This is a genomic window from Amycolatopsis minnesotensis, from assembly GCF_039529815.1.
Lineage (GTDB): Bacteria > Actinomycetota > Actinomycetes > Mycobacteriales > Pseudonocardiaceae > Amycolatopsis > Amycolatopsis minnesotensis.
This window is the reverse complement of sequence record NZ_BAAANN010000007.1, coordinates 173015-228865: the sequence shown is the minus strand read 5'-3', so window position 1 is coordinate 228865 and position 55851 is coordinate 173015. Positions and strand designations below refer to the sequence as shown.

Here is a 55851-nt window from a genome sequence, read left to right as displayed (position 1 = left end):
GTGTTCGCCGCGTCCGGGTACAACGCGGCGGGGATGCGCGAGGTGGCGACGGCGGCCGGGATCAGCACGCCGGTGCTCTACGACCACTTCCCGGCCAAGGCCGACCTCTACGCCGCGCTGCTCGAATCCGAAGTGGACAGCCTGCTGGCCGGCTGGGCCGACGTCCCGGAGAGCGGTGACCTCGAACAGGTGCTGCGATCGCGGGTCGACGTCATCTTCGCCTGGCTGGAAACCCACGAGCGCGGGATGCGGATGATCTTCGCCGAGACGCCGGCCGACCCCGCGGTCGCCGAGGTGCACCGGCGGGGCCAGGCACGCGCGACGGAGCGGCTCACGGTCGTCTTCCAGCAGGCGCCCGTGCTCGCGCTCACCGCGAACCTGCCGCACGCGCGGGCGGGGGAAGCCCTCGCGGAAGCGGCCAAGAGCGCGCTCAACGCCATCGCCACCTGGTGGTGGCACAACCGCGACGTACCTCGCGAGGACGTCGTCGCACTGACCACCGACCTGCTCTGGCGCGGGTTGGGGGCACTCGTCGGGAGGAACGATGGAAACCAGTGAAGTCACCGTCCGGTACCGCGAGGCCGCCGAGACCGGCGATGTCGACCTGGCGCTGTCGACCTTCGCGCACGAGGCCGTCGTGCGCTCGCCGTTGACGAACCGGGTCAGCTTCACCGGGCACGGCCAGCTCAGGGAGCTGCTGACCGTCGCCTTCGAACACCTCGAAGACGTGCGGTTCCACACCGACATCGGCGACGAGCACACGCGCGTGGTGATCTACCGCGCCACGGTCCGCGGCGAAGACGTCGAGGAGGCGACCCTGCTGAAGCTCGAAGAGGGCTTGATCGTCGAGGCCACGCTGTTCGTGCGGACGCTTCCGGGCACGGTCGCGATGATGGACGCGTTCGGCCCCGGCATCGCGCGCCGCAACGGGCGGCCGTGGGCGGCGCGGCTGCTTTCCGTGCTGAGCAAACCACTTCTGGGCATGGTGCGCGGCGGCGACCGGTTCGCCGTCCCGCTCGCCGGGCCGAAGCGCTAGCCGCCGAGATCAGCCGTGCCGTTTTGTCGTACCGGGGCGCTAGCGTTTTCGGGTGCGCTCGAAATCCGTCTCCTGCCGTTGTCCCGTTTGCCGAGATGAAGCCGAGTGGAGCGGCCAGCCGCTCGCCCGGTGGTTCCGCCATACGCGCGGTGAGATCGCCGAGCGCGGATGGTCGGTGACGACGCATACCTACGGCGGCTCCCCGGTCGGCTACACGCTGGGGCTGTGGCATTCCTACCGCTTCCCGGAGATCGCGATCTTCGGGCTCGGCAAGGCGGAGAGCACGGAAGTGCTGGAACTGGTCGCGACCGGCGCCGCCGCGAGCCGGGAACCGGCACCGGCCGACCAGCTCATCGACCGCGTCGAGATGCCCGGTGCCGGGCTGCGCCTGCGACAAGTGGACCCGAGCTGGACGTGGAGCGTGCTCGTCCTCGCGCGGCAGTTCTATTCGGACACACCGGAAGTGCCGTTCCTGCAACTGAACTGGGCCGACAACGACGGCAGGTTCCCCGGCGACGAGGGGTTCGACGAGCGGCTCGCCGACCTCCAGCCGATGATGTGGCTGGCGGCCGACGAGCACCCGGAGGGACGCTGGACCGAAATCGACTAGGGCCGCCGGGAATCAGGCGGCAACGGGTTCGGGTTCTCCGAGCACCTCCGGCACGCCGCGCAGGCCGATCATCGCGAGGAAGCCCAGCACCGCGAGCAGACCCGCGGAGAGGTACATCGTCGTCTGCAGCCCGGTCATGAACGCTTCCCGCGCGTGCCGGAGCACGGTGTCCGCGGCGGGGAGGTGCTGCGCGAAGGCGACGGTGTTGCCCAAGGTTTCCTTCGCGGTGTCCGGCAGGCCGGGTAGGTCGAGCCGGGACCGGTAGACCGCGGTGAGCACGCTGCCGAGGATCGCGATGCCCAGCGCCGCGCCCAGTTCGTTCGCCGTTTCCGAGATCGCGGACGCGGCGCCGGCCCGTTCCTTCGGGACGGCGCCGAGCACGGTGTCGGTGGCGACGGTCAGGGTGCTCGCGACCCCGGCGCCGAAGACCACCATGACCACGACGACATACGGGTAGCCCGTGCCGACGCCGACCTGCGCGAGCCCGAGGAACCCCGCGGCCGACAGCGCGCAGCCGATCGCCACGGTCGCGGCGCGCCCGATCTTCGACACCACGAGCCCGCACAACGCACCCCCGACGAGTGCGCCCGCCATCCCGGGCAGCCCGGCGAGCCCGGACCGGATCGGCGACCAGCCCAGCACGAGCTGGAAGTACTGCGCGGTCGCCAGCGAAGTGGCGAGCTGCACGAACATCGCGACGAGGGTGACGCCGACGGTCGCGCTGAACGCCCGCTGCTTGAACAGCTTCACGTCGATGAGCGGTTCGGTGAGGTTCCGCTGCCGCCGCAGGAACAGTGCCAGCGCCGAAATCCCGACGATCGCGGCGATCAGCACGTCCGCGTGCCAGGGACCCCGGTGCGCGATTTCCTTGATGGCGTAGACGATCGCGATCATGCCCGCGATCGAGAGCGCGACGCTGCGCGCGTCGAGCCTGCCGGGGCTGGGGTTCCGCGACTCCGGCAGCACGACGGCACCGGCGAGCACGAGCAGCGCCACGACGGGCACGTTCACCAGGAACACCGAGCCCCACCAGAAGTACGACAGCAGGAACCCGGCGATCACCGGGCCGAACCCGATGCCGAGGATCGCGACGCCGCTCCACAGCCCGATGGCCATGGTGCGCTGCTTCGCGTCGGTGAACACGTTGCGCACGAGGGAAAGCGTCGACGGCATGAGCGTCGCCGCCGCGATGCCGAGCAGCGCGCGTGCGGTGATGAGCAGTTCCACGTTCGGCGCGAACGCGGTGGCGAGCGACGCGGCGCCGAACACCGCCGAGCCGATCAGCAGGAGCTTCTTGCGGCCGATCCGGTCGCCGAGATTCCCCATCGTGACCAGGAATCCGGCGAGGGTGAACCCGTAGACGTCGGTGATCCACAGGAACTCCGTCGACGTGGGCCGGAGGTCTTCGAGCAGTTTGGGCACCGCGAGGTGCAGCACGGTCAGGTCGAGCGTGATGAGAAGCTGGGCGAGGCAGCAGACGGCGAGCGCGGCCCATCTCCGCCGCGGGGACAGGGCGCCCGTCATGGCCGGAAGGTCAGTTCGTCGCTGTAGCGCGCGGTTTCGCCGGTGGAGTCGCCGAGGTAGAACCGCGTGGACATGGTCCTGGCGTCGTGGTCGAACACCGACCGCCACAGGGTGCGCCACGGCGCGCCGGGGGTGGCGGGCATGGCGACGGAGTCCATCGCCGCGCGCAGCGAAGCGCCGGAAACCGTGCCGTCACCGGTGTTCTTCGCGAGCGTGCGGGCGCGTTCGTAGGTGCGCATCGACTCGTCGGTGTCGGCGGGCAGGTTCGCGGTGTCCGGGTACCGGTGCAGCGGGTGGTTGGTCACGCACTGCGGGCCGTCGCCGGTGAGCACGTGCTCGGCGTCGTGCGCGCCGCGCTCCCAGACGAACGAGCGGCCGGACGCGTCCGCGACGAGGTAGTGGATGCCGACGCCGTGGTCGTACAGCTTCGCGGTGCGCAACGCGATCTCGGCCTGTTCGGTGTCTTCGCACGTGTCGAGCAGGTACCGCGGCACCTGCATCACGCTGAGCCCCGCGAGCGAGGTGTGCTCGGACGGCGGCTCGACGGAGGTGACGTCGGCGAGCAGCAGCGCGACCGCGAGCCCGGCTTCGTTGATGCCCTCGGTGGCGCCGTCGAGATCGCCCATGGTGACGGCGGTCGACGCGAGCCCGTGCTGGGGCCTGGTGGTCAGCACGTACGGCCGCGAAGCCATCGGCGCGCCGGGGTTCGCGGCCGGTTCGGCGCCGGTGAATTCGGCGATCAGGTCGTCGAAGCCGCTGGTGAAGAAGTCGTAGTTCCGGCCCGTCAGCCCATGACCGTCCACAGTGGACGAAGCGGGCACGGCGACCGCGGAGCAGCCGGACCCCGACGGCAGGCCGGTGATGCTGTCGAAGCTGAGGTCGTCGCGCTCGGGGTCGATCCCGTAGGCGGCCGCGATCCCGGACAGCCTGGCGTAGTGCGCCCGCCAGTTCCGTTCGAACCACAGGCGCCGCGCCTTGCCGACGCGCGGGTCGATCGCGGCCGGCGCCCAGTTCGCGCGGGCGCGCGCTTCCTGGCCGATCGCGTGCCCGATGCTCACCTGATCGCCTTCGGCGACGAGATGGCGGACGGTCATGAACTCGTGGTCGCCGCCCGCGACGACCGTGCTGGTGTGCGTCATGGGCGTCAGCGTCCGCGCGGGTGCTGACCGTTCGCGTACCGCGCGCTTACCGCGTCCCGGCGGGGATCGTCAGCACCTCCTGCGAGCGCAGCGCGCGGCCGTTCGCGTACTCGATGTCGAACGCGTCACCGAGCGCCTTCGCCACCCCGGCGGTGACGCGCTCGATGTCGGGGTCGCCGGAGATGGACATGCCGCGCACCGACGCGCCCGCGCCGAGCAGCCGCGCCGCCCGCGCGGCGTCCCCCTCGACGAGCGCGATTTCGGCGAGCGCTTCGACAGTGCACGCGGTGAGTTCCGCGTTGTCCGTGCGCCGCGCCACCTCGACGGCCCGCCCGATCAACGCCGCCGCCTCGGTGAGCCTGCCTTCGGCGATGCCGATCCTGCCCATCGTGTGGTGCACGCGCGCGGGCAGCTCGTTCGAGGAGAACCCCGCACGGGGGCATTCCTCCAGCGCCAGCGCGCACAACCGGGCCGCTTCGGCGTGGTCGCCTTCGAGCCGGTGCAGGTTCGCCAGCGCCAGATGGGCTTCGGCGAGCTTGTCGAGCGCGCCGCTGGGGCTCGCCAGCTCCACCGCGCGCAGGTAGCCCGCGCGGGCCCCGGCCCGGTCGCCGAGGCGCAGGAGGCAGTCGGCGCGCTGGCGGACGAGATCCGCGGTCTCCTCCATCGAGCCGAGCAGGCCGGTCAGCTCGATCGCCTCGTCGAGCAGGGTCAGCGCCCGCTCCTGATCTCCTTGCCACGAAACGATCTGGGCGAGGTGCGTGAGCGTGATCGACAGCCCCCAGCGCTCGCCGAGCACGCGGAACCTGGCCAGCCCGTCGGTCAGCAGGCCGATCGCGTCGGCGGGCCTGCCGTGGTAGAGCCTGGTCAGTCCCTCGCCGACGCGGACGAGCGCCCAGCCCCACGCGTCGTCGGCGGGGATCTGGCTCACGTCGACGTAGTCGTCGTACCGGGCGTCCGGCGGCGGGCCCGCGAACATGGCGTTCAGCACGCTCAGCACCGGCCAGCGCGAGGGCAGCCGCTGCCGGGTACCGGTGCTCGCCGCGTCGATCCGCGCGCGGACCGCTTCGGTGTCCCGCACCCCGTGCACCGCGTGCAGCAGGCACAGCAGGTACTCCTCCCGCAGGTCTTCCGGCTGCTCCGGGGCCAGCCGCTCGGTCAGCTCCCGGCTCAGCGCGGCCCCTTCGAACCGCTTGCCGCGCAGCAGCCAGTACGCGGAGAGCGCGCCGATCAGCCGCAACGCGAGCTCGTGGTCGGCCTCGATCGCCCACCGCAGCGCGCCGAGCAGTTCGTCGTGCTCGACGTCGAGCTTCGCCAGCGCGCCGAGCTGGTCCGCGGTCAGGATGTGGCGGCCGGCCTCGGTGGCCAGCGCGAGGTGGTACTCGGCGTGCGCGCGGTGGAACCGCTCGGTCTCGCCCGCCTCCGCGAGCCGCTCGGCGCAGAACGCCTTGATCGTTTCGAGCATCCGGTACCGGTCGCCGCCGATCTCGGCGAACGACTTGTCGACGAGCCCGGTCAGCAGTTCGAGCGCCGACGGCAGGCCGCTGACCTCGGCGATGGCGTCGATGGCGCTGATCGTCGCGCCGCCGGCGAACACCGAGAGCCGCATCGCGAGCGCGCGCTCGTCGTCGTCGAGGAGGTCCCAGCTCCATTCGACGACGGCGCGCAGCCCGCGATGGCGTGCGTCCGCGGTGCGGCTGCCCTTCGCGAGCAGGCCGAACCGGTCGTCGAGGCGGGCGGAGATCTCTTCGATCGGGAGCGTGCGAACCCGCGCGGCGGCCAGTTCGATGGCTAGGGGCAGCCCGTCGAGCGCGGCGCAGACGCGACGGACGTGCTCGGCGATCCCGGCGTCCAGCACCAGGTCGCGGCCCCCGGCGGCGGCGCGGTCGGCGAACAGCCGGACGGCGGGGAACTCGAGCACCCGCCCGGCGGGCGTGCCCGGCGGCGGCACCGCGAGCCGCGAGACGGCGACCAGGTCCTCCCCGGTGATGCCGAGCGGTTCCCGGCTGGTGGCGAGCAGGCGCAGGCGCGGGCAGGCGGCCAGCAGCCTCGCCGCGAGCGCCGCCGCGTCGTCGATGACGTGCTCGCAGTTGTCGAACACGAGCAGCACCGGCCGGTCGGCGAGCGCGGCGACGAGCCGGTCGGCAGGCGGGGTGGTGCTGCGACCGGTGGCGTCGGTGTCGCGCAGGCCGAGCGCGGTCAGCGTGGTCTGCGGCACGTCCTCGCCGTCGGTCAGCGGCGCCAACTGCACCAGGTGGACGTCGTGCCGCGAGCGGGCGGCGGCTTCGAGCGCGAGCCGGGTCTTGCCGGCGCCGCCCGGCCCGGTCAACGTGACGAGCCGGTGCCCGGTGAGCCGCGCTTCGATCCGGTCGAGGTCGTCCTGCCTGCCGACGAAGCTGGTGAGCTGCGCGGGCAGCCCGCGCCGGGCCGTCACGCGCGGCTGTTCGCCGGTGAGCACGGCGAGGTGGGCGGCGGCCAGCTCGGGCGACGGGTCCGCGCCGAGTTCGTCGGCGAGCGTGCGCCGCGCGTGCTCGAACGCGGTCAGTGCCTCGGCCGGTTTCCCGCTCGCGTGCAGGGCGCGGACGAGCTGGGCGTGAAAACGCTCACGCAGCGGGTGCTCGCTCGCGAGTTCGCGCAGCGGGGGAAGCAGCGCTTCGTGCTCGCCGACACGCAGCCTGGCCTCGACGTGGTCCTCGGTGACGGCCAGGCGTTCTTCTTCGAGGCGGGTGGCCTGCGCTTCGGCCGAGGGCACGTCGGCGAGCGCGCGTCCTCGCCACAACGCGAGCGCTTCGCCGAGCAGGCGCGCGGCCTCGTCGTGCTCCCCGGCGGCCAGTGCGCTCTTGCCGTCGGCGGCGAGCTTCGCGAACTCGCGGGCGTCCACCTGGTCGTCGCCGGCCAGCGCCAGCCGGTACCCGGCGGAGTGGTGCTCGATGGTGACGCCGAGCTGCGAACGCAGCCTCGACACCTGTGACTGGAGCGCGTTCGGGGCGCCGTCGGGCGGCCGCTCGCCGTAGAGGCCGTCGATCAGCCGCTCAGCAGGGACGATCCGGCCCGCGTCGAGGGCGAGCAGCGTGAGCAGCGCGCGCCCGCGCGGGCCACCGGGGAGGACCTCGCTCCCGTCGGCCCGTGTGGCCTGCACCGGGCCGAGGATGGCGAACCGCATACGATGATTATCGCCGACCATCGGCGCTGTACGTCGGGCGTGTCACAGCAACTTCCGATCCCGCCCGCGCGTCCAGGTACGGGGATGCCGGGTGAAAAAGCTCGCCTAATACACTGCTGCTCGACTTGACGCAATGGGAGAGGTATGTCTGACACTCCGACCACGATCGCCCTTGGCCAGCCCACCGTCGGTGAAGAAGAGCTCGCCGCGGTCGCGGAGGTGTTCCGGTCGGGGTGGCTCGCCGGCGCCGGTCCGGCCTGCCGCCGGTTCGAGGAGCGGTTCGCCGCCACCGTCGGCACGCGGCACGCGCTGAGCACGAGCAACTGCGGGTCCGCCCTCTACCTCGGCCTGCGCGTCCTCGGCGTCAACCCGGGCGACGAGGTGATCGTCGGCGACTACACCTTCCCCGCCACCGGGCACGCGGTGCTGCAGGCGGGCGCGAAGCCGGTGTTCGCCGACATCCGCCCTGACATCTGGAGCGCCGACCCGAAGCACGTCGAATCGCTCATCACGCCGAAGACCGTCGGCATCCTCGCGGTCGACGTCGCCGGCCAGCCCGGTGACTTCGACGAGTACCGCGCGATCGCGGACAAGCACGGCCTGTGGCTGTTCGAAGACGCCGCCTGCTCCGCCGGCGCGACCTACAAGACGCGTCCGGCCGGCAGCCTCGGCGACATCGCCGCGTTCTCCTTCCACGGCCGCAAGGGCATCACCGCGGGCGAGGGCGGCGCGCTGGTGTCCGACCGCGAGGACCTCATCGCGCACGCCCGCAAGCTGCACACCTACGGCATCGAGCCCGCGATCACCCGCGAGGGCGGCGACGAGCTGCCCATCCCGACGTTCCACGAGGCCGGGTACAACTTCCGCCTCTCCGACGTGCAGGCCGCGATCATGAACGTGCAGCTCGACCGGCTGCCGGACCTGCTCGCCGCGCGCCGCTCGGTGGCCAAGCGCTACACCGAGGCGTTCGACGGCCTCGACGGCATCGAGGTGCCGGTCGCGCTGACCGACCGCGAGCACCCGTGGCAGGCCTACATCCTCACCGTCGCGCCGGAGATCAGCCGCGGGAAGTTCGCGGTCAAACTGCGCGAGCGCGGCATCCAGTGCAACTTCGGCACCTACGCCTCGCACCTGCAGCCGGTCTACGGCGAGCAGGCGCCGCTGCCGGTGTCCGCGGACGCCTTCGCCCGCCACCTCGCGGTGCCGATGCACGCCAACCTGACCGACGCCGAGGTCGACCGGGTCGCCGAAGGCGTCCGCGCGGTCCTCGCCGAACTGTCCTGAGCCCCCCGACCCGTCCGCGCACGATCCAGCACGGCGCACGAACCAGCACAGCGCACGATTCAGCACAGCGTCCGATCCAGCACTGAGGAGACAGCGCAAACCATGTCCGACAAGAAGGTCTTCTTCACCGGCGGCGCGGGCTTCATCGCCTCGCACACCATCCCCATCCTGCTCGAGCGCGGCTACTCCGTCCGCATCTTCGACAACATGGGCCGCGGCGACCGTGACCTGGTCAACGAGTGGATCAAGACCGGCAAGGTCGAGCTGGTCGAGAAGGACGTGCGCTACGGCGGCGCGGTCCGCGAGGCCATCCGCGGCTGCACCCACGCGATCCACTTCGCGACGGTGTCGATCAACAAGTCGATCGCGGACCCGCACGAGTCCATCGACATCAACATGACCGGCAACCACAACGTCTTCGCCGCCGCCGCGGACGAGGGCGTCGAGCGGCTCGTGTTCGCCTCCACCGCCTCGGTGTACGGCGACCCGAAGCGCCTGCCGATGCACGAGGACGACGAGCTGCGCCCGCTCACCCCGTACTGCATCTCCAAGCGCGCCGGGGAGGACCTGCTGGGCTTCTACGAGCGCCAGAAGGGCCTGTCCTGGAACGCGCTGCGCTTCTTCAACGTGTACGGGCCCGGCCAGAAGATCGAGGCCTACTACACCTCGGTGATCAACCACTTCATCCAGCGCCTCCGCGCGGGCCAGGCGCCGGTCATCGACGGCAAGGGCGAGCAGTCGATGGACTTCATCCACGTCACCGACCTCGCGAAGTCGGTCGTCGCGGCGCTCGAGTCGGAGCAGGCGAACCTGCCGATCAACATCGGCACCGGGGTGGACACCTCGATCGCCGCGCTGGCGAAGATCCTGATCCAGGCGGTCGGCGTGGACGTCGAGCCGCAGTTCAACCCGCGTGACGTGCTGGTGTCCCGTCGCGCGGCCGACATCACCCGTGCCAGGGAGGTCCTCGGCTGGGAGCCGGAGATCACCGTCGAGCAGGGCATGACCGACCTGGTCAAGGCGTCTGCCTGATGGCTCAGGCGGCGGGGCCGGCAGAGGGGCGCAACATGCGGATCGTGGTCGTGAACAACTTCTTCCCACCGCGGGTGGGCGGAAGTGCGCACATGTCGGCCTCGCTCGCCGAGCAGTACGCGGCGGACGGGCACGAGGTACTGGCCGTCACGGCGGCCTACGGGGACGCCCCGGCCGAGGAGGAGAAGCACGGGTACCGCGTGGTGCGGCTGCCCGCGATGAAGATGCCGCAGATCGGCCTGTCGATCGACTTCGACATGACGTTCTCGTCGGTGCGCCCGGGCAACTGGCGCAAGCTGCGCAAGCTCCTCGACGAGTTCAAGCCGGACGCGGTCCACCTGCACGGGCAGTTCTTCGACCTGTCCTGGATGGCGGGCCTCTACGCGCGCCGCCGCGGCATCCCCGTCGTGCTGACCATCCACACCCTGCTGATCAGCGAGAAGAAGCTGTACGGCGCGGTGTTCCGGTTCCTCGACGCGTGCCTGGTGCGGCCGATCCTCGGCATCATCAAGCCGCGGTACGTCATCCTCGACAAGCTCGGCGTCGACTACTGCGTCCAGCGGTACAAGACGAGCGACGCGAACTCGGACTACTACCCGATCGCCGTCGACACCGAGCACTTCGAGAAGCCGCTGACGAAGGACGTGCGCGCCGAGAACGAGATCGGCGACGCGCCGCTCATCGTCTCGCTCGGGCACGTCATCCCGCTGCGCAACCGGCTGCCGCTGGTGGAAGCGATGCCGGGGATCCTGGAAAAGCACCCGGACACGAAGGTCGTGGTCGTCGGCCGCGTCTACCACGACGCGTTCCTCAAGCGCGCCGAAGAACTCGGCGTGCGGGACGCGTTCATCGTGAAGGGCGCGGTGCCGAAGGACGACGTGCCCGCCTACTTCGACGCCGCGGACATCGTCACCCACGACCTCAACGGCGGCTGCGGCACCGCGTCGCTCGAAGCCATGCTGTCCGGCACGGCGACCATCGCCTCGGCCGCGCTGGACAACTACCCCGGTATCGAACTGCGCAACGGCGAGAACATCCTGTTCGTGCCGCCGGACGACCCGGCGGCGGTCCGCGAGACCGTCGTCGAGCTGCTGGACGACCCGGTGAAGCGCGAGGCGATCGCCAAGCGCCAGAGCGCCATGGTCCGCGACAACTTCGGCCTCGACGTCGTCGCGGGCGAGCACCTGCGCACCTTCGAGAAGCTGGTCGCCGAAAAGGCGGGGAAAGACGGCTGATGTTCTTCGACGACGAGCGCAGCAACCGCCTGCGCCCGCAGATCCTGACCGAACTGGTCGGGGAGTACATGAACGACGCCGAGCGGGCCAAGCTGTACGGCCTGCCGGAGACCACCCGGATCCGCCAGCGCGCGAAGATCGTCAGCCCGGACAACCTCAAGATCGGCGAGCACTGCTGGATCGGCGAGGGCGCGGTGCTCGACGCGAGCGGCGGGCTGGAGATCGGCGAGCACACCAGCATCGGGCTGAACACGCTGGTGTTCACGCATTCGAGCTGGCTGGCGAACATGACGCTGCAGAACCACTCCGGCAGCGACCTCATCGAGCGCAAGCCGGTGCGGATCGGCAAGGGCTGCTTCATCGGCGGGCTCGTGGTGATCATGGCGGGCGTGACGATCGGCGACTTCGCGACCGTCCAGCCGAACTCGGTGGTGGCGAAGGACGTCCCGGCGCGCTCGCTGGTCGCGGGCAACCCGGCGCGGGTGTTCCAGCGCTACGACGAGGAGTACATCGCCTCGGAGGTGGAGCGCGTGCGCACGGAGAACGAGCGCAGGCGCGCGCTGGCGGAGGAACGCGGCGACGCGCCTTCGTGGGGCGCTCCCGCGGGCGAGTTCACGCCGGAATCCTGAGCTTCGAGACCGCTTGATCGCCCTTCAGGGCATGCGCGGTGTCCCGCCGATACGACCCGGGAAGCTCGTTCCGAAAGCCTCAGGAAGAGGAGGAGCGGCGGCGGCGCAGGGTGAGCGTGAGCGCCGACAGGCCGGTCGTGGCGGCGATGGCGAGGAACGTGATGAGCGCCCAGGTCGGCAGGTCCATACCATCCGACGTACGAGCCGCCGCGGCTTCGATGTAGGCGTGTGTGAGCTGCATCGTCGCTGCCCCCCGGTCCCGGCTGGTTGCGAAGCCTAGATCATGGCGTGGCAGGCCGGATCCGCCAAGCCCTCTTTCGTCGGTTACCGACCGGTTTCACGCAGGTCCGGTCGGTAACCGACAGGTAACGGTTCAGGCCTTGGTGGTGGCCTGCTCGAGCACGTCGGAGACCACGCGGTGCGACGGGATGATCGAGTCGCGCTCCTCCGCGGCGTCGATCTTGCCTTCGAGCAGGTCGACGAACCGGTCGAGCTGGGTGGCGAGCGGCTCGCGGGCGGAGACCAGCTCCGGGATCTCGATGACGGTCTGCTGGCGGTAGCCGAGACCGTCCGGCGAAGCCGAGTCGTGTGACACGTGCCGGTAGATGGTCACGTCGCGGCGCAGCAGGTCGATCTCGATCAGCCGGTCCAGCTCGGAGACCACGAGCGAACGGACCTTCCGCTGCCCGAGCCGGGACGCCGAGACGGTGGCCAGCCCGCTCGGGAACGACAGCACCGTCTCGATGGTGTCCTCCGCGCCCTCGACCGACGAGGGGTGGAAGTAGCCCGCGCCCGAGGTGACCCTGGACGGGGTGGTGCCGCCGAAGAACTGGATCGCGATGTCCACGTCGTGCACCAGCAGGTCCCACGCGACCCCGGTCTTGATCCGCGGCGCGTACGGGCCGTGCCGCCGCGCCATCAGGTGCACCGGCTCGTTGACCAGCGCGCGGGCCGTCATCACGGCCGGGTTGTAGCGCTCCAGCAGCCCGCACATGAGCGGGATGTCCTTCTTCGCCGCGAGCCCGACGACCTCCTCGGAGGCTTCGAGCGTGTTGCACACCGGCTTTTCCACCAGCAGCGGCTTGTCCTGGCCGAGCACCTCGAGCGCGAGCCGGTGGTGCACCTCGGTCGCCGACGCCAGCACCACGGCGTCCACATCGGACAGATCGCCGATCTCGGGCGACCATTGGGTGTCGAAGCGGTCCGCGACGGCGCGGCCCGCTTCCTCGCGCGGGTCGATGACCCTGGTCAGCGAAACCCGGTCGTTCTGGGAGAGCACCCTGGCGTGCAGCGAGCCCATGGACCCGGTGCCGACGAGTGCGATGCGGTGCGTCATGCGCCAAGAACCTCACGAACGGTCGCGATGATGGTGTCCACCTGGGACTCGGTCAGTTTCGCGTGCACGGGCAGCGAAAGCGCTTGCGCCGCAACCGAAGAAGCCACCGGGAAGTCCTGAGTGGACGCTTCGGGGATGAGCGGGTGGCCGCGGTAGCACTCGTAGTCGAAGACGATCTTCGGGTAGTAGATGCCGTTGCCGACGCCCCGCTCGGTGAGCGCGGCGGCGAGCTCGTCGCGCGAGAGCATCGCGTGCGGGCCGACCAGCACGGTGTACTGGTGCCACACGTGCTCGCGGCCGGGCAGCACGGCGGGCAGGGTGAGCCCCGGCGTCCCCGCGAGGCCGTCGGACAGCCGCTTCGCGTTGGCCTGCCTGGCCGCGGTGAGCGCGTCCAGCTTCTCCAGCTGCGGGATGCCGACCGCGGCGTGCAGATCGGTCATCCGGTAGTTGTGGCCCGCCACCTCGTACTGGTAGCGGGCGCGCATGCCCTGGTTGCGCAGCACGCGCAGCCGGTCGGCGAGCTGGTCGTCGTCGGTGGTGATGACGCCGCCCTCGGCGGTGGTGATGTTCTTGGTCGCGTACAGCGAGAAGCAGCCGACGCCGAAGGACCCGGCGCGCCTGCCGTCGAAGGAGGCGCCGACGGCCTGCGCCGCGTCCTCCACCAGGTGCAGGCCGCGCTCGGCGGCCAGCGGGGCGAACTTGCCCATGTCCGCGGTCTGGCCGTAGAGGTGCACGGGCATCAGCACCTTGGTCCTCGGCCCGATCGCGGCGGTGACCTGGTCGGGGTCGACCGCGAAGTCCTCGCGGGCGATATCGGCGAAGCGCACTGTCGCGCCCGCTTCGAGGATCGCGTTCAGCGTCGCGACGAAGGTGAACGGGGAGGTGATCACCTCATCGCCCGGTTGGAGGTCCAGCACCTGGAGCGCGGCGACCAGCGCGGTGGTGCCGCTGTTCACCGCCACCGCGTGCTTGGTGCCGGATACGGCGGCGAACGCGTCTTCGAAGCGCTTGACCATCGGGCCCTGCGCGATGGCGCCGGATCGCAGCACCTCGACCACAAGGGACTCCGCGTCGCGGACATCGACCACGGTAATGGGAATCATTCAGCAGTCTTTCCCTAGTCGGCAGGCAGTTTTCACGTGTCGGGTACAGTGGGCTCCCGGTTCGTACGGCCAGCCCGCCCCAAACGCGGGCCACACGTTACCGGGCGTACGCGCCCACCCATGAAACCAGGTTGTAACTTGAGCGCCTACGAACGGATCACCTAGTGCCCAATCGCATCCATCCGACGGCCGTCATCGGCGACGGCGTCGAGCTCGGCGACGACAACGTCATCGGCCCGTACACGGTGATCGTGGGGCCCGCCGTTCTCGGCGACGGCAACTGGATCGGCCCCCACGTGACGATCGGCACCCCGGGGGAGGACCGTACCGGCCCGCACCCCGTCGCGTGGGAGGACGCGCCGACCGGCGACCCCGAGGCCGACGGCCACGGCGTCCGGATCGGGCACCGCAACCGGATCCGCGAGTACGTCAGCGTCCAGCAGGGCACCTGGCGCGCCTCCTCGCTCGGCAACGACAGCTACGTGCTGCGCGGCAGCCACATCGGGCACGACGTGGTGGTCGACGACCAGGTCACGCTCGCCTGCAACGTGCTGCTCGGCGGCCACACGCACGTCTGGTCGGCGGCGAACCTCGGCATGGGGACCGTGGTGCACCAGGGCGGCCGGATCGGGCCGGGCGCGATGGTCGGCATGGGCTCCGCGGTGCGCCGGGAAGTGGGCGCCTTCACGATCAGCGTCGGCAACCCGGCCAGGGTCACCGGCGTCAACGTGGTGGGCCTTTCGCGCCGAGGGCTGGACGAGGCCGCCATCGAAGCGCTGGCACCCTGGCTGAAGGGCAAGGGCGAGCTGCCGGGCGACGGCCTGGTCGACCGCCTGCCGAGCGACCTCTCTACCTTGGTGAAGGCGTGGGACGGGCGCCCGCGCGACGAGCGCTGACTGGCGCTGACGATCGAAGAGCAAAGGACTGACATGGCCGAAATCGCTGGCAAGCTGCGCGAGGTGTTCGTCGAGGCGCTCGACCTCGACGGGGACACCGACGTCGAGAACCTGAAGTACCGCGACATCGAGGCGTGGGACTCCGTCGGCCACATGGCGCTCGTCGCCGCCATCGAGGACGAGTTCGATGTGCAGTTCGACACCGACCAGGTGATCGACATGAGCAGCTTCAAGGTCGCGGTGGACATGGTGAAGGACCTGCAGGCCGCCAATGACTGACGACGCGCGTACCTCGGCGGAGTCAGCGACAAGCGGAGATCTCAGCGGGAAGGTCGCGCTCGTCACCGGCGGCACCCGCGGGATCGGGCTGGCCACGGTCCGCGCGCTCGCCGAGGCGGGCGCCACGGTGGTGCTCACCGGCCGGGACGAGGCCAAGGCCAAGGAAGCCGCCGCGTCGGTCCAGACCGGCAGCGTGTCCGGGCAGGCACTCGACGTCACCGACGCGAAGGCCGTCTCCACGCTGGTGCGCGGCGTCGCGAAGGAGCACGGGCAGCTCGACATCGTGGTCGCCAACGCGGGCATCCTGGAGGACGCCCTGCTCGGCATGATCCGCGAGGACCTGGTCGAGAGGATGATGGCGACCAACGTTGGCGGCACGATCCACACCGTGCAGGCCGCGGCGCGCGCGATGATGCGCAAGAAGACCGGCGCCATCGTGGTGCTGGCCTCGATCGTCGGCGAGCACGGAAGCGCGGGCCAGACCGCCTACGCGGCCTCGAAGGCCGCGGTGGGCAATGTCGCGCGGTCGGCGTCGAAGGAGCTGGGCCGGTACGGCATCCGCGTCAACGGCGTCGCCCCCGGCGTGATCGAGACGGCGATGACCGAGCACCTCGGCGAGGAGATCATCGCCGACCGGATCGAGGACACCTCGCTGCGGCGGCTCGGCAAGCCGGAAGAGGTCGCGAAGGCGATCCGGTTCCTGGTCAGCGACGAGGCGTCGTTCGTGACCGGGCAGATCCTTGGTGTCGACGGAGGGCTCGTTCTGTAATGACTTCGCTGGTGGGTGCCGGGGCGCGGCTCGTCGACGTCGCGTCGGGGCGGACGCTGTCCGGTGACGAGCTGGCCGCCGAAGTGGCCGCGGCGGGGGAGAAGCTCGCCGCGCTGCCCGCGGGCGTGCTGTTCGCGCGGACCGCGATCGACCTGGACAGCGTGCTGCGCTACCTCGGCGCGTTCGAGTCCCGTCGCGCGGTCGCGCTGATCGACCCGGCACTCGACGCGGACGTCCTGTCCGGCCTGGTGGAGCGCTTCCGCCCGGCCGCCGTGCTCTCGGCCCCCGAGGGCGACGCGCCCGCCGGCTACCGCGCCGAGGACGGGCACTGGCTGCGCGATTCGGCCGAGGGCGTGACCCCGCACCCCGAGCTGGCGGTGCTGCTGCCCACCAGCGGGTCGACCGGCAACCCGAAGCTCGTGCGGCTTTCGCGCAAGGCGATCTTCTCGAACGCCGACGCGATCGCCACGGTGCTCGGCATCGACGCCGACGAGGTCGCGCCCACCTGCCTCCCGCTGCACTACAGCTACGGGCTCTCGGTGCTCAACTCGCACCTCGTGCGCGGCGCGACCGTCGTGATCGAGTCGTCCGGGGTGCTCGGCCGCGGCTTCTGGGACGCCGTCGACGAGCACAAGGTCACCTCGCTCGCGGGTGTCCCGTATCACTACGAGATGTTGCGGCGGCTCAAGTTCGACCCGGCGAAGTACCCGAGCCTGCGCACGATCACGCAGGCGGGCGGCAAGCTGCGCACCGACCTGGTCACCGAGTTCAACGACAAGATGGTGGCCGCGGGCGGGAAGATGTTCGTGATGTACGGGCAGACCGAGGCGGCGCCGCGGATGGCGACCGTGCCCGCCGGCGACCTGGCCGGCAAGCTCGGTTCGGCCGGTCCCGCGCTGCCGGGCGGCGAGTTCAGGATCCGCCGTGACGACGGCGAGGAGACCACGCACCCCAAGATCGTCGGCGAGGTCGTCTACCGAGGGCCCAACGTGATGATGGGCTACACGGAGAACGAGGCCGAGCTGGCCAACGGCGACGACATGGGCGGCGTGCTCGCCACCGGTGACCTCGGCTACCTCGACGAGGACGGCTTCCTGTTCATCACCGGCAGGCTCAAGCGGATCGGCAAGGTCTTCGGCAACCGGGTCAGCCTGGATGATCTCGAGCAGGCCGTGCGTTCGGCACAGGTGGGCATCGACGTCGTCGCGGCCGTTCCCGGCGGGGACAAGGTCGTGCTGTTCGCCGAAGGCGTCGAAAAGGACGTCTGCAAGGCGGCTTCACGAGCGCTGTCGGAACGGCTGCACCTGCACACCAGCGGTTTCGACGTCCGGCCCATCGACACCGTGCCGCTGCTGGCCAGCGGCAAGATCGACTACCGCACCCTGGAAGGCCGGGTATGAGCGAGACCGTTTTCAGCCTGTCGCAGCCCGAGCGGGAGAAGACCCTCCTGCCGGAGCTGGCCGAGCTGACCGCGCACCACCGCGCGAACTCCGAGGGCTACGACCGGATCCTGTCGTCGCTGGGCATCCCGCGCGATGTGCGCTTCGACACGATCGCGGACCTGCCGTGGCTGCCGGTGCGCATGTTCAAGACGCACGACCTCAGGAGCGTGCCGTCGGACGAGGTGTTCAAGACGCTGACCTCGTCGGGCACCACCGGCGCCGGCGCGTCGCGGATCTACCTCGACAAGGCCGCCGCGGCGGCGCAGACCAAGCAGCTCGGCGCGACCCTGCAGACCGTGCTCGGCGGCGAGCGGCTGCCGATGCTGATGGTCGACACGGTCGGCATCATCAAGAACCGGCGTTCGTTCTCCGCGCGCGGCGCCGGGGTGCTCGGCATGGCGAACTTCGGCCGCAAGCACGTCTACGTGCTCGACGAGAACGACAAGCCGGACGTCGAGGCGGTCAAGGGGTTCCTCGCGAAGCACGGCGACCAGCCGTTCCTGATCTTCGGGTTCACCTTCATGGTGTGGCAGTACCTCTACGAGGTCGCGCGGGACAACGGGCTGGACCTGTCGAACGGGATCCTGATCCACTCGGGCGGCTGGAAGAAGCTGATCGACCGCGCCGTGGACAACACCGAGTTCCGCCGCCGGTTCAAAGAGGACACCGGGCTGCACCAGATCTACAACTACTACGGGATGATCGAGCAGATCGGCACCGTGTTCCTGGAGGGCCCGTCCGGGAACTCCCTGTACTGCCCCGATTTCGCCGACGTGGTGATCCGCGACCCGCAGACCTGGGAAGAGCAGCCGGTCGGCAAGCCGGGCGTGATCGAGGTCGTCAGCACGCTGCCGCGGTCCTACCCCGGCCACGTGCTGCTCACCGAGGATCTCGGCGTCTACAACGGGATCGACGACGGTGACTGGCCTGGCAAGCACTTCTCGGTGCTGGGCAGGCTGCCGAAGGCGGAGGCCCGCGGCTGCTCCGACACGTTCTCCGGAGGGCAGGCGGCATGAGTGAGCTTGCGAACGAATCATCCCGCGCCGGTCTGACCCAGCGCTTCCCGCTCGGCGACAGGATCGAGGTCGACGCGCTCGTCGACCAGCTCCGCACCGAGCCGGACGGCGGCAGGCTGACCGTCGGCGACCCGCGCGTCGTGGAGTTCCTGACGAAGTTCGCCCGCAAGCTGCTCGCGCCCGCCACCGCGCGCCGGTTCCCCGAACTGGCCTCGCTGGGTTTCTTCCTGCGCAAGGGAGAAATCGCGAAGGCACTGTCCAGTGTGGAATCACAGGGTGACGCGATGCGCTTTCCGCGCGGGCTCGTCTTCCACGTGCCACCGGCCAATGTGGACACCATTTTCGTCTATTCGTGGGCGCTTTCCGCGTTGGCGGGAAACCACAACGTGGTGCGGGTCTCCTCGCGCAGCGCGGGTGCCGCGGAGACCGTGATCGAGGCGCTCAACGCCGCTCTGTCCGATGTGGACGAAGCGACCGCGAGGGCGATCACGGCCACCCAGCGGATGGTCACCTACGACCGCAGCGACGCGATCAGCGGCGCGCTGTCGAAGGCGGCGGACCTGCGCGTCATCTGGGGCGGCGACACCTCGGTGAACGCGTTGCGCCAGTACCCGCTGGCCCCGCACGCGCGCGACCTGACCTTCCCGGACCGCTCGTCGTTCGCGATCGCGTCGGTCAAGGGCTGGCAGGAGGCGTCCGAGGCGGAGCGCAAGGCCGCCGCCGAGGGCTTCTACAACGACTCGTACTGGTTCGACCAGGCCGCCTGCTCCTCGCCGCGCGCCGTGTTCTGGGTCGGCGACGCCGGGGGCGCGGCCGAGGCCGGCGCGGAGTTCCGCAAGCTGCTCGCCGGGGTACTCGCGGTGAAGGAGCACGTCACCGAGCCCGCGATGGCCGTGCAGAAGCGCGTGTCGGCCTACGGTGCCGCCGTCGACGGGCTGATCACGAAGATCTCGTTCGACGGGGCGGGCGCCGATGTCAACGGTGTCGCCACGCTGGAGCTGGCCGATTCGGCGACCATGCCGCGCGAGTGGCTCGGGGCGGGCACGTTCGCCCACGGGAGTGTGCGTACCCTGGACGAGATCGTGCCCATTGTGGTGCGCAAAGACCAGACGGTCAGCCAATTCGGTTTCACCCGCGAGGAACTGGTTGACTTCGCAAGCAAAATGGCGGGGCGGGGCGTTGACCGAATTGTTCCGTTCGGGTCGGCGTTGACCTTCTCCGCGATCTGGGACGGCTACGACCTCCTCGGCGAGTTCAGCCGCCTGGTGACCGTGCACACATGATTACCGCCTACAGTGCCCCGTGTGGCCCTTGAGGAGACACGACAGCAGATGACCACCGTCGAGTCGGAGGTGGGCGAGTCCTCGGACCCGGCCGAACCCGACCAGGCCAAGGCCAAGAAGCCGCCGAAGTCCACCAAGGCCAGGCTGATCGATGTCGCCAGGATCGTCGCGATCCTGCTGGCCGTCGGCTTCCTCGCGAAGCAGCTCGTGGACAACTGGGCCGAGTTCTGGCGCACGCTGGGCGATCTCGCCTGGCAGTCGACCACGCTGTCCATGGTGGCGCTGGTCGTCAGCATCGCGGTGTCCACCAGGGGCTGGCAGGCCATGGTGGACGACCTCGGCAAGCCCATCGGCTACTTCCGCAGCGCGCAGATCTGCCTGGTCGGCTCGCTCGGCAAGTACGTGCCGGGCGGTCAGGTGTGGGCGGCGCTGCTGCAGATGGAGCTGGGCAAGAAGGCGGGCCTGGCCAGGGCGCGCATCTTCACCGCGTCGCTCATCCAGCTCGGCGTCGGCATCGTGGCCGCGCTGGTGCTCTCGCTGTTCGCGATGCCGTCGGTGTTCGCGAACAGCCCGAACGCCGCGTGGCTGATGGTCGGCATCCCGATCGGCCTCGTCGCGCTGCACCCGAAGGTGCTGACCTGGGGCACCTCGCTGGTGCTGAAGCTCCTGCGCAGGCCGCCGCTCGACCACCGGCTGAGCCTCAAGACGATCGGGAACGTCTTCGGCGCCAACCTGGGCGCGTGGGCGCTGCAGGGCGTGCACCTGTGGCTGCTGGCGAACTCGATCGGCGCGCCCGGTTTCGGCGGTTTCGTCCAGTGCATCGGCGCGATGGCGATCGCGATGACCGCGGGCACGTTCGCGTTCCTGCTGCCCGGCGGCGTCGGCGTCCGCGAGGCCGTGCTGGTGGCGGTGCTCACCGCGACCGGCATCACCGCGGGCCAGGCGCTCACCGTGGCGCTCGTGTCGCGGGTGATGTTCATCGTGGCCGACGTGATCACCACCGGTGCCGCCGCGCTCTCGGTGAAGTTCCTGAAGGCGCCCGCCGCCGAATAGCTCCTCCTCGAAAAGGCCCGCCCGGACACCCCGAGCGGGCCTTTTCGCTGTTGTCCACACCCGGCCCGCCCCTGTGGACAACTCGGCTTCCCGGCCCTTCCCAACCCCGGATGCCGGTAAGCTGGGCTGGGGACGCCCCCCGGGATCGGGTGGGGGATGGACTTGGGTGAGTCGGTGCCTGGCTGGTGCGGGAAGGCGCTGGTCGGGGGCTGTTTCGGGGTCAGCGGTCCAGCCGGTAGAGCACGGAGACCTCGTTCCGGTACACCTCGTGCAGGAACGGCAGCCGGTCCAGCCCGGTCAGCCCGGCCGGCCGCGGCGCGCGGTCGGGGTAGCCGCCGGAGCCGAGGATCACCCAGCGCACGTTCAGCCGCCGCACGGCCTCCCTGACCTCCGGGTCGGTCGCGTACTGGTTGAACCTCGCGGCCAGCAGGCGCGCGTCGGGCGGCTGCACCGCGCGGTCGAAGTGCCCGGCGACGGTGCGCACCCCGCTGAGCGCGTAGATCCACACCGAGCCGTCGGCGCGGTCGTTCATCGCCCAGTCACCCGGTTTCGCGAGCTTGCCCAGCTCCACCATCGCGGCCGCTTCGGCGCGGCTCACCGGCAGGTCCCGCGCGGGCCGCGTGGTGTTCGTCGCGAAACCCGGCATCACCACCCCGGCGTTGGTGCCGGTGTACAGCACGCCGGTCCCCGCGACGAACGCCGCGAACACCACCAGCGCCGCCGGAACCGCGCTGCGCGACCCGGTCAGCGGGCGGATCACCCGCAGGCCGTCGCGCACGAGCCGCTGCACCTCCGCGAGCCCGTGCGCCGCGAGCAGGCACAGCGGCACGGTCGCCATCGCGATGAACCGGTACGGGTCGTCCCACCACGGCCGCGACAGCGCCATCACCAGCGGCGCGTTCGTCGACATCACGGCCACCGCGAACACGCCGATCAGCACCGCCGTGCCCGCCACCCAGCGCAGCCGCCCCAGCCGCACCGCGAACACGCAGCCGATCAGCAGCGCCGCGCTCAGCAGGAACTGCGGCTTCGCCTCGAAGTGCTGGAACGTCAGCAGCGAGCCGACCGCGGTGTTCCACGGCACGGTCGCGGGCCAGCCGAGGTACGGCACGTCACCGGTCGCCAGCCCCAGTGCGCCGAACAGCTGCAGCCACGCCACGAGCACGCACACCACCGCGATCGGCAGCAGCGCCAGCAGTTCACGGCCGATCTCGCGGAGCCGCCGTCCCAGCCAGTGCTGCGCGAACAGCGGCAGTCCGAACAGGACACCGGCGAACAAGGTCGACGAATGAATCGTGAGCAGACCCACCGCGGCGCCGGTCAGCACGAACCCGGTGTCCAGCGCGGGACGGACGAGATAGCGGTGCAACGCGACGGCGCCGAGCGGGGTCAGCGCCAGCCCGAGCAGGAACGGCAGCAGCGGCCCGTGGTCGAGCGACTCGTAGCACAGGGTCACCGGTGCGACGCACACCAGCGCGGCGGCGCCCGCGAGGACCGCGCGTCCGCGGAAGTACCGGACGAGCACCACCATCGACACCGCGAGCAACCCGGGCAGCAGCATCGCGTGGGTGTCCAAAATGGCCGGGATGTCCGCGCCGCTGAGGCGGTACGCGATCGAGCCGACCAGGTGGTACGCGTTGGGGTAGAACAGGCCCTCACCCGGCGCGTACCAGTTCGTCGAACTGGTGCCGGTGAGCCCGCCGTCACCGGTGTCGGCGATGTAGCGGATCCCGTTCCCGTGGTAGACGCCGTCGAAGCCCTGCGGGATCGAGTTGATCGTGCCGAGCCCGTGGAACACCGTGTACGCGCCGACGGCCGCGCCCACCAGCAGGCACACCACCACCCCGGCGTGGCCCCAACCGCCCCAGAGCGGCTCATCGCGCGGCGGAACGTCCTTTCTGGACGCGAACCGCCTCGCCCCGTACGCGATGCCCGTCACGACGACGACAGCGACCAAAAAGGACACCACCGTGAACGGGACGCCGATGGCGGCGTACCACGGGCCCGCGATCCCGGCGATCCCGTAGCCGAGCAAGGGGGCGAAACCCGCCAGCACCCACCCGCGCAGCCCGGCGGCGAACCCGGCCGCCAGCCCCGGCGCGAACAGCACCGCGAGGTAGACGACCATGGTGAAGACCTGCGCGGCGAGACCGGGAGAAGTGGGCAAGGGGATGCCTATCTGGAACGGGCGGGACGGGGGGTGCGCGACCGTGACAGCGCCCCGATGATCCCGACGCGAAGCCGGGTATCGGCCGTGCGCGGACGGCGCGGCCGAATCTACCCCTGATCGGGTTACAACCGGGTTTCAGATAGCCTCGCCCGGGGAAAATCCGCTGGTCCGTAGGAGTCCGATGACCGCCTCTGGTGTTGTGTACCCGCTCGTCGGGCTCCTGGTGCTCGTCGTGCCCGGTCTCGCGCTGCAACTCGCGGCCGGGGTGCGCGACAAGCTCTGGCTCGCCGCGCTGACCGTGCCGGCCAGCATCGGCGTGTACGTCGTCGCCGGTGTCGTGTCCGGGATACCCGGGATCGCGTTCACCGTCGTCGAGGTCCTGATCGTGACGGCGGTGCTCGTCGCCATCGTGTTCGGCGCCGCCGTGCTGGTGCGCCGCCGCACCGGGCCGGTCGGCGCCACCGCCGCGGCCGAGCCGCCGTCCTGGCTGCCCGTGCTGCCGGGACGGCTCGTGCTCGCCGCCCAGGTCGTCGGCGCCCTGCTGTGCCTGCTCGCGGTCGCGCTGGCGTTCCAGCCGTGGCGCTCCGGGCTCGGCGGCTGGGACACCTTCCCGCAGGAACACGACACGATCATCCACACGGTGCTGGTCGGGTACATCTCGCACACCGGCAACGGCGCGCCGTGGGAACTGCTGCCGCTCGACATGCTCACCGGCCAGCCGGTGTCGTTCTACCCCTCCGGACTCCCGCTGACCGCCGCCCTGTCCGGCGAGCTGGCGGGCGGCCCCGTCGTCGGCTTCAACGTCATCAACGCGCTGTGCGCGGGCCCGGCGTTCGTGCTGGGCAGCGCGGCGCTCGTGGCCGCGGTGCTGCGCCGCCTCAACGCGGGCCGCGACTGGACCGCGCTCGCCGGCGGCGTCGCCGCGATCGTCGCGGCCGGTCTCTACCGGCCCGGCGTGAACCTGCTGCACGACGGCGGCATCGCGCCCAACGCGGTCGCGATGAGCCTCACCCCCGGCCTGATCGCCGCGGTCATCACCATCGGCCGCGGCCAGTGGCTGCGCGCCGTGCTGCTCGGGCTCGGCGTGGCCGGCGTGTTCGCCGTGCACCCCAGCATGGTCGCCAGCGTCGGCGGCAGCCTCGTGGTCTTCTGGATCGTCGAGGCGTTCACCCGCAGCGGGCGCGCCGCCTGGAAGGGCCAGCTGCCGATGCTCGCGGTCGGCGCGGTGATCGCGGCCGTCGCGGCGGCCGGCCAGCTCATCGGCTCGGTCGGCCAGGCCACCCGCACCGGAAGCTGGCAGCCCGACATCGGCCCCGCGCCCTTCGGTGACGCGGTCGGCACCAACCTCGTGCTCAGCTACGGCGGCTACTTCGACCCGAAGCAGGGCTACGCGCAGCTCGCCGCCGGGCTGCTCGCGCTGCTCGGCGTCGCCGCGGTCCTGATGACGCGGCGCGCGTGGGGCGCGCTCGCGATGTGGCTGTTCTGGCTGTTCGTCAGCGTCGACTTCAAGGTCAGCCCCACCAGCGGCGTCGGCTCGCTGATCGGGTCCGCGTTCTACAAGTCCTACGTGCGGATCCAGGCGCACGTGTCGCTGTTCGTGCCGCTGCTGGCCGCGCTCGGCGTCGTGTTCCTCGCGATCGGCGCGGCGAAGCTCGCCGCCAAGTGGGAGCGCCTCCCGGCCTTCGCGAGCGCGCTGCGCAAGCCCGCAATGCCCGCGGCCGTGCTCGCCGGGCTGATCCTCGTGGGCTACCTGCTCGGGGCCTCGCGCCAGTACGAGCACATGAACGCCAAGATCGTCGCGCAGCGCTACGCCGCCCCGGAGTTCGTCCGCGTCAACGACGACGACCGCAAGGCGGCCGACTGGCTCAAGGCGCACGTCAAACCGGGCGAGCGCGTGATGAACAGCGCCAACGACGGCTCCACCTACTCCTACGTCGCCGACGACGTGCCGGTGGTGAACGTGGTGACGCTCGGCGCGATCCAGGCGCCCTACACCTACGAGCTGCTCAAGTCGTTCCGCGACTACCCGAGCGACCCGAAGATCCGGCAGATCCTGCTGTCGCTCAACGTCGCCTACGTCTACACCGACTCGGAGGCGCCGACGATGGGCGCCGGGCCGGGCGCGCCGAACAACTGGCTCGGCAAGCCGACCTTCACGCTCGCACCCGGCCTGCAGCACCTCGACGGCCTGCCCGGCCTGTCCGAGGTGTTCACCGCGGGCACCGTGAAGATCTACCGCCTCGACCGCACCGCGCTGGAGAGCACCACGCCGTAGGTACCCTGCCCGGATTCACGTGCATCCGCCGGTGATACTGGGGGCGGCATTCCGTTTCCGGTGAGGGGGCTCAGGTGGTCGCGGTCCTGGTCGCCGGCTGGTTCGTGCTCGCCGCGCTCGTGGTGGCGGCGTGGCCGAAGATCAACGCCGACAAGGCGTGGCGGACCGGCGCGCTGACCCTCACGCTCGCGTTTTCGCTGCTGCACCAGCTGCTCTTCCGCGCCGTCGCGGCCGACGCCTACGTGACGTTCCGGTACGCGCTGCACATCTCCGACGGCCGGGGCGCGGTGTTCAACACCGGTGAACGGGTCGAGGGCTACGGCAACTTCCTGTGGATGGTGCTCCTCTCGCTGCTCAAGACGGTGTTCGGCGCGGACATCGTGACGGCGGCTTCGGTGCTCGGCGTGCTGTGCACGCTCGCCGCCGTGATCGTCGCCTTCGTGCTGGTGAACCGGATCGTCGCGGCGGCGGGGCGGGAGGAGCCCGCACTCGGCGTCGCCGCGGCCGTGCTCACCGCGGGCGCGGGCGGGCTCGCCGCGCACGGCACCTCGGGCACCGAAACCGGGTTGTTCGTGCTGCTGGTGCTCTCGGTCGCGCTGGCGCTCGCGTGCCGCCGCCCGGTGGTCGGCGGCGTGCTCGTGGCGATGGCGGTGATGACGCGGCCGGACGGCATCGTGTTCGCACTGGTCGCGGTCGGCTGGCTGCTGGTCTCCGCGGCGAGGGGCCGGTCGAGCTGGTGGGCGCCGGGCGCGTTCGCGCTCGGCGCGCTGGTGCTGGTGGTGCCGTGGACGGCGTGGCGCGTGACCTACTACGGGCATCTCGTGCCCGATTCGGTCGCGGTGCGCCTCGGCCTGCCCGTCGGCGACCAGTTCGCCGCGGGCTGGCACTACCTGTCCGGGTTTTCCTTGGTGCACCAGGGTTTCCTGCTGCTCGCGCTGGGTGCCGTCGCGGCGCTCGCCGGGCGGCGGGACGCGAAGACGACGGCCGCGGCGCGTTCGCTGGTGTGGCTCGTGCTCTCGGTCGCGATCGGGTTCGTCGTGGCCGCGGTCGCGATGGGCGGCGAGGCGGTCCCGGCCTGGCGGCTGCTGGCTCCGGTGCCGCCGCTGCTCGCGGTCGCCGCCGCGGCCGCTTGCGGGCTCCTCGCGAAGGACGGCGACGAGACGCCGCGCCGGACGCTTTCGTCGCGCCGCGTGGTGCCCGCCGTCGCGCTCGGCCTGTGCGGCGTGTCGCTGGTGGTGTCGGTGGAGAGCGGCGAACTGCTGCCCCGGATCGACGCGGGCCGCGCGCGGACCGCCGAGCTCGCCGAACTGGGCTCGTGGCTCGGCGAGCGCATGCCGCCGGGATCGGTGATCGCCGCCTACGGGGGCGGCCCGCTGGCGTACTGGGCGGGCACCGGCGTGGTGGTGATCGACGAGCTCGGCCGCACCGACGACCACATCGCGCGCACCGGTACCGCGGTGACCACCGCGGACGGGCCGCTCAAGGTCGACCACGAGTACGTGGTGAACCTGCGCAGCCCGGTGCTCGCGGTGCCTGCCGAGGGGTTCACCGCGCGCCAGCGCTGCGCGATGGACCCGGTCTACGCGGGCCGCTACCAGGTGGCCACCTTCAAGCGCACCGGCACCGGCCAGTGGGTCGCGCTGTACCCGAGGAGCGAGCTGGCGGCGCGGTTCATCGCGGACCTCGACGCCGACCCGCGATTCGACTACCTGCCGTGCCCCGGGTGACCCTCGGCGCGATTCAGCCGCACCCAACCTACGGTCCCGTAGCCTTGCCGCATGGCTGATCTCGTTTACCCGCCCGTCATCTGGACGGCGAAGCTCATGTTCCGCGTACTGGACAACCGGCTGCGGGTGGCGGGAACCGAGCACATTCCGGCCACCGGTGGCGCGGTGATCGCCTGCAACCACGTCAGCTACCTGGACTTCGTCTTCTGCGGCCTCGGCGCGAACCCGTCGAAGCGGCTCGTGCGGTTCATGGCGAAGCAGGAGATCTTCGAGAACCGGATCGCGGGCCCGCTGATGCGCGGCATGCACCACATCCCGGTGGACCGGAAGGCGGGCCTCGCGTCGTACGAGGAGGCCGTCGAGCGGCTGAAGGCGGGCGAGGTCGTCGGCGTCTTCCCGGAGGCGACGATCAGCCAGTCGTTCACCGTGAAGGAGCTGAAGACCGGCGCCGTGCGGATGGCCGCCGAGGCGGGCGTCCCGGTGGTGCCGATGGCGCTGTGGGGCACGCAGCGCCTGTGGACGAAGGGGCGCCCGCGCACCCTGACGAAGCGGCACGTGCCGATCTCCATCCTCGCGGGCGAGCCGCTGCACCCGTCCGCCGACGACGACTGCGAGGCGGCGACGGCCGAGCTGCGCACGAGGATGGGCGCGCTGCTCGACAGGATCCAAGCCGACTACCCGGAAAAGCCGTCGTCCGACGAGGAGCGCTGGTGGCTGCCCGCGCACCTCGGCGGCACCGCCCCCACCCCCGCCGAAGCCCCGCGCTGACCCCTCCGGGTGCACGCACCGGGTGGGCCCGTGCCTGCCCTGACCCGCTCACCACGCCCCTGGAGGATGCTCCTGCGGAGGTCGAGGTGGGGGTCCGTCAGCAGCACCATGCCGCGCGCCGCGGGGCCGCCGCGGTGCTCCCGGGTCAGAACCAGCGTTCGAGGACCTGCGCGACGCCGTCTTCGCCGTTGGGCGCGGTGATTTCGTCGGCGACGTCGAGCACCGCGGGGTGCGCGTTCGCCATCGCCACCCCGTGCCCTGCCCAGCGCAGCATCTCGATGTCGTTCGGCATGTCCCCGAACGCGATGGTCTCGTCGGCGGCCACGCCGAAGCGCTCCGCGACGTCGGCGAGGCCAGTGGCCTTCGTCACACCGTGGGCGGCGACCTCGATCAGCCCGGCACCGGTGGAGAACGTCACGTCGACGGCTTCACCGAGGACCTCGCGCGCGGCGCGGGCCATCTCGTCGGAGTTCATGCCCCGCTTGCTGACGAGCAGCTTGACCGCCGGGTGGCCCAGTATCTCCGCGCGCGGGTAGGTCACGCCCTCCCCGTCACCCCACGGGTTGTGGTAGTCCGGCTCGATCACGAAGTTGCGGACGTCCGGGTCGACGGCCTTCCTGCCGACGCGTTCGGCGGCCAGCCTGCACCCGGGAAGTGCCTGGTCCAGCGCGTCGGCGAGGTCGTGCAGCAGGACGGGCTCGAGCAGGCCGTGCACGTCGGCGATTTCGTCCGCGGCGATGTCGTAGAGCACCGCCCCGTTCGCGCACACCGCGTATCCGGTGAGCCCGGCGACGTCGGCGACGGCCGGGATCCACCGCGGCGGCCTGCCGCTGGCGAGCACGAACGGCACTTCGTCGGCCAGCGCCCGCCCGATCACGGCGAGGGTGCGGCCGGTGAGCTTCTCCAGCGGGCTGAGCAGGGTGCCGTCGACGTCGGAGGCGATCAAGCGGGGTTTGTCCACGCCGTCCATTGTTCCCGAGCATGCCCGTTCTGCGGTGTGCCGGTGACGACCACTACCTTGGCGCCGTGCGCGTTGGCATAGTGATCCTTCCCGAAGACCGCTGGTGGGCCGCCGAGCCCAAATGGCGTGCGGCCGAGGAATACGGCTTCGACCACGCCTGGACCTACGACCACCTCGGCTGGAGAGACCTGGTCGACGGTCCGTGGTTCAGCGCGGTCCCGACCCTGACCGCGGCCGCGACCGTGACGAGCAGAATCCGGCTCGGCACGTTCGTCGCGTCGCCGGTGTTCCGGCACCCCGTGTCGTTCATGCGCGAGCTGATCACCCTCGACGACATCTCCGACGGCAGGCTGCTGCTCGGGATCGGCGCGGGCGTCGACTCGGCCCGCTACGACGGCCAGGTGCTCGGCGGGCCCGAGCTGAGCGCGAAGCAGCGCGCGGACCGGTTCGTCGAGTTCGTGGACGCCCTCGACGGGCTGCTCACCACGGACGGCTACGACCACCGCGGCGAGTACTACGCGGCGAAGGGGGCGCGGAACCTGCCCGGCCCGGTGCAGCGGCCGCGCATCCCGTTCATGGTGGCCGCGAACGGGCCCCGCACGATGCGGCTGGCGGCGCGCCACGGCACCGGCTGGGTGACCACCGGCGTCAAGGCCGACGATCTCGAGCAGTGGTGGAAGAACGTCGCCGAGCTGGCAGCCAAGTTCGACGAGAAGCTCGCGGAAGCGGGCCGGGACAAGGCGACCATCAACACCTGCCTCAGCCTCGACGCGGCGCCGGTGTTCTCACTGTCCAGTGTGGACGCTTTCGTGGATGCGACGGGGCGCGCGGCCGAACTCGGCTTCACCGACGTGGTGGCGCACTGGCCGCGGTCGAGCGGTCACTACGAAGGCCGTGAGGCGACGCTCGAACGCGTCGCCGACGAGATTCTCCCTGGCCTGCAAGGAGAATGACGGAAAAGAGGGCGCCTTCGCGGTGAAGGCGCCCTCTTTTCGCGTCAGCGTCAGCGGGTGATTTCGTAGATGACCGCGCCGGGGTTGCGGTAGGCGACCCGCAGGAAGCCGCGGTGGTCGAGATCGGTCAGGCCCAGCCCGCGCACCCGCACCGGCTCCCGCTCGATGGTGCCGGTGCCGAGCAGCACGTAGCCGACGTTCAGGCGCCGCACCGCGGCCCGCACCTCGGGGTTCGAGGCGTACTCGCGGAAGTGGTCGGTCAGGTACGCCGCGTCCTTCGGCGGCACCCCCGGGTCGTAGTTGCCCGCGACCGGCCGCACGCCCGCGATCGCGTACACCCACGCGGTGCCGTCGAGCCGGTCGTTCAGCACCATCTCGCCCGGCTTGGCGATCTTCCCGAGCTCCAGCATCGCGTTTATCTCGTCGCGGGTGACCGGCGGCTCGCGGTGCTCGGAGGCGGGCCCGTTGTGGTAGGCGTAGGCCACCGCGGTCGCGTTCGCCGCGGTGTAGAACCCGTTCGTCACCACGGCCAGCCCGGCGACCATCACGACCGCCGTGGTCAGCCCGAGCGTGGCGGGCAGCCGCGGCCGCAGCTTCACCCACGACAGGTTCGCGACGGCCCTCGACACCAGCCGCTGCAGCTCCGCGAGCCCGTGCCCGGCGAGCAGGATCAGCGGGATCGCGGCGAGCGCCATCAGCCGGAACCGGTCGTTCCACCACGGCCGCGAGAACGCGACGACGAACGACTGCGCGCCGAAGCACGCCACCAGCACGAAGATCCCCGACAGCAGCACCGCGGCCACCCCGATCCAGCGCATCCGGCCCAGCGTCGGGATCAGCACGATGCCGACGACCAGCAGCCCGGCGAGCCACAGCTGCGGCTGGTCGAGCACCTGGCGGAAGGTCAGCAGCTGCCCGAGCGCGGAGGGCACCGGGATCCCCGACGCCCACGGCTTGTACGGGTAGGCGCCCGAGGTGAACCCGATCGCGCCCAGCACCATCGGGGCGGCGAGCACCGCGGCCGCGAGCCCGGTCGGCAGCAGCCACAGCAGGTCGCGCCCCGCCTTGCCCTCGCGCCGCCACCAGCGCTGGATCAGCACCGGCAGCGCGAACAGGATGCCGCCGAACAGGCAGCTCGAATGCGACGCGAGCAGCCCCGCCGCGCTGATCGCCAGCACGCTCGCGGTGTCGACGCCCGGCCGCTCCAGGAACCGCTGCAGCACCAGCGCCGCCAGCGGCGTCAGCACGATGCCGAGCGCGAACGGCAGCAGCCCGCTCGACACCGATTCGTAGGCGCCGGTGGTGGCCGTCGCGGCGATCAGCGCGGTGCTGCCCGCGAGCATCGCCCGGCCGCCGAACTGCCGGACCATCGCCACCATCGACAGCGCGAAGATGCCGGCCACCGGGACCGTCACCGCGTTGAGCACCACCGGGATGCTCGCCCCGGACAGGTTGTAGACCAGCGCCGCGACCAGGTGGTAGGCGTTCGGGTAGAACAGCGCGCCGCCCGGCTCGTAGTAGTTGACCGTGCTCATCCCGAACAGGCCGCCGTCGCCGGTGTCGGCGATGTAGCGGATGCCGTTGGCGTGGAACACCGTGTCCCAGCGCTGGAAGACCGCGTTCGTGCCGCCGGTCGCCGAGAGCACCACGTAGATCGACAGCGCGGTGGCCACCACGACGCACGCGGCGACCGCGAGGTGCGCGCCCCTGGTCCACTCGACCGGCGGGCGGTCCTCGGTGGCCGACACCCAGCCGCGCGCTTCGGCGAGCTTGCGCACGCCGAAGGCGATCCCGGCGAGCACGACCGTCGACGCCGCGGCGGTGGCGACGTTGTAGGGCAGCCCTGCGGAGGACAGCCACGGCCCGGCGAGGCCGGTGGCGGTGTAGGTCAGCAGCGGGGCGAGGCCGGCGAGCGTCCAGCCGCGGAGGCCGGCGGCGAAGCCAACCAGGCCGCCCGGGACCACCAGCACGAGCAGGTAGACACCGATCGTGCTGCTGTAGGTCCAGAACTCATCTGGTGTTGGCACGGCTTCCTACGGGTCGGTTGGCGGGTTAATGTCATGGGCGGTGCAGTGCGCCCGGAGCACGTCGGTACCCTGAGCGCCCGTGAGCGCGCACACGAACCCCGCAAAGATTACTGAAGACGATTTCGCCGGTTACGACCTGATCGTAGTCGGCTCCGGTTTCTTCGGTCTGACCGTGGCCGAACGGGCCGCCACCCAGCTGGGGAAAAAGGTCCTCGTCCTGGAGCGGCGACACCACATCGGCGGTAACGCCTACTCCGAGGTGGAGCCGGAGACCGGGATCGAGGTGCACAGCTACGGCGCGCACCTGTTCCACACCTCCAACAAGCGGGTGTGGGACTACTGCAACCAGTTCACCGACTTCACCGACTACCAGCACCGCGTGTTCGCCAAGGCGGGTGACCAGGTCTACTCGTTCCCGATGAACCTGGCGCTGATCAACCAGGTCTTCGGCAAGTCGCACAGCCCGGACGAGGCGCGCGAGCTGATCGCCAAGCAGGCCAGCGAGTACGACACCGACACCGCGCGGAACCTCGAAGAAAAGGCGATCTCGCTGATCGGGCGCCGGCTGTACGAGATGTTCATCAAGGGCTACAACGCCAAGCAGTGGCAGACCGACCCGAAGAACCTGGCCGCCAGCATCATCACCAGGCTGCCGGTGCGGTACACGTTCAGCAACCGGTACTTCAACGACACCTACGAGGGCCTGCCGGTCGACGGCTACACCGCGTGGCTGGAGAAGATGGCCGCGCACGAGAACATCGAAATCCGGCTGAACGTCGACTACTTCGACGTCCGCGACGCGATCCCGGCAGGCACGCCGACCGTGTACACCGGGCCGCTGGACCGCTACTTCGGCTACTCCGCGGGCAGGCTCGGCTGGCGCACCCTCGACTTCGAGCGCGAGGTCGTGCCGACCGGTGACTACCAGGGCACCTCGGTGATGAACTACAACGACGCGGACGTGCCGTTCACCCGGATCCACGAGTTCCGGCACTTCCACCCGGAGCGGGACTACCCGAAGGACAAGACGGTCATCGTCCGCGAGTACTCCCGGTTCGCCGACGAAAACGACGAGCCGTACTACCCGATCAACACCCCGGACAACCGGGCGATGCTGGAGCAGTACCGCGAGCTGGCCAAGGTCGAGGCCAAGGAGCGCAACGTGCTCTTCGGCGGCCGCCTCGGCACCTACAAGTACCTCGACATGCACATGGCGATCGGGTCGGCGCTTTCGGTGTTCGACAACAAGATCGCCCCGCACCTGACCGACGGCGCCCCGCTCGACGGGTCGCTCGATGCTTGAGTCGGCGGAGAACGCCGGGGAGGTCCCCGGGGACATCACAGCCGCCGAGGCCGCGGCCGAGGTGAAGGTCCTTTCCCGGGTCCAGGGCGTGCTGAAGCGCCCGGGCACGGTGAAGGCGGCACGCGGGATGTCGCACTTCGGCGAGCACAGCATCGGCTGGTTCGCCGCGGGCCTGGTCGGCGCGGCACTCGACAAGCCGCGCCGGAAGGAATGGCTCACCGCGTCCTTCGGCGTCGTCGGCGCGCACGCGGCCTCGATCGCGGTCAAGCGCGTGGTCCGCAGGCCCCGGCCGGACGACCCGAGCGTCGAGGTCCTCGTCGGCACGCCGAGCAAGCTGAGCTTCCCGTCCTCGCACGCCACGTCCACGACAGCGGCGGCGGTGCTCTACTCGGGACTGACCGGGCGTAACCTGGTGCCCGTTCTGGTCCCGCCGATGCTGGCTTCCCGGCTCGTGCTCGGCGTGCACTACCCGACCGACGTGCTCGCGGGGGCCGCACTCGGCGGGGCTGTCGGCGGTGTCCTTCGCCGGTTCATGTCACGCAACAAGCGGAGCAGGTAGTGAGCGAGTCCACCAGCAAGACCGAGACTTCGGCGGCCGCGAAGGAGCCCGAGAAGTCCACTGAGGCCACCGAGGTCACGGAGGCCGCTGAGGTCACGGAGACCGCTGAGGTCACGGAGACCGCTGAAGCCACGGAGACCAGTGAGGTCACCGGGGCCGCGGCGGCCACCGAGGCCGAAGGCGCTGATGACCCGTCGCCGGTGAAGCGCGGCCCGGTGCGCATCGCACTGGGCGTGCTGAAGACCGCGCGGCCCCGCCAGTGGGTCAAGAACGTGCTGGTCTTCGTGGCGCCCTTCACCGCGAAGCAGATCAGCAACGTCGACGTGCTGACCGACGCGCTGATCGCCTTCATCGCGTTCTCGCTGGTGGCCTCGTCGGTGTACCTGATCAACGACGCGATCGACGTCGAAGCGGACCGCGCGCACCCGAAGAAGCGGAAGCGGCCGATCGCCGCCGGCATCGTCCCGGTGCCGCTCGCCTACGTCGCGGCGGTGCTGTTCTTCGGCGTCGGGATGGGGATCTCGTTCCTGGCAAGGCCGGAACTGGCGATCGTGCTCGGCGTGTACGAGGCCGTGCAGCTCGGGTACTGTTTCGGGCTCAAGCACCAGCCGGTGGTGGACCTCGCGATCGTCGGCTCCGGGTTCCTGATGCGGTCGATCGCGGGCGGCGCGGCGGCGGGTATCGGCCTGTCGCAGTGGTTCCTGCTGGTGACCGCGTTCGGCTCGCTGTTCATGGTGGCCGGCAAGCGGTACGCCGAGATCATGCTGTTCGAGCGGACCGGCGCGAAGATCCGCGCTTCGCTGAAGAAGTACTCGGCGAGCTACCTGCGGTTCGTCTGGGCCACCTCGGCCGCGATCGTGATCATGTCCTACGGCCTGTGGGCGTTCGAGCTGAAGGAGCACGCCGACGGCTCGGTGTGGCCGGTGCTCTCGATGATCCCGTTCGTCGTCGCGATCCTGCGGTACGCCGTGGACGTCGACGGCGGCAACGCGGGCGAGCCGGAGGAACTGGTCCTGCGCGACCGCGTCCTGCAGATCCTGGGCCTCCTCTGGATCGGCACCCTGGTGGTCTCCTACTACGTGAGCTGATCTTCTTCCGGAAAGGGCCCGCTTCCTCGCGAAGCGGGCCCTTTTTCCTGCCCCGAAGGCGTCCTTCACGGCGTCAGATCCTCAAGGGCGCCTTCAGGGCATCGGGTCGATGAGCGCCGGGCCCCGTTCCAGGCCGCTTCGGCTGCGGACGCCGTGGGTGACCCGCACGCCGTTCATCGGGGCCAGGTAGTCGAACCGGATCACCGTGACCGGCTCGCGGAGCTTGTCCCCGCGCAGGTACGTCGGCACGACGCGTTCGCGCGCGAGCTGCAGCAGCGGCGCGTACGGCCCGCCGGCACCGGTCGCGTAGGACACCCCGGCGAGGCTGGCGCTGTCCGGTCCCGGTGAGAACCGGTACCGCGCCGGGAGGATCATCCCGCCGCCGAGCGAAACCGGTTTCCGGCAGGGCAGCACGAACCCGTTGACCCAGTCCAGCACGACCGGTTCACCGGTGGGCACGAGGGCCGTGGACGGCACGACCTCCGGGAACCGGGGCGCGGTCGAGGCGAGCCAGCCGTCGCCGGGGTCGTCGTCCTTGACGACGACGCGGACGCGGTCGGCGCCCGCCGCCTGCTCCGCGGTGTCGACGCGCGCGTCCTTCCACGCGCCGCCCGTCCGGCCGCCGATGTCGACGGTGGACACCGGCGAGCCGTCGGCGCGGGCGAATTCCAGCAGGACGGTCACCCTGCCCGTGCCCGCCCTCGTCACGACGAGCGGCGGCCTGGCGGGGTCGTTCAGCGCCGACGGGAGCGCGTACCACGCCGAACTGGCCGTGCCGGTCGTCTTCGGGGCCCGGTAGCTGCCCCAGACGGGATGCTCGGCGTCGGTGCCGTACGGCGCTTGCGGCGCGGCGGAAGCGGGGAAGCCCGCGTTGGCCAGCAGCCCGCCCAGTGCCGCGGGCGGGGAGCCCGCGACCGGGTGGAGCACGCTCGCGCCGACGTCGGGTTCGACCTCGAGCCAGTCCTCGATCCCGCACGAGCCGGTGCCGGTCAGCGACGCGAGGTTCGCCCGCCCGATGCTGTAGGAGTGCCAGCGCACGGTCACGGCCTGCGCCATCGTGCCGACCTCGGCCACCACGACCACGATCGCCACCGCGACGATGAGCCAGCCCGACGAAGGCAGCCACCGCAGCGCCCGCTGGTCCGCCGGCCTGCCGCCGGAGGTGCGCCAGGTGCCGATCACCCCGCCTGCCGCGGCGATCGCGAGCCCGGCGACCAGCACCAGGTTGCCGACCAGGTAGCCGCGCGCGGTCGGCGCCTCGTCGACCCAGCGGACGTTGAGCGCGGAGACGTACCACCAGCGGTTCGGCGCGGAGACGGCCAGCGCCACCACCCCGGCGAGCAGCGCGAGGCTGACCGAGCGCGCCCACACCGAGCGCAGCGCGCCCTTGGCGACGGTGTGCACGAGCAGCGCGGTGAGCAGGGCGCCGAACCCGGCGAGCGCGCCGAAGTGGTGCGTCCACTTCGTCGGGGTGAACATCAGCGCGACGAGGTAGAGGCCGCTGGAGACGACGAGCCGCCGCGTCGCCGACTCGACGAGCCCCGGTACCCGGTGGTTGATCAGCAGCGCGCCGAGCACGGCCATGCTGAACAGCATCAGCAGCATCGGCACGCGCCGGTTCAGCGCGCCCTCCACCACGCTCGGATCGAGCAGGGTGGCGTACCGGCCGATTTCGCGCTGCCAGTCGAAGTCCGGCCCGATCGCGGTGCGGACCCGCGTGGCGTCGAGCACGGTCGCGAGCGTCTGGTCGTAGCACATCAGCAGCAGCGCGCTCGCGCCGGTGGCCAGCAGCAGGGCGAGGAGCCCGAGCCACGACTGGTCGCGGCGGCGGCGCAGCAGCCGGATGATCCCGCCGATCCCGGCGACGAACGGCAGGAACGCGGCGATCCCGGTCGGCGTCACCGCGACCGTGGCGCCCGCGACGACGATGCCGGTGGCGAGCGGAGCGACCGCGCTGGTCGCGAGCGCCCGCTCGACGAGTGCGAACACGGCCAGCGAGCCGACCACGATGAACGGCTCCGGCCGGAGCCCGACGTCGTAGGGCAGGTACCAGACGAGGAACAGCGCGACGCACGCCCAGCGCGCCCACCGGCGGGAACCGCGGGACGCGCTCAGGAACCGGGGGAGCAGAAGCCGGTCGAGCATGCCCCAGGCGAGCAGCCCGAGCAGCACCGACGGCAGCCGCAGGAAGAGCTGCGCGGGGCTGATCAGCGTCAGCCAGTGGTACACCTCGTAGAACCAGCCGAACGGCGCCTCCGGCGCGTTGAACCAGCGGAAGTAGTTGCCGGTGAACCCGCTGTCGGGGCGGGCCTTCAGCATGGTGCTGATGTAGCCGTCGTCGACGGTGAGCGAGCCGATCACCGCCCACACCGCGAGCACCGCGGTGACCACGAGATCGGCCGCGCGCGGCCGCCACCAGCGGCGCGGCAGGAGGCGCGCGCGGCGGGCGAACCGGGTGTCCCAGTGCCGGGTAAGCGCGAGCGCGGCGAGCAGGCACACCGCGGCGAGCGCGCCGAGCGCGATCTTGAACCCGGTGGCGCCGGTGTCGAACCGGGTGTCGCCGACGACGGTGACGTGGGTGGCCGCGCTCGGCGAACCGGTGAAGAGGCTGTTGACGTCCGGCCGTTTCCCGCTGTGCCCGATCGGGGTGCCGTCCACCGCGACCGTGGTGCCGGTTTCGTCGGCGTGGACCGTCCACTGGCAGGACGGCGCGAGCGGCCTGCTCGCCAGCGGCGTGCCGTCGAGGCTGACGGTGACCGTGCCGTTCGCGGTGCGCACGACGAGTCCGGGCGGGGATCCCGCTTCGCCAGTGCCGGGGCCGGGCGGCACGGTCGAGAGCACCAGCGCGTCGGCGGGCTGCGCGCAGTCGAACCGGGCGTCGAAGCGCTCCGGCTGGTACGGGTACATCGGCAGTGCGGTGCCCTGGGCACCGGGTTGCGACGGCCATTCGTAGGTGGTGACGTTCTGGTCCACCGGAACCAGCACGAACAGGACGGACGCGAGTGCGGAGATCAGGCCGAGTGCGGCCACGCCCCATCTGCGCGCGGGAGACTGATCTTTGGTGGCCACTGACCCAATGTTAGGGAAGCCCGCTCGCAAATGGTGTTACGGGCGCCGATCTACCTGGTAAAACTCCACGCAAAAGCGCCACGGTTCGATCTTTTCGCCCGATCCGCGGTTCTGGGATACCGCTCGTGGTGACGCACGGTGAGCATTCGTTCGCGGGCGCGAGACTGCCACAGGGCGTCGTCTGTACTATCTTGTCGCTCAAGTGAGTCCCGGGTGTGGTGTTTTTGTTCCGTCGGGGAAAGCGGCCGGGAAGTAAGGAAGCCATGAGCTATCCCGCGTACCGTCGTGGCACTTTCGCGCTCGTCGACGGTGTTCTGCACGAAGCGTCCTACGGCCCCGGTGCCGATCTGGTGCGGCTGAACTCGCGCCAGGCCGGCAATCCCGATCCGGCGCTCTACGACTGGGACGACGCCGAGGCGCAGTGGCTCGGGACGGTGCCCGCGGACCGGTGTTCGCGGGTCTTCTCCGTGGACGTGTACGCGAGCTACCGCGGGCACAGCGTGCTGGTCGGCACGATCAACGACGCCGGGTCGGCGCACATCATGTACGCGGAGTGGGACGGGCTCTGGGCCACCGGCAACGGGTTCATCCAGGAGAACAAGTACGAGTACTACAAGAACGTCGCGGTGACCGAACTGCGCGACTACTACGAGAAGCAGGGCGACCTGCTCTTCACCCGGTGGCGCGACGAGACCTTCGCCGGCACCGGGCAGCGCAGGCCGCGGCCGGTCGCGGTGCAGGAGCGCCCGCGCACCGGCCTGCTCGCCACACTGTCCGAAGTGGAGTACCAGGCGGACGCGTACCCGCACGAGGGCTACATCGGGCTTTCCGTTGCGGGTAAGCGAAATCCGGACCCGGAACGGTTCACATGGGACAGTGCCCGCGAGCGGTGGTCGGCCAGGGTGCCGGTGGCCGATTGCACGAGGCTGGCCGAGGTGACCACGCGCGCCGAGTACCGGGGACGGCCCTGCCAGGTGCGGTCGATCGCGGCGGACGGCGCGGTCGTGCTGGAGCACCTCGCCAAGGAGGCCAAGGCGGCCGAGGACGAGTTCGAACCGGATTCCGACGGGGCCTGGACCAAGTCCGTGCACGTCTTCGACATCGCCAGGTACCACGAGCACCACGTCGACCTGCTCTTCGACGAATGGTCGCGTTCCCTCGGCTGACCCCGGTACCTGAAGCACGGGGAAGGTAAAGCGGGGAACTACCTCCGCGACGAACGGCGGACGCTGGGCAGCACGGTCACTTTGCCGCGGCGCGAGGGAAAAGTTGCCCGCTGGTGTGGTCCCGATGCCTTATGTGCGAGCGCAACGCGCACTGCTGCTGACTTCCGGCGGAATCGGCGTCGCCGAATCGACCGCGGATCCGGCCCGGCCGGTACCTGGAGCCGCGGGTGCCGATGAGCAAGCGGCGTGGGTCAGGCGGGCACCGCGGTGATGTCCAGTGCCAGGTCGAGGTGACGGCCGGTCATCCCCTTCTGCGCGGTGACCCCGAACGCGTAGCGGTCGATGCGGACGTGCGCGTGGGCGGTGATGGTCCCGGCTTCGGCCGCGACCTCGTCCACGGTGAGGCGCACCGGCTGCGTCGAGTCCTTGACGGTGAGCGTGCCGTCGAGCACCCATTCGCCGTCCTGCTCGCGGACACCGGCCGAGGCGAACCGGATCTCCGGGAACCGCTCGGATTCCAGGTACTGCTTGGACTTGACCACCCGGTCACGCGCGCCGCTGCCGGTCTTGAAGCTGCCGGCGTCGATCGCGGCCGCGACGGTGCTCTCCTCGACGGGTTCCGCCACGGTGAGCCGCCCGCTGGCGAGCCCGAAGCTGCCGCGGACACCGCCGAGGCCGAAGAAGTGCCGCGTCGCGAAGGTGACGGCGGACCGGCCGGGGTCGATCGTGTACTCACCGGCCGGGGGAATGGTGATGCTCACGTGAACTCCTGTGTTGTTCATCGGTCGTCAGAACCCGCACTGCCATGGCGCGGGCCTTCGGCGCGGACGGTAGGTGGGCGAGGCCGGTCAAGTGGGCTGGTCGGTCGGGTGGCTGGGTTTGGGTGAGTGCCAGAGTTCGCCAAGGGTGCCTTCGCCGCGGAGCAGGATCTGGGTGACGATCTGCAGCACGACGAAGGAACCGATGTGCCAGCCGGTGTCGAGCGCGGGCACGACGTCCACGGGCAGCGTATAGGCGGCGACGATGTTCAGGGCGCAGCCGAGCAGGGTGGCGCCGCCCCAGAGCACGGTCAGCAGGCGCCAGATCCGCCGGAACGACGCGCGGGTCTCCCACAGGTGGTCGAGGTGGCCCGCCTTGCCCGGCAGCAGCGAGCGGCAGGCGAGGTAGGTGACCGGGCGGCCGCCGAGGACCAGGCTGCCGAGCAGCCAGCCCGCCACCAGCAGGCTCAGCCAGCCGCCGCGGACCAGGAGCAGCCTGGCGTCACCGGTGATCGCCGCGGTGCCGAGGTTGAGCAGCACCAGGAGCACCACGAACAGGCCCATGGCGTCGAGCCGCCTGGTCCGCGCGAAGGTCGCGGCGACGCGCAGCGCGGGCGGCAAGCCGCTCACCACGAGCGCCGTCGTCTCGCTGACGTCGAACGCGCGCAACGCGTAGTAGCAGGCGAGCGGCAGCACCACGTCCACCAGCACGGCCACGATCGTCTGCCTGGTTTCCCCTGGTGCGGTCACGGTCACGAGCGTGCCCCGGTGGCGCGGTGCGGCACATCCACGCGCCGGTGGACCGGCATCGGCCGATCGGTTGATGGCGGCAAGTGGGTATTTCGGCCGTCCGCGCGGGCGCGCCCGGTGGGGAATCCTCGAAACTCCCCGGTTGAGAGGAGCGTGCCGTGCCCACCGGAAGCTACCGCGTCGAGCCCGACGTCGTCCGTTCCGTTTCGAACACGGTGAAGGACCTGAACTCCGCGGCCTCGTCCGTGACGAACGACCTGGAGTCGCTGGTGATCGACGCGCTCGCGTTCGCCGGGATCGGCGGCGGTGTCGCGGGCGCGAACGCGTCGCTGCGGCAGCAGCTCGTCGGCGGGCTGGGGAAGTTCGTGTCGCTGATCGAGGACATCAGCTCCCATGTGGACGCCGCGGCGAACGGCTACGAAACCGCCGACACCGCGACGGCACAGGGATACGGCGGCGGCCGACCGGCCACTTTGGACTCCCGTGTGGTCGACTCGATCATGGCATCGGAAGGGACCGGCGGCGAGCAGGGCGGGGTCCGCGAGGCGTACGGCTTCCGCGAGAACATGCACAACGGCTACGACCAGATCATGGCCGCGCGGCGGCAGTACGGCGTGGGGAGCGCGCAGGAGCACGCCGTAGTCGCCGAGCTGATGACCGAGCGCGCGAGGCAGGCCGGCGCGTTGAACTTCTCCGACCCCGGCGCGCAGGCCGCGGTCATGTCGGGCGCGCACCTGCGCGGTGCCGGTGGCGTGCAGGCGATCCTGAACCACATGGCAGGCGACGGCATCACCCGCAGCGGCACCCTCTCCCAGGACACCATCGGCGCGCTGCGGGGAATGACCCCCGAGGACTTCCAGCAGCGCTTCCACGACGCGCGCATCGAGTACGACCGGCAGATCTACGGCGGCACCACGACGCACCAGGCGGGGCACACCCAGAACTGGTGGGACCGCTACGGCCACGGCCTGACCACCCGCTACGACCGCGAACAACGGGAATTCCTGAACCTGGCCCGCTGACACCCCGCCGCGGCCGCCGAACCGGGCGAGATCGGAGAATGCGGCGCCAGATTCCCCGAAGGTCACCGTGCCGATGCGCGGATCGCGGTGGTTCCGGGGAGATCAGCGGCGAAAGCGTGGTTTCCAGGGAGCGTGCCCCGGCAGCGCGAATTCCGGCGACCGATATTAGAGAGGCAGTTTCCTGAAGATCTTGCGGGGCACGTGGCGCAGCACGGACATGACGAGCCGGAACGGCGGCGGCGACCACACGAGTTCCTTGCCCTTGCGCGCCGCGTCGACGGAGATCTCGGCGACCTGCTCCGCGGTGCTGGTGAGCGGCGCGTCCTTCATGCCCTCGGTCATCTTCGTCTTGACCTGGCCGGACCGGACGACGGTGACCTGGCCGCCGAACGGGGCGAGTGCCTCGCCGAGGCCGAGGTAGAAGCCGTCGAAACCGGCCTTGGTGGAGCCGTACAGGAAGTTGGACCGCCGCACGCGCTCGCCCGCCACCGAGGACAGCGCGATGATCTGGCCGTGGCCCTGCTTCTTCAGCTTCTCCGAGAGCGCGACGCCGGCGGAGACGGCGGCGGTGTAGTTCACGGTGGCCAGTTCGACGGCCTTGGCGTGGTCCTGCCAGACCTCTTCGGCGTCGCCGAGCAGGCCGAACGCGACGACGGTGACGTCGATGTCGCCGTCGGCGAAGGCCCTGTCCAGCACGCCGGGGTGCGACCCGGTGTCCTTGGCGTCGAACTCCACAGTGGACACTTCGGCGCCCTTGTCCTTCAGGCGCTGCACCGCGGCCTGGAGCCGGGGCGTCTGGCGCGCCGCGAGCACGACGCGCAGCGGGTGCTCGGCGAGGTACTTCTCGGCGATCGCGAGCCCGATGTCGGAGGTGCCGCCGAGCAGCAGCAGGGTCTGGGGGTTGCCAACAGCGTCGATCACAGTTCGAGCCTCCGGCTCATGTCAGAGGCGAAAACGCCTTCGGGGTCAACGGCGGCGCGGACCTTGCGCCATTCTTCGAGCCTCGGGTACATGCGCGCGAACGTTTCCGGCGAGGTCCGCGAGTCCTTCGCGGTGTAGAGCCGCCCGCCGATCGCGAGGACCTCTTCGTCGAGTTCCTGGCACAGCCTGCCGAGGCCGGGCTTGATCGGGAAGTCGAGGCACACCATCCAGCCGGGGTGCGGGAACGACAGCGGCGCGCGGTTGCCCTCGCCCATCTGCTTGAACACGTTGAGCGCGGAGTAGTGCCCGGAGTGGGCGACCTTCTCCACGATCCGCCGCAGCCCCTCGTTCGCGCCGAGCGGCGTGCTGAACTGGTACTGCAGGAAACCCTTGGTGCCGTAGCCGCGGTTCCACTCCCCGACCAGGTCGAGCATGTGGTAGAAGGCCGTGATGTTCTGGATCGCGCCGCGCCCGCGCTTCGGCGTCGACCGGTAGTAGAACTCGCCGATCGCGCTCAGCGACAGCTTGTTCATCAGGCCGTTCGGCAGGATGTCCGGCACGGTCAGGAGCTGCGGCGCGGAGAACTTCAGCGGTTCGGCGCGCAGTTTCGGCGGCAGCTCGTCGAGTTTCGCCAGCGAACCGCGGGCGAACGCGCCGCGGCCGAGCTTGGCGCCCTTCGAAATCGTGTCGAACCACACCGACGAGTAGGTGTAGTCGTCGTCGGAGCCGTCGCTGATCAGTTCCAGCGTGCCGTCGAGATCGTCGGTGCGGTCGTTGTCGACGATGAAGTAGGCGGTCTCGGTCCTGGTCATCGCGATCGTGGCGCGCACGATGATGCCGGTGAGCCCGATGCCGCCGACGGTCGCCCAGAACAGCTCCGAGTCGGGGCCGTCCGGGGTCAGCGTGCGGATCCGCCCGTCCGCGGTGATCAGGTCCAGCGAGACCACGTGGTTGCCGAAGCTGCCCGCGGAGTGGTGGTTCTTGCCGTGGATGTCGTTCGCGATCGCGCCGCCGACGGTCACCTGCCTGGTGCCGGGCAGGACCGGGACCCACAGGCCGTGCGGCAGTGCCTCGCGCATCAGCTGGTCGAGGCTGACGCCCGCGTCCACGACGACCTGCGCGGTGCCGGTGTCGATCGAGTGGACGCGGTTCAGCGCGGTCATGTCGACGACGAGGCCGCCCGCGTTCTGCGCGGGGTCGCCGTAGGAGCGGCCGAGCCCGCGGGCGATCACGCCGCGCTCGCCCGCGCTCGCCACCGCCCGCGCGATGACCTCGACGTCCGTGGTGGTCAGTACGTCGGCGATGGTGGGGGCGGTCCGCGCCCAGCCGGTCAGCGCACGGCGCTCGGTGTGGATTTCGCTCACCCGATCCAGGGTAGCCACCTGTGCCGTCCCGCCCGCAGCGGTGTCCGCCGGGCCCGCCTACACTGTCCGCGCCAGTTCTTTCCCAAGACCAGCGAGGTACATGGTGACGGCGGTGGACCCTGTGGTGACCCCGGAGGAACGGCAGTCCCCCGGATTGGTCGGGCAGCTGATCCGTTTCGTGCTCATCGGCGGCTTCTGCGCCCTGGTCGATTCCGGTATTTACTGGCTGTTACTGCAGACCGGACTCTGGGTGCACTTCGCGAAAGCGATCAGTTTCATCGCGGGCACCACCACCGCCTATTTCCTTAACAAACGCTTCACATTCTCCGGTGGCGTCAAGGGCGGCATGGCGCAGGTCGGCGGCTTCGTCCTGCTTTACACGGTGACGTTCTTCGTCAACGTCGGGGTGAACGCCCTGATGCTCGCGGTGCTGCCGGAGTTCCGCTGGAAGGTGGCCCTGTCCTGGGTGATCGCGCAGGGGATGAGCACGCTGATCAATTTCGTCATGCTGCGCTTGGTCATCTTCCGGGCGCCCTCACCCGCGAAGGGTCACGCGGAGTAGAGAATGCCGTCACTCGGCCGGGCGCCGGTGGACGCAATGATCTGCGGCGAGTGGATATCGGCTACCGTGGAGCCCAGACTTCACCACCTCAAGCGGTTATCGCATGTTTGCTGACCGAGGAACTCGCGAAAGGCTGACATCTACATGCCCGGCAAAGCACCATCGGCGACCGGTCAGGCGCACGCGTCGACCGTGAAGGCGGTCAACGGCGTGAACGGATCCTCGAGCGAACAGGCGGACGACACCACTTTCGCCGAGCGCACGCCGCAGGGCAGGCTCCTCGCCCAGCGCGGGCTCTACGCCGGGCCGTCGCCGATCGTCTCCAAGGACCTCTACGCGGAGGTGCTCGAAGGCGTGGTCACCCGCCGTCGCGACAGCATCGTGCTCGAACCCTCCGCCCGCGTCACCGGCAACACCTACTTCGGCCGGTTCCCCGCCAGCTACTGGCAGCGCTGGACCACCGTCCGCCAGGTCAGGCTGGACGTCACGGTCAGCGGCTCCGGTCACCTGCGGCTCAGTGCGTCCGATGTGGAGGGTGAGCCGCGAATCGTTGCGGCACAGGACGCCGAGAACGACAAGGCTGCCACGGTCACGCTCGAAGCGAAGATCGACAAGTTCCTCGACGGCGGCGCGCTGTGGCTCGATCTGTCCACTGAGGCCGGTCAGCAGCTCACCGTGGAGCGGGTGCGCTGGACGGTCGAGTCGCCGGAGAAGATCCGCCCGACCGCGGTCACCATCTGCACGATGAACCGCGCCGACGACTGCATGAAGAACCTCGAGGCGCTCGCGGCGGACGTGTCGTCGCTGGAGACGCTCGACGCGATCTACGTCGCCGACCAGGGCACCGACCGGGTGGACTCGCGCGCCGGGTTCGAGCAGGTCGCGAAGGACCTCGGCGACAAGCTGCGCTACATCACCCAGGCGAACCTCGGCGGCGCGGGCGGTTTCACCCGCGGCCTCTACGAGGTGGCGGGCCACACCGAGACCGAGCACGCGAACGTCCTGTTCATGGACGACGACGTGCTGCTCGAGCCGGACCTGGTGATCAGGATGACCGCGTTCTCCAACCGCGCGGCCAACCCGATGATCGTCGGCGGCCAGATGCTCAACCTGTTCCACCCGAACCAGCTGCACGTCGGCGCCGAGTACGCCAGGCTCAACACGCTCGAACCGGGCCAGCCCGTCGAGCACAGCCTGTCGACCGCCGACCTGCTCGGTGTCGACGAGGAGACCGGCAAGCCGAACCGCCAGGAGCGCCGCCTCGACGCGGGCTACAACGGCTGGTGGTCGTGCCTGATCCCGTACGAGGTCGTCAAGGAGACCGGCTACCCGATGCCGTTCTTCTTCCAGTGGGACGACGCGGAGTACAGCTACCGCGCGCGGGCGCACGGTTTCCCGACCGTGACGCTGCCCGGCGCCGGTGTCTGGCACGCCGACTTCCACTGGAAGGACTGGGACGAGTGGCACCGGTACTTCAACCTGCGCAACTCGATCATCACCGCGGCGCTGCACAGCCCGTTCAACCTGAACCTGCTGTCGCGGGTGCTGCTGGCCCAGCTCGTGCGCTACCTGCTCGGCATGCAGTACGGCCTGTCGCACACGCTGATCAAGGCCGTCGAGGACTTCCTCGAAGGCCCGGAGATCCTGCGTGACGGCGGAGTCGACGCGATGAAGGCGATCAAGGAGATCCGGGACCGCTACCCGGAGACCAAGCGCCACGACCCGACGAACGTGCCGGGGATCGCGTCGAACGACATCGGCATCATCAACACCGCGCCGCGGCCCAGCATGCAGCGCCTCGTGCTGCTCAAGCGCATCGTCGACCGCGCGCTCGGCCGCACCCGCTTCGGCCTCGGCGCCATCCCGACCGACGAGGCGCACTGGTGGCACGTGGCGCTGTTCGACACCGCCGTGGTCACCGACGCCAACCAGGAGGGCGTGCGCGTCCGCAAGTACGACCGGGCCCGCATGATCGGCCTTGCCAAGCACGGCGTGAAGGTGATCAACCGCCTCCGCAAGGAAGGCGCCGCGGTGCAGGAGCAGTACAAGCGCGCGATGCCCGAGCTGACCAGCCGCGAAAACTGGAAGCGGCTCTACGAGCTGTAGTTCTCCCGGTCGAACGTGACCCCGCTCCCCGCCACGCGGGCGGCGGGGTCACGTGCGTTCAGCGGGCTGAACGTTCCCAGCGGACGCCCGGGTCCCGGATGGGCTGACCTGCATTTAGCGGGCTAAACGTCGCCGGGGACCGGCAAGGTCGCATCGACCGCGCGCCCGCTTCACCCCGGCTCGCCCGCCGGGTGCGGGGCCGCCAAGGCCCGCTACCGCAAACCGAAGACCTTGTTCTTGCGTTGCAGGTCGTCGATGAAGGCGGCGGCGACGTGGGCGAAGTTGACGTTCACCGTCGTCCCCTCGCTGGTGTGGACGGCTTCGACGGAACCGTGTTCGAGCAGGAGGGGCAGCCTCTTGCCCAGCTCTCCGGCGGTTTCGTCGGAGAGGGCGAACAGCAGCGGCTCTCCGCCGTGGGCGAGGTGGAGCACGAGCGCTGGCTTCGAGTCGGTCATGGTGTCCAGGACAGCAGTACCCGATCGGCGCGGGCAAGGAGGTTCGCTTACGGCTGATCACCGCTGGTGGTCTACCGTTCAGAACGAACCGGCGATCGCGCAGGGGGATGGGCATGGCGTACACGTTCTCGCTGTCCTTGGCGGCGGTGGACATGCTGCTCGAACAGGGGAGACTCGGCCGCGCGCCGGTGCCGTTCGCGGTACCGCACATCGGCACCTCCGCCGAGCAGCGCGCGCAGGTCCGCGCCGCGGTGTACCGGGATCTCGAAGCGCGCGGCCTGATGGCGGGGGGCAGGCTCGATCGCGGCGTCGAGCAGGCACTGCGCACGTTCGTCAGCCCGCCGGTGTCGATCTCGGCCGCCGCCCAGCTCGATGACGGCACGCCGCTGTTCGCGCGCGCGGCCTCGGACGGCGAGTACGCGGTGGTGGTGCGCCAGGACGAGAACATGCTCGTGTTCACCGAGGCCCGCCCCACCGGGATCGTGCCGATGATCGTCGACTTCCTGCCGCTCACGCCCGCGGCACCCGGCCAGTCCGTGACGGTCGCGAAGCCCGCGAAACGCAAGCGCAGTTCATACGGCGGCGACGAGGGCTACAACCCGTTCAGCGGTGTCGCGGCACCCCGGAGCCATTCGACGACCCAGCTGCGCATGGTCGAGCGCATCTTCGAGAAGCCGAGGAAGCGGGTCGGCCAGTTCACCGCGTTCGTCCGCGACCAGCGCGGCCACGCCGCCGACCTGAGCCCGATCGCCTGGTTCGACACCGAGGCGGGCCGGTACCTGATGACGATCAGGGACGGTTCCGACGGCCAGACCTGGATCACCTACGCGCCGGCGGACAACGCGCGGATCGCGCAGCAGCTGCACGAACAGCTCGAAGGCACGTTCTGAAATCACCACTTCCGGCCACTGTGGGTTAACCCTTCGTCGCCGAGGAATACCTGATAGTTCCGGTTTCGGCGCGTGCGGCTCGGTAGAATGCGAAACGCGCACAGCTTTTGCCGACGATGTGGAGCGAAATGGTCGACCAGGGCGATCGGTCCGTCCCCGGCGCAACCCCGGGGCAGGCCGCCCCAGCGCAGGGGGCCCACGCGGACCCGGCGATGGCCGCGATGGCCGCGATGTCCGGCCAGACGATGCAGGCCGCGCAGGGGGAGAGCCGGAAGCTCGTCGATGCCGCGAAGTCGGGTGGCTTCACGCTCTCCGAGACCGCGGTCCGGCCGCTGCTGGACGCCGTCGAGCAGATGCGCCACGACCTCGAAGGCCAGCGCAGGAGCACCGTGCCCCTGCTCCAGCCGCCGCAGCTCGGCAGCCACGAGTACGGGCACGCGGTGGCCAGCCACAACCAGCGCGGCGCCGAGCACGAACCAGGCTCGATCGGTGTCGTGCTGGAGCAGTTCGACCAGGTGCTCGCGCAGGCGTCCGAGGCGCTGCGGCGCGCGGCCGGGATCTACGGCGAGTCCGACGCCGAGGCCGCCGACAAGCTGAAGGCCATGCGGGAGGCGCACGATGTCCGCTGAGCACACGCAGCTCCCCGCCCAGCACGGGCAGCAGCCCGTCGCGGGCCTGCGGCCGCCGACGGCCGACTACCTCGGTCAGGAGCACCGGCAGCTCAAGGGGTACGTCGAGAACAACCTGACGCCCACCCAGGTCTCCCAGGTCTCGGAGGCCTACGGGGCGCTGGCCAAGATGTTCGGCGAGTTCGGGCAGGACCTCGGCAGCGCGCTCGGCAAGAGTTCCCACGAGTGGGAAGGCGGCGCGGGCGCCGGCGCGCAGGGCTACTTCGTGACGCTCGCCAGGTGGGCCGACGCGAACGCGCAGAACGCGAAGCTCGCCTCGGACATCCTCGCGCAGCAGTCGGCGTCGGCCGTCGCGGTGAAGAACAAGATGCCCGACGAGGTGCCGTTCAGCTGGGCGGACGAGTTCCAGCGGTGGACGCACGCGACCCCGTTCGAACTGGCCGACGCGGTCAAGGGCGCGTTCGGGCGGCAGCAGCGGAGCCAGGACGCGCACGCCGAGGCGGCCGGTGTGCTGCACCAGTACGACTCCGAACTGTTCCACGCCGCGTCCCAGCAGCCCGCGTTCGCGCCGCCGCCGAAGTTCGACTCGCCGACCTCGGCCGCGGCCGCCGCTCCGGCGCCGGGCGGCCCGTCCGTCGGCCTCGGCGAAGGTGCCCCCGGTGGCGGTGGTGCCCCCGGCGGCGGCGCTCCCGCTGGTGGCGCTTCCGGTGGTGGCGCGCCGGTGAGCGCGCCCGCTCCCGCGCCGCCGCCGCTCAGCGCCGGCGGGCAGACCGGCGCCACCGTGATGCCGCACGCCGGGGCGACGGGGGCCACCGTGGCCTCCGCGGCCCAGCACGGCGGGTTCGGCCCGACGCCGCAGGGCGCGGGAAACCAGGGCGGCGGGATGCCGATGGGCGCCATGCCGATGGGAGCCATGGGCGCCGGGATGGGCGGCGGTGGCGACAACGAGTACACGAGCAAGATCGGCAAGGGCGACTTCGGCCCCGGTGGCGGCGGCCCCGTTCGCCCCGGCGGTGTCGGCGCGGCCGAAACGGTGTCCGGGCGTGGCGCCGGGATGGGCACCTTCCGCGAGGAGCCGGAGCGCGGCGGCTCCTCGTCGTTCCTGCTCGCGGGCGACGAGGACGAGGTCTTCGGCAACGACGAAATGACCGCGCCCCCGGTCATCGGCGAATAACCCCCTTCGCCCGCGAAGTCCGGATTCGCGGCGTTTTCGGTGCCCCGAAGGAGCCTTCAGCGGCGAAGTGGGGGGTGAGGGTGCTCTCCTGCCTGCCCTGAAGGACGCCTTCAGGGATGTGGACGCCGTGAAGGCTCCCTTCGGGGCATCAGCATCGCCACGCCGCGCATCGCGAGGGCCGAGATTGTGGCGTCAGATGCCGTGAAGGCGTCCTTCAGGGACCGCGCGGACCCCTGGCGGACTCGCGACCGACCGACCGACCCGGCCACCCGGCCCACTCGCCTCATCGAAGGCGGGCAAGGGGTCAGTAGCGGTAGAAGCGTTCCCGGCGGCCCTGTCGGACGAGCTTGAGCCACTGCCGGAACGCCTTCGGGTCCCGCTTGACGCCGATGAAGTACAGGCCGAAGCGGATGTACTCCAGCGCGCCGATCTTGCGCATGCCGGGCTGGGCGAGCAGGTAGCCGCGGTTGCGGTAGGTGTAGTACCGCTTGACCTCGTTCTCCGGGTCCTGCGCGTGGAACTTGCCGCCGAGCATGGGCTTGAACTCGTCGGAGCCGTCCGGGTGCAGGTAGGTGGTCTTCAGCGAGGTGCCGAACGGCAGCCCCGAGCGCACCAGCCTGCGGTGCAGTTCCACCTCGTCGCCGCGGAAGAACAGCCGCAGGTCCGGCACCCCTGTGACGTCCAAAGTGGACGCTCGGAACAGTGCGCCGTTCATCAGCGAGGCGATGCCGGGCAGGAAGTCCTCGCCCAGTTCGGACGAGGAGCGCTTCCAGGTCAGGCCGCGCCGCAACGGGAACGCGAGCTTCGCGGGGCTGTCGATGTTGGCCACCACGGGGGAAATCTCGGCGAGGCCGCGCTTTTCCGCTTCCGCCAGCAGGATCGACAGCACGTTCTCGTCGGCGGGCCTGCCGTCGTCGTCGGCGAGCCACACCCATTCGGCGCCGAGCGAGAGCGCGTGCAGCATGCCGAGCGCGAAACCGCCCGCGCCGCCGAGGTTCCGGTGTGACGGCAGGTACGTGCGGGGCAGCGGGTAGGACTCCACGACTTCGCGCGCGGACTGGTCCGGCCCGTTGTCGACCACGACGAGGTGGTCGACGGGCCTGGTCTGCGCCGCGATGATCTTCAGCGAGTCGGCGAGCAGCTCACGGCGGTGACGGGTGACGACGACGGCCACGACCGCGCCGTCGCCGAGCGGGGCCTGCTCGACGCTGCTCATCTCATTCGCCGCCTTCGACCGCTGACACCGGGGCCGCGGCGAGGCGAGCGGCCGCTTCCGGGCTGACGTTGGCGAACGGGTCCTTGCCCTTGTACGCGGTGAGCACCTCGCGCAGCCCGCCGCGCATCTTCATCCGGCCCTCGTCCATCCAGACCGCCGAGGTGCACAGCTCCAAGAGCAGGTCGTCCTGGTGCGAGGCGAACACCAGCAGCCCCGACCGGCGCACCAGGTCGACGAGCCGGTCGCGCGCCTTGTCCAGGAACGCCGCGTCGACCGCGCCGATGCCCTCGTCGAGGAGCAGGATCTCCGGGTCGATCGAGGTGACGACGCCGAGCGCGAGCCGCACCCGCATACCGGTGGAGTAGGTGCGCAGTGGCATCGCGAGGTAGTCGCCGAGTTCGGTGAACTCCGCGATGTCGTCGACGCGCTTCTCCATCTGCTTGCGCGTCATGCCGAGGTAGAGGCCCCGGATCATGATGTTCTCGAAACCGGAGATCTCCTGGTCCATGCCGACGCCGAGGTCGAAGACCGGCGCGACGCGGCCGACGATCCGCGAGGACCCGCGGGTCGGCTCGTAGATCCCGGAGAGCAGCCGGAGCAGCGTGGACTTGCCCGCGCCGTTGTGCCCGACGAGCCCGACCCGGTCGCCGTCCTTCAGCGAGATCGAGATGTCGTGCAGCGCCTCGATCACCGGGACCTTCGACTCGGTGCCGATCTTGCCGCCGACCTTGCCGAGGACCTGCTTCTTGAGCGACCTGCTCTTCGCGTCGAAGATCGGGAAGTCGACCGAGGCGTCCCAGACGTCAATGCTGACCATGGCTTGCTGTCACACCCAATACGAGACGCGGGAACGGTAGTTGCGCATAACGAACAGTGCCAGCACCCAGCCGACGACGGCGAACCCGCCGACGATGGCCCAGTGGTGCCAGCTCTGCTGCGCGCCGATCAACGGCGCGCGGATGATCTGGATGAAGTGGTAGAGCGGGTTCAGCTCGGCGACCAGGCTGCGCCAGGTCACGCCGTCGCCGAACCGCTTCTGCAGGATGTCGGTCGACCAGACGATCGGCGTCATGAAGAACAGCAGGTTGATCAGGCTGGTGATGACCTGCGGGATGTCGCGGAAGCGGGTGGAGATGATGCCGAACAGCAGCACCACCCAGCCCGCGTTGACCGCGATGAGCGCGAACGCGGGGATGGCGAGCAGCGCGCTCCAATTCAGGCCGGGCTGCGGGACACCGCCGTCGGTGATCACGTAGCCGGACTTCGTGATGCCGCCCCACAGGATCATCAGCACGATGAAGTAGATGATCATGTTGTGCGCGAACATGATGCACTGCCGCCACACCGTGCGGAGCACGTACACCGACAGCGGCGCGGGCAGGTGCTTGATGAGGCCCTCGTTCGCGATGAACGTCTCGGTGCCTTCGGTGAGGCAGCCGAGCAGGAACGCCCACACGATGAAGCCCGTGGTGATGTAGGGCAGGTACGTGTCGATCGGCGAACCGAGCAGCTGTGAGTAGAGAATGCCCAGCCCGAGCGCGGTGACGCCCATCGAAAGCGTGATCCACAGCGGACCGAGCACCGAGCGGCGGTAGCGCTGCTTGATGTCCTGCCAGCCGAGGTGGCTCCACAGTTCTCGATTGGCGACGCCCGCGCGGATATCGGCGAAGGCGCGCGCCCACGACTTGCTGTCCGACGGGGCCGGCGCGGACGTCGGCGCGGGGACGGTGACGGATTGGACCGTGCTGGGGGCACTCACGAGGAATCAGGGTACCGACGCGCGCGTGCGTGCCTTGGTGACCCCGTCCGAGTGCGGGCCGCCACGGAGGGTGAGAGCGCTTTGTGCGCGCGGTGTCCTGGTACTTTCTCCCGTCATGAGTCCCGCTACCCGCCCGGAGGGTTTGCTGGTGAACCTTCTGGAGGCCTACGCCGACCGGCCGGATCCGCGGTCGGTCGCCGTGGTCGGCAACCAGCCGCTGCCGTCGGATCCGCAGCGGGCCAAGGCCGTCGACGCGTGCGATCTGGTGATCCGGGTCAACGGGTTCAGGGCGGACGAACCGGGCGGCCCGCGGATCGTGGGCAGCAGGACGCACGTGGTGGTGTTCAACCGGGCGCTGCGCGCGACGCGCTGGGTGTTCGAGAACTACCGCTCCCGGCTGTACCTGCTCGTCGAGCCCGGCCGCCTGCACTGGGAGCCGGAGGACATCCCCGGCTGGTGGCCCGCGGACCTCGGGTACGTGCCGGTGAGCAACCGGGACTGGATCCTGCCGCTGTCGGACGCGATCGGCCTGCCGTCGAGGACCGAGTCGACCTGGGCGACCACCGGCACGACCGCGGCCTGGATCGCCCGCACCGCGTTCCCGCACGCGAACCTGGTGCTGACCGGATTTTCGTTCATCGACAACCCGGACCAGACCGCGTGGGAGCATGCGGCTGGTGACTCCTGCATCGTCGGCCCCGAGCACCAGATCGCCGCCGAGGGCAGGCTGCTGGATTCCTGGACCAGGACCGGCGACACCGATCTCCTCCGCTGAACACCGCGACACCGAAGGACCCGCCATGGCTGGCCGCAAGTTGTTCAACCTCCGCGCCCGCGCCTCCGAGCGCCTCGCCAGGCTCGTCGACTTCCGCATCTCCGGCGAGGTCGACGGGCTGCGCACCGATCTCGACCCGCGGCTGGTCGAGCAGGAGCACTGCACGAACGACCACCGCCGCAGGCTCGACGCGCTCGAGGAGGGTCTCGAAGGGGTGCGCGGCGACCTGCGCTGGGTCACCGCGCAGGTGGACCGGCTGATCCCGCACGTCGCCGCGCAGGAAGGCCAGCTGGAGGACCTGCGCGAGAAGATCGCGCTGGTGCCGCCGTCGGACCGGCCCGAGGCCACCGAAGCGCGCTCACTGATCGAAGAGGTGCAGCGCCAGCACGCGCAGATCCGCGCGCGCCTGACCGGGATCGCCCGCTACGAGGACCGCCTGCGCAGGCTCGAAGACCAGGCGAGCGCCGAGGTCGCCGGATGACCGCTGCGCTGCGGCCCGCCACCGAAGACGACGTCGAAGACATCCGGCGGTGGCGCAACCACCCGTCGGCGCGCGCGGTCAGCTTCACCCAGCACGAGATCTCCCCCGCCGAGCACCGGGCGTGGTGGTCGGCGGTGCGGGACGACCCGTCGAGGCGGGTCCTGGTCTACGAGTACAACGGCGTCGCGGCCGGTTCGGTGACCTACACCTACCTCGATGCCGGGGCGGGCACGGCGAAGTGGGGCTGCGCGCTCGACGTCGACGGGCTCGGCCGTGACGTGCTGCCCGCGTGGCTGAAGCTCGAAGGCGTGCTGATCGACTACGCCTTCGACACGCTGGGGCTGAGCGTGCTCGGCGGCGAGGTGCTGCTGGAGAACAAGCAGGTGTGGCAGTTGCACAAGCGGTTCGGGTTCACCGAGGCGCGGCGGTACACCCAGGAGATCGACGGCGTGCCGCACGAGGTGCTGTGGATGGAACTGACCGCGGCGGACCGCGCCTCGGTTCGTGAATCGGCGAAGGGGAAGCGGCGCAAATGACCGTGCGCATCGGCAAGCACGAGATCGGGCCGGAGCACCCGCCGTTCGTCATCGCGGAAATGTCCGGGAACCACAACGGGGATCTCGGCCGCGCGCTCGCGATCGTCGACGCGATCGGCGAATCCGGCGCGCAGGCGGTGAAGCTGCAGACCTACCGCCCCGGCACCATCACGATCGACGCGGACGGCCCCGCGTTCCGCATCGGCGACACGCATTCCCTGTGGGGCGGGGAAAACCTCTACCGGCTCTACGAACGCGCGCACACGCCGTGGGAATGGCACGAGGAGCTGTTCGCCCGCGCCCGCGAGCACGGGCTGGAAATCTTCTCCAGCCCGTTCGACCCGACGGCGGTCGAACTGCTCGAATCGCTGGACGCGCCCGCGTACAAGATCGCGTCCTCGGAGATCGTCGACCTGCCGCTGATCGAGCTGTGCGCCCGCACCGGCAAGCCGCTGATCATTTCGACCGGGATGGCGAGCGTCGCGGAGGTCGACGCCGCCGTGCGGACGGCGCGCGCGGCCGGGAACGACCAGCTCGTCGTGCTGGGCTGCACCGCGAGCTACCCGGCGTCGCCCGCGGAGAGCAACCTGCGGGGGCTGCCCGTGCTCGCCGGGGTCACCGGCACGCTCGTCGGCCTGTCCGACCACACGCCGGGGATCGGCGCGCCCCTCGCGGCCGTCGCACTGGGCGCCGTCGCGATCGAAAAGCACGTGACGCTCAAGCGCGACGACGGCGGCGTGGACTCCGAGTTCTCCCTGGAGCCCCCGGAACTGGCCGCACTGGTCACCGAAAGCAAGCGCGCGTGGGAAGCGCTGGGGCGGGCCGTGATCGGACCGCGCGAAAGCGAAAAAGAGGGCCTGCGATTCCGGCGCTCGCTCTACGTCGTCGCGGATGTCGTCGCGGGGGAGCGGGTAACCCGCGAGAACGTCCGCTCGATCCGTCCCGCGGGCGGGCTGGCTCCCGGCGACATCGACGTCGTACTCGGCCGCACCTTCACCCAGGACGCCGCGAAGGGCACCGCCCTCACCTGGGACCTCATCTGAGGCCCCGAAGGCGGCCACGACCCCCTGAAGCTCACGCGCGGAAGAAGGCCCGCACGCCGTCGATCACTCTGTCCACATCGGACTCGGTGAGCGCCGGGAAGAGGGGCAGGGAAAGCTCTTCCGCGTAGAAGCGCTCCGCGTTGGGGCACAACCCCCGCCGGTACCCGAGATCCTCGAACACCGGGTGCCAGTAGGCCGGGATGTAGTTGACCTGCACGCCGATGCCGAGTTCCCGCAGGTGGTCGAACATCGCGCGGCGCCTGCCGTCGAGCACGCGCAGCGCGTACAGGTGCCACACCGGGTCCGCGCCGTCGCGGCACACCGGAGTGCGCACGCCGTCGAGATCGGCGAACGCTTCGGTGTAGCGCGCGTGGATTTCCGCACGCCGCCGCTTGAACGAAGCGAGCCGTTCGAGCTGGCTGCTGCCGAGCGCGCACAGCACGTCCGGCAGCCGGTAGTTCAGCCCGAACTCGTGCACTTCCTGGTGCCACGGGCCCTCGCCGGGGTAGCGCTGCGCC

General features: G+C 70.5%; 51 protein-coding genes (2 of these 51 only partly in view). 32 read left to right on the top strand and 19 right to left on the bottom strand.

The window, feature by feature from the left end:
- The 3 genes in view from ABD256_RS11385 to ABD256_RS11375 are tightly spaced (at most 52 nt apart) and all read left to right on the top strand, a layout consistent with a single transcriptional unit that may run on beyond the window.
- On the top strand, positions 1–558 hold the 3' portion of the coding sequence (locus tag ABD256_RS11385) for a TetR/AcrR family transcriptional regulator (RefSeq protein WP_344416535.1). It extends 63 nt beyond the left edge of the window; 558 of the gene's 621 nt are visible here — the last part of the coding sequence; its start codon lies beyond the left edge, outside the window; its stop codon occupies positions 556–558.
- Entirely contained in the window at positions 545–1036 is a 492-nt protein-coding gene (locus ABD256_RS11380; RefSeq protein ID WP_344416533.1) for a nuclear transport factor 2 family protein, read from the top strand. The genes ABD256_RS11385 and ABD256_RS11380 overlap by 14 nt, the downstream gene beginning before the upstream one ends.
- A gap of 52 nt (positions 1037–1088) precedes the next feature.
- Entirely contained in the window at positions 1089–1646 is a 558-nt protein-coding gene (locus ABD256_RS11375) for a DUF4262 domain-containing protein (protein ID WP_344416531.1), read from the top strand.
- 12 nt (positions 1647–1658) lie between these two features.
- Here ABD256_RS11375 and ABD256_RS11370 read toward each other — a convergent pair whose 3' ends face one another.
- Genes ABD256_RS11370 through ABD256_RS11360 form a run of 3 tightly spaced genes read right to left on the bottom strand, consistent with a single transcriptional unit; the run spans position 1659 to position 7469 of the window.
- Complete coding sequence (locus tag ABD256_RS11370) at positions 1659–3170, bottom strand: MFS transporter (protein WP_344416529.1); 1512 nt, start codon at positions 3168–3170, stop codon at positions 1659–1661.
- Positions 3167–4309, bottom strand: a complete 1143-nt coding sequence (locus ABD256_RS11365; protein WP_344416527.1) for a C45 family autoproteolytic acyltransferase/hydrolase — start codon at positions 4307–4309, stop codon at positions 3167–3169. The genes ABD256_RS11370 and ABD256_RS11365 overlap by 4 nt, the downstream gene beginning before the upstream one ends.
- A 46-nt stretch (positions 4310–4355) precedes the next feature.
- On the bottom strand, positions 4356–7469 hold the full coding sequence (locus ABD256_RS11360; protein WP_344416522.1) for an AfsR/SARP family transcriptional regulator: 3114 nt from the start codon (positions 7467–7469) through the stop codon (positions 4356–4358).
- Between the two features lie 144 nt (positions 7470–7613).
- Here ABD256_RS11360 and ABD256_RS11355 point away from each other — a divergent pair, with 144 nt between their 5' ends.
- The 4 genes from ABD256_RS11355 (at position 7614) to ABD256_RS11340 (ending at position 11649) form a co-directional block, all read left to right on the top strand.
- On the top strand, positions 7614–8753 hold the full coding sequence (locus tag ABD256_RS11355) for a DegT/DnrJ/EryC1/StrS family aminotransferase (RefSeq protein WP_344416520.1): 1140 nt from the start codon (positions 7614–7616) through the stop codon (positions 8751–8753).
- A 102-nt stretch (positions 8754–8855) separates the two neighbouring features.
- Complete coding sequence (locus tag ABD256_RS11350; RefSeq protein ID WP_344416518.1) at positions 8856–9785, top strand: NAD-dependent epimerase/dehydratase family protein; 930 nt, start codon at positions 8856–8858, stop codon at positions 9783–9785.
- 35 nt (positions 9786–9820) lie between these two features.
- A complete protein-coding gene (locus ABD256_RS11345) occupies positions 9821–11020 on the top strand; it encodes a glycosyltransferase family 4 protein (RefSeq protein ID WP_344416515.1) in 1200 nt (399 codons plus the stop codon).
- Complete coding sequence (locus ABD256_RS11340; protein ID WP_344416512.1) at positions 11020–11649, top strand: acyltransferase; 630 nt, start codon at positions 11020–11022, stop codon at positions 11647–11649. The genes ABD256_RS11345 and ABD256_RS11340 overlap by 1 nt, the downstream gene beginning before the upstream one ends.
- 79 nt (positions 11650–11728) lie before the next feature.
- Here ABD256_RS11340 and ABD256_RS11335 read toward each other — a convergent pair whose 3' ends face one another.
- The 3 genes from ABD256_RS11335 to ABD256_RS11325 form a co-directional block, all read right to left on the bottom strand.
- Entirely contained in the window at positions 11729–11890 is a 162-nt protein-coding gene (locus tag ABD256_RS11335; RefSeq protein ID WP_344416510.1) for a hypothetical protein, read from the bottom strand.
- A gap of 132 nt (positions 11891–12022) precedes the next feature.
- Positions 12023–12985: a Gfo/Idh/MocA family protein gene (locus ABD256_RS11330; RefSeq protein WP_344416508.1), complete on the bottom strand. Its 963-nt coding sequence runs from the start codon at positions 12983–12985 to the stop codon at positions 12023–12025.
- A complete protein-coding gene (locus ABD256_RS11325; RefSeq protein WP_344416506.1) occupies positions 12982–14088 on the bottom strand; it encodes a DegT/DnrJ/EryC1/StrS family aminotransferase in 1107 nt (368 codons plus the stop codon). The genes ABD256_RS11330 and ABD256_RS11325 overlap by 4 nt, the downstream gene beginning before the upstream one ends.
- A gap of 164 nt (positions 14089–14252) precedes the next feature.
- Here ABD256_RS11325 and ABD256_RS11320 point away from each other — a divergent pair, with 164 nt between their 5' ends.
- The 7 genes from ABD256_RS11320 to ABD256_RS11290 are packed head-to-tail and all read left to right on the top strand — an operon-like array spanning position 14253 to position 20826.
- Complete coding sequence (locus tag ABD256_RS11320; RefSeq protein ID WP_344416503.1) at positions 14253–14984, top strand: acyl-ACP--UDP-N-acetylglucosamine O-acyltransferase family protein; 732 nt, start codon at positions 14253–14255, stop codon at positions 14982–14984.
- Between the two features lie 33 nt (positions 14985–15017).
- Positions 15018–15263, top strand: a complete 246-nt coding sequence (locus ABD256_RS11315) for an acyl carrier protein (RefSeq protein WP_344416501.1) — start codon at positions 15018–15020, stop codon at positions 15261–15263.
- Entirely contained in the window at positions 15256–16032 is a 777-nt protein-coding gene (locus ABD256_RS11310) for an SDR family NAD(P)-dependent oxidoreductase (RefSeq protein WP_344416499.1), read from the top strand. The genes ABD256_RS11315 and ABD256_RS11310 overlap by 8 nt, the downstream gene beginning before the upstream one ends.
- Positions 16032–17432: an AMP-binding protein gene (locus ABD256_RS11305; RefSeq protein ID WP_344416497.1), complete on the top strand. Its 1401-nt coding sequence runs from the start codon at positions 16032–16034 to the stop codon at positions 17430–17432. The genes ABD256_RS11310 and ABD256_RS11305 overlap by 1 nt, the downstream gene beginning before the upstream one ends.
- Entirely contained in the window at positions 17429–18490 is a 1062-nt protein-coding gene (locus ABD256_RS11300) for a LuxE/PaaK family acyltransferase (RefSeq protein WP_344416495.1), read from the top strand. Before ABD256_RS11305 ends, ABD256_RS11300 begins: the two co-directional genes overlap by 4 nt.
- Positions 18487–19773, top strand: coding sequence for an acyl-CoA reductase (locus ABD256_RS11295; RefSeq protein WP_344416493.1), 1287 nt, complete (start codon positions 18487–18489; stop codon positions 19771–19773). Before ABD256_RS11300 ends, ABD256_RS11295 begins: the two co-directional genes overlap by 4 nt.
- A 48-nt stretch (positions 19774–19821) precedes the next feature.
- On the top strand, positions 19822–20826 hold the full coding sequence (locus tag ABD256_RS11290) for a lysylphosphatidylglycerol synthase transmembrane domain-containing protein (protein ID WP_344416490.1): 1005 nt from the start codon (positions 19822–19824) through the stop codon (positions 20824–20826).
- 220 nt (positions 20827–21046) lie between these two features.
- Here ABD256_RS11290 and ABD256_RS11285 read toward each other — a convergent pair whose 3' ends face one another.
- On the bottom strand, positions 21047–22993 hold the full coding sequence (locus ABD256_RS11285) for a DUF6541 family protein (protein ID WP_344416488.1): 1947 nt from the start codon (positions 22991–22993) through the stop codon (positions 21047–21049).
- Positions 22994–23177: 184 nt separating this feature from the next.
- Between ABD256_RS11285 and ABD256_RS11280 the strand changes: the two genes are divergently transcribed.
- The 3 genes from ABD256_RS11280 (at position 23178) to ABD256_RS11270 (ending at position 27766) form a co-directional block, all read left to right on the top strand.
- Positions 23178–25271, top strand: coding sequence for a DUF6541 family protein (locus ABD256_RS11280; RefSeq protein ID WP_344416486.1), 2094 nt, complete (start codon positions 23178–23180; stop codon positions 25269–25271).
- A 74-nt stretch (positions 25272–25345) separates the two neighbouring features.
- Positions 25346–26998: a hypothetical protein gene (locus ABD256_RS11275; protein WP_344416484.1), complete on the top strand. Its 1653-nt coding sequence runs from the start codon at positions 25346–25348 to the stop codon at positions 26996–26998.
- A 51-nt stretch (positions 26999–27049) separates the two neighbouring features.
- Positions 27050–27766 (top strand): lysophospholipid acyltransferase family protein, encoded by a 717-nt coding sequence (locus ABD256_RS11270; protein WP_344416482.1) that lies wholly within the window; start codon positions 27050–27052, stop codon positions 27764–27766.
- Between the two features lie 145 nt (positions 27767–27911).
- Here the strand turns inward: ABD256_RS11270 and ABD256_RS11265 are convergent, their stop codons facing one another.
- Positions 27912–28727, bottom strand: coding sequence for an HAD family hydrolase (locus tag ABD256_RS11265; protein ID WP_344416480.1), 816 nt, complete (start codon positions 28725–28727; stop codon positions 27912–27914).
- Between the two features lie 65 nt (positions 28728–28792).
- On the opposite strand from ABD256_RS11265, the gene ABD256_RS11260 reads away from it, so the two are divergent.
- Positions 28793–29680, top strand: a complete 888-nt coding sequence (locus tag ABD256_RS11260; protein WP_344416478.1) for an LLM class flavin-dependent oxidoreductase — start codon at positions 28793–28795, stop codon at positions 29678–29680.
- A 50-nt stretch (positions 29681–29730) separates the two neighbouring features.
- Here ABD256_RS11260 and ABD256_RS11255 read toward each other — a convergent pair whose 3' ends face one another.
- On the bottom strand, positions 29731–31707 hold the full coding sequence (locus tag ABD256_RS11255; protein WP_344416476.1) for a DUF6541 family protein: 1977 nt from the start codon (positions 31705–31707) through the stop codon (positions 29731–29733).
- Positions 31708–31786: 79 nt separating this feature from the next.
- Here ABD256_RS11255 and glf point away from each other — a divergent pair, with 79 nt between their 5' ends.
- Genes glf through ABD256_RS11240 form a run of 3 tightly spaced genes read left to right on the top strand, consistent with a single transcriptional unit; the run spans position 31787 to position 34657 of the window.
- Complete coding sequence (gene glf / locus ABD256_RS11250; RefSeq protein WP_344416474.1) at positions 31787–33010, top strand: UDP-galactopyranose mutase; 1224 nt, start codon at positions 31787–31789, stop codon at positions 33008–33010.
- The gene (locus tag ABD256_RS11245) at positions 33003–33569 is read left to right on the top strand and encodes a phosphatase PAP2 family protein (RefSeq protein WP_425546434.1); all 567 of its coding nucleotides are present in this window, start codon (positions 33003–33005) and stop codon (positions 33567–33569) included. The genes glf and ABD256_RS11245 overlap by 8 nt, the downstream gene beginning before the upstream one ends.
- Entirely contained in the window at positions 33569–34657 is a 1089-nt protein-coding gene (locus ABD256_RS11240) for a decaprenyl-phosphate phosphoribosyltransferase (protein ID WP_344416472.1), read from the top strand. Before ABD256_RS11245 ends, ABD256_RS11240 begins: the two co-directional genes overlap by 1 nt.
- 93 nt (positions 34658–34750) lie before the next feature.
- Here ABD256_RS11240 and ABD256_RS11235 read toward each other — a convergent pair whose 3' ends face one another.
- Positions 34751–37726: an arabinosyltransferase domain-containing protein gene (locus tag ABD256_RS11235; RefSeq protein ID WP_344416470.1), complete on the bottom strand. Its 2976-nt coding sequence runs from the start codon at positions 37724–37726 to the stop codon at positions 34751–34753.
- A 263-nt stretch (positions 37727–37989) separates the two neighbouring features.
- Here ABD256_RS11235 and ABD256_RS11230 point away from each other — a divergent pair, with 263 nt between their 5' ends.
- The gene (locus ABD256_RS11230; RefSeq protein ID WP_344416468.1) at positions 37990–38892 is read left to right on the top strand and encodes a hypothetical protein; all 903 of its coding nucleotides are present in this window, start codon (positions 37990–37992) and stop codon (positions 38890–38892) included.
- A 251-nt stretch (positions 38893–39143) separates the two neighbouring features.
- On the opposite strand, the gene ABD256_RS11225 is transcribed toward ABD256_RS11230, so the two are convergent.
- Positions 39144–39653, bottom strand: coding sequence for a YceI family protein (locus ABD256_RS11225; protein ID WP_344416466.1), 510 nt, complete (start codon positions 39651–39653; stop codon positions 39144–39146).
- A gap of 87 nt (positions 39654–39740) precedes the next feature.
- Positions 39741–40400, bottom strand: a complete 660-nt coding sequence (locus tag ABD256_RS11220) for a VC0807 family protein (protein ID WP_344416464.1) — start codon at positions 40398–40400, stop codon at positions 39741–39743.
- A 158-nt stretch (positions 40401–40558) separates the two neighbouring features.
- Here ABD256_RS11220 and ABD256_RS11215 point away from each other — a divergent pair, with 158 nt between their 5' ends.
- Positions 40559–41422: a hypothetical protein gene (locus tag ABD256_RS11215; RefSeq protein ID WP_344416462.1), complete on the top strand. Its 864-nt coding sequence runs from the start codon at positions 40559–40561 to the stop codon at positions 41420–41422.
- A gap of 165 nt (positions 41423–41587) precedes the next feature.
- Here ABD256_RS11215 and dprE2 read toward each other — a convergent pair whose 3' ends face one another.
- Positions 41588–42343, bottom strand: coding sequence for a decaprenylphospho-beta-D-erythro-pentofuranosid-2-ulose 2-reductase (gene dprE2 / locus ABD256_RS11210; protein WP_344416460.1), 756 nt, complete (start codon positions 42341–42343; stop codon positions 41588–41590).
- Positions 42340–43698 (bottom strand): decaprenylphosphoryl-beta-D-ribose oxidase, encoded by a 1359-nt coding sequence (gene dprE1, locus ABD256_RS11205; protein ID WP_344416659.1) that lies wholly within the window; start codon positions 43696–43698, stop codon positions 42340–42342. The genes dprE2 and dprE1 overlap by 4 nt, the downstream gene beginning before the upstream one ends.
- Positions 43699–43807: 109 nt before the next feature.
- On the opposite strand from dprE1, the gene ABD256_RS11200 reads away from it, so the two are divergent.
- Together ABD256_RS11200 and ABD256_RS11195 are read left to right on the top strand one after the other, a co-directional pair.
- Complete coding sequence (locus tag ABD256_RS11200; RefSeq protein ID WP_425546433.1) at positions 43808–44269, top strand: GtrA family protein; 462 nt, start codon at positions 43808–43810, stop codon at positions 44267–44269.
- A 144-nt stretch (positions 44270–44413) separates the two neighbouring features.
- Positions 44414–46375 (top strand): glycosyltransferase, encoded by a 1962-nt coding sequence (locus tag ABD256_RS11195; RefSeq protein ID WP_344416456.1) that lies wholly within the window; start codon positions 44414–44416, stop codon positions 46373–46375.
- Between the two features lie 212 nt (positions 46376–46587).
- Here the strand turns inward: ABD256_RS11195 and ABD256_RS11190 are convergent, their stop codons facing one another.
- Positions 46588–46830 carry a hypothetical protein gene (locus tag ABD256_RS11190; protein WP_344416454.1) on the bottom strand — a complete coding sequence of 81 codons (243 nt, stop codon included), beginning with the start codon at positions 46828–46830 and terminating at the stop codon, positions 46588–46590.
- A gap of 113 nt (positions 46831–46943) precedes the next feature.
- Between ABD256_RS11190 and ABD256_RS11185 the strand changes: the two genes are divergently transcribed.
- The 3 genes from ABD256_RS11185 (at position 46944) to ABD256_RS11175 (ending at position 49523) form a co-directional block, all read left to right on the top strand.
- Positions 46944–47720, top strand: coding sequence for an ESX secretion-associated protein EspG (locus tag ABD256_RS11185; RefSeq protein ID WP_344416452.1), 777 nt, complete (start codon positions 46944–46946; stop codon positions 47718–47720).
- Positions 47721–47932: 212 nt separating this feature from the next.
- The gene (locus ABD256_RS11180) at positions 47933–48349 is read left to right on the top strand and encodes a hypothetical protein (RefSeq protein ID WP_344416450.1); all 417 of its coding nucleotides are present in this window, start codon (positions 47933–47935) and stop codon (positions 48347–48349) included.
- A complete protein-coding gene (locus tag ABD256_RS11175) occupies positions 48339–49523 on the top strand; it encodes a hypothetical protein (protein WP_344416448.1) in 1185 nt (394 codons plus the stop codon). Before ABD256_RS11180 ends, ABD256_RS11175 begins: the two co-directional genes overlap by 11 nt.
- 304 nt (positions 49524–49827) lie before the next feature.
- On the opposite strand, the gene glfT1 is transcribed toward ABD256_RS11175, so the two are convergent.
- From glfT1 to wzm, 3 genes are read right to left on the bottom strand one after another with little or no spacing between them, the layout of a single operon-like run.
- Complete coding sequence (gene glfT1 / locus ABD256_RS11170) at positions 49828–50739, bottom strand: galactofuranosyltransferase GlfT1 (protein ID WP_344416446.1); 912 nt, start codon at positions 50737–50739, stop codon at positions 49828–49830.
- A 1-nt stretch (position 50740) separates the two neighbouring features.
- Positions 50741–51556, bottom strand: a complete 816-nt coding sequence (gene wzt, locus ABD256_RS11165) for a galactan export ABC transporter ATP-binding subunit Wzt/RfbE (protein WP_344416444.1) — start codon at positions 51554–51556, stop codon at positions 50741–50743.
- A gap of 9 nt (positions 51557–51565) precedes the next feature.
- The gene (gene wzm, locus ABD256_RS11160; protein ID WP_344416442.1) at positions 51566–52498 is read right to left on the bottom strand and encodes a galactan export ABC transporter permease subunit Wzm/RfbD; all 933 of its coding nucleotides are present in this window, start codon (positions 52496–52498) and stop codon (positions 51566–51568) included.
- A 145-nt stretch (positions 52499–52643) separates the two neighbouring features.
- Here wzm and ABD256_RS11155 point away from each other — a divergent pair, with 145 nt between their 5' ends.
- The 4 genes from ABD256_RS11155 to pseI are packed head-to-tail and all read left to right on the top strand — an operon-like array spanning position 52644 to position 55333.
- On the top strand, positions 52644–53273 hold the full coding sequence (locus ABD256_RS11155) for a glycosyltransferase family 29 protein (protein WP_344416657.1): 630 nt from the start codon (positions 52644–52646) through the stop codon (positions 53271–53273).
- 25 nt (positions 53274–53298) lie between these two features.
- Positions 53299–53754, top strand: a complete 456-nt coding sequence (locus ABD256_RS11150) for a hypothetical protein (protein WP_344416440.1) — start codon at positions 53299–53301, stop codon at positions 53752–53754.
- Complete coding sequence (locus ABD256_RS11145) at positions 53751–54290, top strand: GNAT family N-acetyltransferase (protein WP_344416437.1); 540 nt, start codon at positions 53751–53753, stop codon at positions 54288–54290. Before ABD256_RS11150 ends, ABD256_RS11145 begins: the two co-directional genes overlap by 4 nt.
- Positions 54287–55333, top strand: coding sequence for a pseudaminic acid synthase (gene pseI / locus ABD256_RS11140; protein WP_344416435.1), 1047 nt, complete (start codon positions 54287–54289; stop codon positions 55331–55333). The genes ABD256_RS11145 and pseI overlap by 4 nt, the downstream gene beginning before the upstream one ends.
- Before the next feature lie 31 nt (positions 55334–55364).
- Here pseI and ABD256_RS11135 read toward each other — a convergent pair whose 3' ends face one another.
- Positions 55365–55851, bottom strand: partial view of a DegT/DnrJ/EryC1/StrS family aminotransferase gene (locus ABD256_RS11135; RefSeq protein ID WP_344416432.1) — the 3' end only. The gene runs 641 nt beyond the window's last position; the window shows 487 of its 1128 coding nt (coding positions 642–1128); the start codon falls outside the window, past its right edge; the stop codon is at positions 55365–55367.

Bases quoted from the DNA above. Each gene is read 5' to 3' on its own strand.
- ABD256_RS11380 (WP_344416533.1), top strand. From the start codon at position 545: ATGGAAACCAGTGAAGTCACCGTCCGGTACCGCGAGGCCGCCGAGACC.
- ABD256_RS11370 (WP_344416529.1), bottom strand. From the start codon at position 3,170: ATGACGGGCGCCCTGTCCCCGCGGCGGAGATGGGCCGCGCTCGCCGTC.
- ABD256_RS11365 (WP_344416527.1), bottom strand. From the start codon at position 4,309: ATGACGCACACCAGCACGGTCGTCGCGGGCGGCGACCACGAGTTCATG.
- ABD256_RS11360 (WP_344416522.1), bottom strand. From the start codon at position 7,469: ATGCGGTTCGCCATCCTCGGCCCGGTGCAGGCCACACGGGCCGACGGG.
- ABD256_RS11355 (WP_344416520.1), top strand. From the start codon at position 7,614: ATGTCTGACACTCCGACCACGATCGCCCTTGGCCAGCCCACCGTCGGT.
- ABD256_RS11350 (WP_344416518.1), top strand. From the start codon at position 8,856: ATGTCCGACAAGAAGGTCTTCTTCACCGGCGGCGCGGGCTTCATCGCC.
- ABD256_RS11345 (WP_344416515.1), top strand. From the start codon at position 9,821: ATGCGGATCGTGGTCGTGAACAACTTCTTCCCACCGCGGGTGGGCGGA.
- ABD256_RS11340 (WP_344416512.1), top strand. From the start codon at position 11,020: ATGTTCTTCGACGACGAGCGCAGCAACCGCCTGCGCCCGCAGATCCTG.
- ABD256_RS11335 (WP_344416510.1), bottom strand. From the start codon at position 11,890: ATGCAGCTCACACACGCCTACATCGAAGCCGCGGCGGCTCGTACGTCG.
- ABD256_RS11330 (WP_344416508.1), bottom strand. From the start codon at position 12,985: ATGACGCACCGCATCGCACTCGTCGGCACCGGGTCCATGGGCTCGCTG.
- ABD256_RS11325 (WP_344416506.1), bottom strand. From the start codon at position 14,088: ATGATTCCCATTACCGTGGTCGATGTCCGCGACGCGGAGTCCCTTGTG.
- ABD256_RS11315 (WP_344416501.1), top strand. From the start codon at position 15,018: ATGGCCGAAATCGCTGGCAAGCTGCGCGAGGTGTTCGTCGAGGCGCTC.
- ABD256_RS11310 (WP_344416499.1), top strand. From the start codon at position 15,256: ATGACTGACGACGCGCGTACCTCGGCGGAGTCAGCGACAAGCGGAGAT.
- ABD256_RS11305 (WP_344416497.1), top strand. From the start codon at position 16,032: ATGACTTCGCTGGTGGGTGCCGGGGCGCGGCTCGTCGACGTCGCGTCG.
- ABD256_RS11300 (WP_344416495.1), top strand. From the start codon at position 17,429: ATGAGCGAGACCGTTTTCAGCCTGTCGCAGCCCGAGCGGGAGAAGACC.
- ABD256_RS11295 (WP_344416493.1), top strand. From the start codon at position 18,487: ATGAGTGAGCTTGCGAACGAATCATCCCGCGCCGGTCTGACCCAGCGC.
- ABD256_RS11290 (WP_344416490.1), top strand. From the start codon at position 19,822: ATGACCACCGTCGAGTCGGAGGTGGGCGAGTCCTCGGACCCGGCCGAA.
- ABD256_RS11280 (WP_344416486.1), top strand. From the start codon at position 23,178: ATGACCGCCTCTGGTGTTGTGTACCCGCTCGTCGGGCTCCTGGTGCTC.
- ABD256_RS11270 (WP_344416482.1), top strand. From the start codon at position 27,050: ATGGCTGATCTCGTTTACCCGCCCGTCATCTGGACGGCGAAGCTCATG.
- ABD256_RS11245 (WP_425546434.1), top strand. From the start codon at position 33,003: ATGCTTGAGTCGGCGGAGAACGCCGGGGAGGTCCCCGGGGACATCACA.
- ABD256_RS11230 (WP_344416468.1), top strand. From the start codon at position 37,990: ATGAGCTATCCCGCGTACCGTCGTGGCACTTTCGCGCTCGTCGACGGT.
- ABD256_RS11200 (WP_425546433.1), top strand. From the start codon at position 43,808: ATGGTGACGGCGGTGGACCCTGTGGTGACCCCGGAGGAACGGCAGTCC.
- ABD256_RS11195 (WP_344416456.1), top strand. From the start codon at position 44,414: ATGCCCGGCAAAGCACCATCGGCGACCGGTCAGGCGCACGCGTCGACC.
- ABD256_RS11190 (WP_344416454.1), bottom strand. From the start codon at position 46,830: ATGACCGACTCGAAGCCAGCGCTCGTGCTCCACCTCGCCCACGGCGGA.
- ABD256_RS11185 (WP_344416452.1), top strand. From the start codon at position 46,944: ATGGCGTACACGTTCTCGCTGTCCTTGGCGGCGGTGGACATGCTGCTC.
- ABD256_RS11180 (WP_344416450.1), top strand. From the start codon at position 47,933: ATGGCCGCGATGGCCGCGATGTCCGGCCAGACGATGCAGGCCGCGCAG.
- ABD256_RS11175 (WP_344416448.1), top strand. From the start codon at position 48,339: ATGTCCGCTGAGCACACGCAGCTCCCCGCCCAGCACGGGCAGCAGCCC.
- glfT1 (WP_344416446.1), bottom strand. From the start codon at position 50,739: ATGAGCAGCGTCGAGCAGGCCCCGCTCGGCGACGGCGCGGTCGTGGCC.
- wzt (WP_344416444.1), bottom strand. From the start codon at position 51,556: ATGGTCAGCATTGACGTCTGGGACGCCTCGGTCGACTTCCCGATCTTC.
- ABD256_RS11150 (WP_344416440.1), top strand. From the start codon at position 53,299: ATGGCTGGCCGCAAGTTGTTCAACCTCCGCGCCCGCGCCTCCGAGCGC.
- ABD256_RS11145 (WP_344416437.1), top strand. From the start codon at position 53,751: ATGACCGCTGCGCTGCGGCCCGCCACCGAAGACGACGTCGAAGACATC.
- pseI (WP_344416435.1), top strand. From the start codon at position 54,287: ATGACCGTGCGCATCGGCAAGCACGAGATCGGGCCGGAGCACCCGCCG.